The organism is Azospirillum brasilense (genome assembly GCF_001315015.1).
Lineage (GTDB): Bacteria > Pseudomonadota > Alphaproteobacteria > Azospirillales > Azospirillaceae > Azospirillum > Azospirillum brasilense.
This window is the reverse complement of sequence record NZ_CP012915.1, coordinates 57672-114212: the sequence shown is the minus strand read 5'-3', so window position 1 is coordinate 114212 and position 56541 is coordinate 57672. Positions and strand designations below refer to the sequence as shown.

The 56541-nt window shown below is 69.4% G+C and carries 51 protein-coding genes (2 of these 51 running past the window's edge); 21 read left to right on the top strand and 30 right to left on the bottom strand.

Annotated features, from left to right (window positions below; genetic code table 11):
- The 3 genes from feoB to AMK58_RS14350 form a co-directional block, all read right to left on the bottom strand.
- On the bottom strand, nt 1-101 hold the start of the coding sequence (gene feoB, locus AMK58_RS14360; RefSeq protein ID WP_035677527.1) for a ferrous iron transporter B. The gene continues 1789 nt to the left of window position 1, outside the view; 101 of the gene's 1890 nt are visible here — the first part of the coding sequence; its start codon is at nt 99-101; its stop codon lies beyond the left edge, outside the window.
- Nucleotides 102-168: 67 nt separating this feature from the next.
- Entirely contained in the window at nt 169-468 is a 300-nt protein-coding gene (locus AMK58_RS14355) for a FeoA family protein (RefSeq protein ID WP_051658377.1), read from the bottom strand.
- A gap of 146 nt (nt 469-614) precedes the next feature.
- A complete protein-coding gene (locus AMK58_RS14350; protein ID WP_079285715.1) occupies nt 615-1430 on the bottom strand; it encodes a tetratricopeptide repeat protein in 816 nt (271 codons plus the stop codon).
- A 52-nt stretch (nt 1431-1482) separates the two neighbouring features.
- Between AMK58_RS14350 and AMK58_RS14345 the strand changes: the two genes are divergently transcribed.
- The 4 genes from AMK58_RS14345 to gyrB all read left to right on the top strand — a co-directional run bounded on the left by AMK58_RS14345 (nt 1483) and on the right by gyrB (nt 7664).
- Entirely contained in the window at nt 1483-2364 is an 882-nt protein-coding gene (locus tag AMK58_RS14345; protein ID WP_035677530.1) for an SDR family oxidoreductase, read from the top strand.
- A 263-nt stretch (nt 2365-2627) separates the two neighbouring features.
- Entirely contained in the window at nt 2628-3758 is a 1131-nt protein-coding gene (dnaN, locus tag AMK58_RS14340) for a DNA polymerase III subunit beta (protein ID WP_035677532.1), read from the top strand.
- Nucleotides 3759-3856: 98 nt separating this feature from the next.
- Nucleotides 3857-5077 carry a DNA replication/repair protein RecF gene (gene recF / locus AMK58_RS14335; RefSeq protein WP_236778264.1) on the top strand — a complete coding sequence of 407 codons (1221 nt, stop codon included), beginning with the start codon at nt 3857-3859 and terminating at the stop codon, nt 5075-5077.
- A 103-nt stretch (nt 5078-5180) separates the two neighbouring features.
- Nucleotides 5181-7664 carry a DNA topoisomerase (ATP-hydrolyzing) subunit B gene (gene gyrB, locus AMK58_RS14330; RefSeq protein ID WP_035676408.1) on the top strand — a complete coding sequence of 828 codons (2484 nt, stop codon included), beginning with the start codon at nt 5181-5183 and terminating at the stop codon, nt 7662-7664.
- A gap of 106 nt (nt 7665-7770) precedes the next feature.
- On the opposite strand, the gene AMK58_RS14325 is transcribed toward gyrB, so the two are convergent.
- Nucleotides 7771-10101: a tetratricopeptide repeat protein gene (locus tag AMK58_RS14325; protein WP_035676406.1), complete on the bottom strand. Its 2331-nt coding sequence runs from the start codon at nt 10099-10101 to the stop codon at nt 7771-7773.
- A 369-nt stretch (nt 10102-10470) separates the two neighbouring features.
- Here AMK58_RS14325 and AMK58_RS14320 point away from each other — a divergent pair, with 369 nt between their 5' ends.
- Nucleotides 10471-10692 (top strand): hypothetical protein, encoded by a 222-nt coding sequence (locus AMK58_RS14320; protein ID WP_035676404.1) that lies wholly within the window; start codon nt 10471-10473, stop codon nt 10690-10692.
- A gap of 90 nt (nt 10693-10782) precedes the next feature.
- On the opposite strand, the gene AMK58_RS14315 is transcribed toward AMK58_RS14320, so the two are convergent.
- The 8 genes from AMK58_RS14315 to AMK58_RS14280 all read right to left on the bottom strand — a co-directional run bounded on the left by AMK58_RS14315 (nt 10783) and on the right by AMK58_RS14280 (nt 21223).
- The gene (locus AMK58_RS14315) at nt 10783-11286 is read right to left on the bottom strand and encodes a DUF5872 domain-containing protein (protein ID WP_035676402.1); all 504 of its coding nucleotides are present in this window, start codon (nt 11284-11286) and stop codon (nt 10783-10785) included.
- A gap of 81 nt (nt 11287-11367) precedes the next feature.
- Entirely contained in the window at nt 11368-13044 is a 1677-nt protein-coding gene (locus tag AMK58_RS14310; RefSeq protein WP_059399096.1) for an ABC transporter ATP-binding protein, read from the bottom strand.
- A gap of 58 nt (nt 13045-13102) precedes the next feature.
- Nucleotides 13103-15091, bottom strand: a complete 1989-nt coding sequence (gene fhuB / locus AMK58_RS14305) for a Fe(3+)-hydroxamate ABC transporter permease FhuB (protein ID WP_236778263.1) — start codon at nt 15089-15091, stop codon at nt 13103-13105.
- Nucleotides 15084-15980: an iron-siderophore ABC transporter substrate-binding protein gene (locus AMK58_RS14300; RefSeq protein WP_059399095.1), complete on the bottom strand. Its 897-nt coding sequence runs from the start codon at nt 15978-15980 to the stop codon at nt 15084-15086. Before AMK58_RS14300 ends, fhuB begins: the two co-directional genes overlap by 8 nt.
- Nucleotides 15977-16768: an ABC transporter ATP-binding protein gene (locus AMK58_RS14295; RefSeq protein ID WP_059399094.1), complete on the bottom strand. Its 792-nt coding sequence runs from the start codon at nt 16766-16768 to the stop codon at nt 15977-15979. The genes AMK58_RS14300 and AMK58_RS14295 overlap by 4 nt, the downstream gene beginning before the upstream one ends.
- Before the next feature lie 81 nt (nt 16769-16849).
- Nucleotides 16850-19003: a TonB-dependent siderophore receptor gene (locus tag AMK58_RS14290; RefSeq protein ID WP_051140515.1), complete on the bottom strand. Its 2154-nt coding sequence runs from the start codon at nt 19001-19003 to the stop codon at nt 16850-16852.
- 195 nt (nt 19004-19198) lie between these two features.
- Complete coding sequence (locus AMK58_RS14285; RefSeq protein WP_035677548.1) at nt 19199-20083, bottom strand: AraC family transcriptional regulator; 885 nt, start codon at nt 20081-20083, stop codon at nt 19199-19201.
- A gap of 231 nt (nt 20084-20314) precedes the next feature.
- Entirely contained in the window at nt 20315-21223 is a 909-nt protein-coding gene (locus tag AMK58_RS14280) for a LysR family transcriptional regulator (protein ID WP_059399093.1), read from the bottom strand.
- Nucleotides 21224-21334: 111 nt separating this feature from the next.
- Here AMK58_RS14280 and AMK58_RS14275 point away from each other — a divergent pair, with 111 nt between their 5' ends.
- Nucleotides 21335-22762: an MFS transporter gene (locus tag AMK58_RS14275; RefSeq protein WP_079285763.1), complete on the top strand. Its 1428-nt coding sequence runs from the start codon at nt 21335-21337 to the stop codon at nt 22760-22762.
- A 20-nt stretch (nt 22763-22782) separates the two neighbouring features.
- On the opposite strand, the gene AMK58_RS14270 is transcribed toward AMK58_RS14275, so the two are convergent.
- The gene (locus tag AMK58_RS14270; RefSeq protein WP_035677558.1) at nt 22783-23262 is read right to left on the bottom strand and encodes a VOC family protein; all 480 of its coding nucleotides are present in this window, start codon (nt 23260-23262) and stop codon (nt 22783-22785) included.
- 98 nt (nt 23263-23360) lie between these two features.
- On the opposite strand from AMK58_RS14270, the gene AMK58_RS30900 reads away from it, so the two are divergent.
- Entirely contained in the window at nt 23361-23537 is a 177-nt protein-coding gene (locus AMK58_RS30900; RefSeq protein ID WP_167555914.1) for a hypothetical protein, read from the top strand.
- A 22-nt stretch (nt 23538-23559) separates the two neighbouring features.
- Here AMK58_RS30900 and AMK58_RS31840 read toward each other — a convergent pair whose 3' ends face one another.
- Complete coding sequence (locus AMK58_RS31840) at nt 23560-24234, bottom strand: GntR family transcriptional regulator (RefSeq protein ID WP_035677560.1); 675 nt, start codon at nt 24232-24234, stop codon at nt 23560-23562.
- A 156-nt stretch (nt 24235-24390) separates the two neighbouring features.
- On the opposite strand from AMK58_RS31840, the gene AMK58_RS14260 reads away from it, so the two are divergent.
- From AMK58_RS14260 to AMK58_RS14230, 7 genes are all read left to right on the top strand, one after another.
- Nucleotides 24391-25212: an ABC transporter permease gene (locus tag AMK58_RS14260; RefSeq protein WP_079285764.1), complete on the top strand. Its 822-nt coding sequence runs from the start codon at nt 24391-24393 to the stop codon at nt 25210-25212.
- A 66-nt stretch (nt 25213-25278) separates the two neighbouring features.
- Nucleotides 25279-26283: an ABC transporter substrate-binding protein gene (locus AMK58_RS14255; RefSeq protein WP_035677562.1), complete on the top strand. Its 1005-nt coding sequence runs from the start codon at nt 25279-25281 to the stop codon at nt 26281-26283.
- Nucleotides 26284-26373: 90 nt separating this feature from the next.
- A complete protein-coding gene (locus AMK58_RS14250; RefSeq protein WP_014197869.1) occupies nt 26374-27144 on the top strand; it encodes an ABC transporter ATP-binding protein in 771 nt (256 codons plus the stop codon).
- A gap of 35 nt (nt 27145-27179) precedes the next feature.
- Nucleotides 27180-28028, top strand: a complete 849-nt coding sequence (locus tag AMK58_RS14245) for an alpha/beta hydrolase (protein ID WP_035677568.1) — start codon at nt 27180-27182, stop codon at nt 28026-28028.
- On the top strand, nt 28025-29008 hold the full coding sequence (locus tag AMK58_RS14240; RefSeq protein ID WP_059399090.1) for an ornithine cyclodeaminase family protein: 984 nt from the start codon (nt 28025-28027) through the stop codon (nt 29006-29008). Before AMK58_RS14245 ends, AMK58_RS14240 begins: the two co-directional genes overlap by 4 nt.
- A gap of 28 nt (nt 29009-29036) precedes the next feature.
- Complete coding sequence (locus AMK58_RS14235; protein ID WP_051140519.1) at nt 29037-30731, top strand: methyl-accepting chemotaxis protein; 1695 nt, start codon at nt 29037-29039, stop codon at nt 30729-30731.
- Nucleotides 30732-30929: 198 nt separating this feature from the next.
- Nucleotides 30930-32978, top strand: coding sequence for an NAD(+) synthase (locus tag AMK58_RS14230; RefSeq protein WP_035677570.1), 2049 nt, complete (start codon nt 30930-30932; stop codon nt 32976-32978).
- Nucleotides 32979-32984: 6 nt separating this feature from the next.
- Here the strand turns inward: AMK58_RS14230 and AMK58_RS14225 are convergent, their stop codons facing one another.
- The 3 genes from AMK58_RS14225 to AMK58_RS14215 form a co-directional block, all read right to left on the bottom strand.
- The gene (locus AMK58_RS14225; protein WP_059399089.1) at nt 32985-33488 is read right to left on the bottom strand and encodes a hypothetical protein; all 504 of its coding nucleotides are present in this window, start codon (nt 33486-33488) and stop codon (nt 32985-32987) included.
- Nucleotides 33485-34978 carry a carbon-nitrogen hydrolase family protein gene (locus AMK58_RS14220; RefSeq protein ID WP_035677584.1) on the bottom strand — a complete coding sequence of 498 codons (1494 nt, stop codon included), beginning with the start codon at nt 34976-34978 and terminating at the stop codon, nt 33485-33487. The genes AMK58_RS14225 and AMK58_RS14220 overlap by 4 nt, the downstream gene beginning before the upstream one ends.
- A 144-nt stretch (nt 34979-35122) precedes the next feature.
- The gene (locus AMK58_RS14215) at nt 35123-36313 is read right to left on the bottom strand and encodes an OpgC family protein (RefSeq protein ID WP_051140520.1); all 1191 of its coding nucleotides are present in this window, start codon (nt 36311-36313) and stop codon (nt 35123-35125) included.
- Between the two features lie 181 nt (nt 36314-36494).
- On the opposite strand from AMK58_RS14215, the gene AMK58_RS14210 reads away from it, so the two are divergent.
- Nucleotides 36495-37250 carry an SGNH/GDSL hydrolase family protein gene (locus AMK58_RS14210; protein ID WP_051140521.1) on the top strand — a complete coding sequence of 252 codons (756 nt, stop codon included), beginning with the start codon at nt 36495-36497 and terminating at the stop codon, nt 37248-37250.
- A gap of 62 nt (nt 37251-37312) precedes the next feature.
- On the opposite strand, the gene AMK58_RS14205 is transcribed toward AMK58_RS14210, so the two are convergent.
- The 5 genes from AMK58_RS14205 to AMK58_RS14185 form a co-directional block, all read right to left on the bottom strand.
- A complete protein-coding gene (locus AMK58_RS14205; RefSeq protein WP_035677587.1) occupies nt 37313-38047 on the bottom strand; it encodes an amino acid ABC transporter ATP-binding protein in 735 nt (244 codons plus the stop codon).
- On the bottom strand, nt 38025-38684 hold the full coding sequence (locus tag AMK58_RS14200) for an amino acid ABC transporter permease (RefSeq protein ID WP_059399088.1): 660 nt from the start codon (nt 38682-38684) through the stop codon (nt 38025-38027). Before AMK58_RS14200 ends, AMK58_RS14205 begins: the two co-directional genes overlap by 23 nt.
- Nucleotides 38681-39352 (bottom strand): amino acid ABC transporter permease, encoded by a 672-nt coding sequence (locus tag AMK58_RS14195; protein ID WP_035677589.1) that lies wholly within the window; start codon nt 39350-39352, stop codon nt 38681-38683. Before AMK58_RS14195 ends, AMK58_RS14200 begins: the two co-directional genes overlap by 4 nt.
- Before the next feature lie 79 nt (nt 39353-39431).
- A complete protein-coding gene (locus tag AMK58_RS14190; RefSeq protein ID WP_035677591.1) occupies nt 39432-40223 on the bottom strand; it encodes a transporter substrate-binding domain-containing protein in 792 nt (263 codons plus the stop codon).
- Nucleotides 40224-40285: 62 nt separating this feature from the next.
- Complete coding sequence (locus AMK58_RS14185) at nt 40286-40963, bottom strand: GntR family transcriptional regulator (protein WP_035677593.1); 678 nt, start codon at nt 40961-40963, stop codon at nt 40286-40288.
- 359 nt (nt 40964-41322) lie between these two features.
- Between AMK58_RS14185 and AMK58_RS14180 the strand changes: the two genes are divergently transcribed.
- A complete protein-coding gene (locus AMK58_RS14180) occupies nt 41323-42495 on the top strand; it encodes a zinc-dependent alcohol dehydrogenase (protein WP_035677596.1) in 1173 nt (390 codons plus the stop codon).
- 14 nt (nt 42496-42509) lie between these two features.
- The gene (locus tag AMK58_RS14175; RefSeq protein WP_035677598.1) at nt 42510-43034 is read left to right on the top strand and encodes a hypothetical protein; all 525 of its coding nucleotides are present in this window, start codon (nt 42510-42512) and stop codon (nt 43032-43034) included.
- A gap of 45 nt (nt 43035-43079) precedes the next feature.
- Here the strand turns inward: AMK58_RS14175 and AMK58_RS14170 are convergent, their stop codons facing one another.
- From AMK58_RS14170 to AMK58_RS14135, 8 genes are all read right to left on the bottom strand, one after another.
- A complete protein-coding gene (locus AMK58_RS14170) occupies nt 43080-43283 on the bottom strand; it encodes a YbdD/YjiX family protein (protein WP_014197888.1) in 204 nt (67 codons plus the stop codon).
- Between the two features lie 66 nt (nt 43284-43349).
- Nucleotides 43350-45416, bottom strand: coding sequence for a carbon starvation CstA family protein (locus AMK58_RS14165; RefSeq protein ID WP_035677603.1), 2067 nt, complete (start codon nt 45414-45416; stop codon nt 43350-43352).
- A 144-nt stretch (nt 45417-45560) separates the two neighbouring features.
- On the bottom strand, nt 45561-45848 hold the full coding sequence (locus tag AMK58_RS14160) for a DUF3325 domain-containing protein (RefSeq protein ID WP_035677606.1): 288 nt from the start codon (nt 45846-45848) through the stop codon (nt 45561-45563).
- Nucleotides 45849-45850: 2 nt separating this feature from the next.
- Nucleotides 45851-47446 (bottom strand): PepSY-associated TM helix domain-containing protein, encoded by a 1596-nt coding sequence (locus AMK58_RS14155; protein WP_059399406.1) that lies wholly within the window; start codon nt 47444-47446, stop codon nt 45851-45853.
- A gap of 64 nt (nt 47447-47510) precedes the next feature.
- Nucleotides 47511-47807 (bottom strand): DUF3649 domain-containing protein, encoded by a 297-nt coding sequence (locus AMK58_RS14150; RefSeq protein WP_035677608.1) that lies wholly within the window; start codon nt 47805-47807, stop codon nt 47511-47513.
- Nucleotides 47804-48544: a cobalt ABC transporter substrate-binding protein gene (locus tag AMK58_RS14145; RefSeq protein WP_035677611.1), complete on the bottom strand. Its 741-nt coding sequence runs from the start codon at nt 48542-48544 to the stop codon at nt 47804-47806. The genes AMK58_RS14150 and AMK58_RS14145 overlap by 4 nt, the downstream gene beginning before the upstream one ends.
- 30 nt (nt 48545-48574) lie before the next feature.
- Nucleotides 48575-51058 carry a TonB-dependent receptor gene (locus AMK58_RS14140; protein WP_079285765.1) on the bottom strand — a complete coding sequence of 828 codons (2484 nt, stop codon included), beginning with the start codon at nt 51056-51058 and terminating at the stop codon, nt 48575-48577.
- A gap of 280 nt (nt 51059-51338) precedes the next feature.
- Nucleotides 51339-52400 carry a LacI family DNA-binding transcriptional regulator gene (locus tag AMK58_RS14135; protein WP_035677613.1) on the bottom strand — a complete coding sequence of 354 codons (1062 nt, stop codon included), beginning with the start codon at nt 52398-52400 and terminating at the stop codon, nt 51339-51341.
- A gap of 329 nt (nt 52401-52729) precedes the next feature.
- Between AMK58_RS14135 and AMK58_RS14130 the strand changes: the two genes are divergently transcribed.
- The 4 genes from AMK58_RS14130 to AMK58_RS14115 all read left to right on the top strand — a co-directional run.
- Nucleotides 52730-53494 (top strand): SDR family oxidoreductase, encoded by a 765-nt coding sequence (locus AMK58_RS14130; RefSeq protein ID WP_035677615.1) that lies wholly within the window; start codon nt 52730-52732, stop codon nt 53492-53494.
- 68 nt (nt 53495-53562) lie between these two features.
- Nucleotides 53563-54810 carry a CaiB/BaiF CoA transferase family protein gene (locus AMK58_RS14125; protein WP_035677618.1) on the top strand — a complete coding sequence of 416 codons (1248 nt, stop codon included), beginning with the start codon at nt 53563-53565 and terminating at the stop codon, nt 54808-54810.
- A complete protein-coding gene (locus AMK58_RS14120) occupies nt 54792-55943 on the top strand; it encodes an ABC transporter substrate-binding protein (RefSeq protein ID WP_035677621.1) in 1152 nt (383 codons plus the stop codon). Before AMK58_RS14125 ends, AMK58_RS14120 begins: the two co-directional genes overlap by 19 nt.
- An 11-nt stretch (nt 55944-55954) precedes the next feature.
- On the top strand, nt 55955-56541 hold the 5' portion of the coding sequence (locus tag AMK58_RS14115) for an enoyl-CoA hydratase/isomerase family protein (protein WP_051140522.1). Its footprint extends 211 nt past the window's final position; only the first 587 of its 798 coding nucleotides appear in the window; it begins with the start codon at nt 55955-55957; the stop codon falls past the right edge of the window.

Below are 56541 nucleotides of genomic sequence, written 5' to 3'. Positions count from 1 at the left end.
TGGCGGGAACCGGTGAGCGCGTTGAACAGGGCGGTCTTGCCGCAGTTCGGGTTGCCGACCAGCGCGATGCGCGGCGGCAGGGCGGAGTCCAGGACCGACATGGCCGGATGTCCTTGCAGGAGGTCGCTTTGAAAGAGGGTGGCGGCGCCGCGGGTCAGATGGCGGGCGTCAGGCGGCGGGCGCCACCAGCACGGCCCGCGCCTCGGCGCGGCGGAGCGCCAGCGTGTGCTCGTTCACGCGGATGGCGATGGGGTCGCGGCCCGGAAAGGCTTCGTGCAGGACCTCGACATGGGAGCCTTCGACCAGCCCCATCTCGATCATGCGCCGCTCCAGCTCCCCTTCGGGAAGGGTGGTGACGACCCCCCGCTCATCGACGCCGGTCACGCGGGCGCGCTCGCCCTTCTTCAACTCGCCCAAATGCCGTCCGCCGGGGGACTGGCCCGTTTCGGGGGTGGGATGACCGCTCATGGCTGCACCTGATCGCACCGGGAGGTGGGGGGCGCGTTCGTATCCGCCCCTCTTCGCCGCGGATGATCCTGCGAAGCGTTCGCATTCGTCCAGCCGGCTAAATGTCGCAGGAGCCTTGTAAAATAAGCGTAACGGCCCTACCGCGATTAGGGCTTTGCGGGGGCCGCCCCGCCCTTCGCCTCGCCCTTCGCCGCCGGTGCGGGCGCCGGCGCCTTGGCGGAGCGGTCGAGGTTGGCCTGCGCCGTCTTCGCCGCGGCGCTGGCCGGCGTGTTGCGGACGATCTGGCTCCAATCCTCCCGCGCGCCCGGCAGGTTGCCGGCCTGCGCCTTGATGGTGGCGCGCAGCAGCAGGGCGTCGGGATCGCCGGGGCGCAGCTCAAGCGCGCGGTCGATGTCGGCCAAGGCCTGCCGGTCGTTGGCCAGCGCCTTGTGGGCGGCGGCCCGGTAGAGATAGGCCTCGGCCCGCCGCGGGTCTCTCTTCAGCGCGGCGTCCAGGTCGGCCACGGCGTCCCAGAAGCGTTCCGTCTCGGCCCGCGCGATGGCGCGGTCGATCAGCAGGTCCACGTCCTCCGGCTGGAGCGCCAGGGCACGGCTGTAAGCCCGCTCCGCCCGCACATTGTCACCGGCGCGCAGCCACGCCCAGCCGGCCCGCCCGAGGATCGAGGCCCCGGCCTTCGGGTCGTCCTTGCCCAGCACCGGGGCCAGCTCCTCCAGCCGCGCCCCGGCGGTGGTGAAGTCGCCCTTGTGGAACAGCGCCAGCGCCTGGCACAGCCGGGCATGATCGCCGCCGCCGCGGTTCAGCCAGGTCTGCGCGCTCTCCAGCGCTTCGGCCGGGCGCTTCTCGGCGAGCGTCAGGCAGGCCTGGAATTCCCGGTTGTGATCGACGGCGGGAGCGGCCACAGCAGGGCTGACAGACAAGAGCGCCAGCGCGGCCGTGATGAGGTAAGCGTTGCGTCGGTTCATGGCGGCCTTACACTCCGTCATTGCCGCTTCCGACGCAAGGACCCCGCAAGACATGGCTTCACCCCGTCTGTTCGTCTTCGGCCTGGGCTTCACCGCCCGCGTGTTCGCCGACCGGCTGAAGGCCGAGGGCTGGCGGATCGCCGCCACCTGCCGCGGCGAGGACAAGCGCGCCGCCCTGGAGGCGCAGGGCATCGAGGCGTTCCTGTTCGACCGGGGCCGCCCGCTCGAGGACGCCCGCGCGGCCCTGGCCGGCACCACCCATCTTCTTGTCAGCGTCCCGCCCGACGAGCGGGGCGACCCGGTGCTCGACCAGCACGCCATGGATCTGGCGGATCTGCGGACGCTCGACTGGGCCGGCTATCTTTCCACCACCGGGGTCTACGGCGACACCAAGGGCGAATGGGTGGGCGAGGCGGCGTGGCTGCGCCCGACCGGCGAGCGGCAGAAGCGCCGCGTCGAGGCGGAGCGCGGCTGGCTGAACCTCTACCGCCAGTACGGCGTGCCGATGCATCTCTTCCGGCTGGCCGGCATCTACGGGCCGGGGCGCAGCGCGCTGGACAACGTGCGCGACGGCACCGCCCGGCGGGTCGACAAGCCCGGACAGGTGTTCAGCCGCATCCATGTGGAGGACATCGCGGCGACGCTGCGCGCCTCGATGGACAAACCGACGCTGGGCGCGGTCTACAACGTCGCCGACGACCTGCCCTCCCCCTCCCACGAGGTGGTGAGCTACGCCTGCGGCCTGCTGGGGGTCGAGCCGCCGCCCCTGGTGCCCTTCGAGGAGGCCGGGCTGTCGCCGATGGCCGCCAGCTTCTACGCCGACTGCCGCCGGGTGAAGAACGACCGCATCAAGCGCCAGCTCGGCGTGGCGCTGACCTACCCCGACTACCGCGCCGGACTGGACGCCCAGTTCGCGGCGGAGGGTGGGCGCTAGAGTCGCGGCGGCGCGAATCGCGCGCGCTCCCGCTCGGCCCGCATTCCCCCTACGGCGGCACCCCGCGGGGGCGTCACGGGCCTCCGGATGGGCTGGAATCGTCCTTTCCGGCGACCGCCCGACCGCGCCGAACGAATTTGGTTCGGCAAAACCGACGTTGTGGTATCATGCGCCCCCGTTCCGGCCCGCTGGATTGCGGCCGGACCGGCATGGGTACGCCTGCGAATCGCAAAAAAACACGACCTGCCGAGACGACGACCAGCATGAACATCATCATCGAACGCGCCGCCCTTCTCCGGTCCCTTGGTCATGTGCAGAGCGTGGTGGAGCGCAGGAACACCATCCCCATCCTGTCCAACGTGCTGCTGCGGGCGAGCGACGGCGAGCTGTCGCTGGCCGCCACCGACATGGATCTGGAGATCGTCGAGACGGTCCCGGCCACGGTGACCCGCGCGGGCGGTACCACCGCCCCGGCCCACACGCTGTACGACATCGTGCGCAAGCTGCCCGACGGCAGCCAGGTGGAGCTGGACATCGGCGGCGACGGCACGATCCTGACGCTGCGCGCGGGCCGGTCGCAGTTCAAGCTGTCCTGTCTGCCGGTCGACGATTTCCCGCAGCTGTCCGGCGGCGACCTGCCGCACCGCTTCGACCTGACGGCGGGCGACCTGCGGGCGCTGGTCGACCGCACCCGCTTCGCCATCTCGACCGAAGAGACGCGCTACTACCTCAACGGCATCTACCTGCACGCCGCCAAGGCCAAGGCCGGCGGGTCCGAGTTGCCGGTGCTGCGCGCCGTGGCGACCGACGGCCACCGTCTGGCGCGGGTCGAGATGCCGCTGCCGGAGGGGGCCGCCGGCATCCCCGGCGTGATCGTTCCGCGCAAGACCGTGAACGAGATCCGCAAGCTGATCGACGAGGCCGCCGACCGCATCGAGCTGTCGCTGTCGGACAACAAGATCCGCTTCGCCTTCGATTCGGTGGTGGTGACCTCCAAGCTGATCGACGGCACCTTCCCGGACTACGAGCGGGTGATCCCGGTCGGCAACGACAAGACGATGGAGGTGGACGCCAAGCTGTTCGCCGCCGCCGTGGACCGCGTCGCCACCATCTCCACCGAGAAGAGCCGGGCGGTGAAGCTGTCGCTGACCCGCGGCACCCTGACCCTCTCCGCCACCAGCCCCGAGGCCGGCAGCGCCACCGAGGAGCTGGAAGTCAATTACCAGGAAGGCCCCCTGGAAATCGGCTTCAACTCTCGCTATCTGCTTGATATCACGCAGCAGATCGAGGGCGAGGGCGCGCGCTTCTCGCTGGCCGACGCCGCGTCGCCGACCATCGTGCGCGACGTCGCCGACCCCACGGCCCTTTACGTGTTGATGCCGATGCGTGTGTGACCGGTCCGGACGGATCGGCGCTTTTCGGGCCGGTGCGCTCCAGACCCCGTGTTTGACGGGGTCCGGTGGCCCGGTCCCCGCATCCCGGATCGGACGCTTTGCTCGACGCCAGACAGACTTCGCCCTATCCCATCCCCGTGGTGAACACTCCGGCCGCCTTGGCGGTGACGCGCCTGACCCTGACCCGCTTCCGCGGTTATGACAGCGCGCGCCTGGAGCCCGACCACCGCCCGGTGGTGCTGACCGGGCCGAACGGCGCCGGCAAGACCAACCTGCTCGAAGCGGTCAGCTTCCTCGCCCCCGGACGTGGCCTGCGCGGCGCCAAGCTGGCGGAGGTCGAGCGGATCGGCGGCAGCGCTGGCAATGGCGCCGGCGTCGGCTGGGCGGTCGCCGCCGTTCTGGATACCCCCACCGGCCCGGTGGAGATCGGCACCGGCCGCGAACTCAGTTCCCAAGCGGCGTCTGGAGCGGAGCGCGACCGCCGCGTCGTCCGCGTGGACGGCCATCCCGCCAAGGGCCAGACCGTGCTGGCCGAGCATGTCGCCGTCGTCTGGCTGACCCCGCAGATGGACCGTCTGTTTCTCGAAGGCTCCAGCGGGCGCCGCCGTTTCCTCGACCGTCTCGTGTTCGGATTCGACCCCGCCCATGCCGGCCGGCTCAGCCGCTACGAGCACGCCCTGCGCGAGCGCGCCCGCCTGTTGCGCGAGGGGCATCGCGGCTGGAACGGCGACGAGGGCTGGCTGAGCGGGCTGGAGGACCAGATGGCGACCACCGGAGTCGCCGTGGCCGCCGCCCGCCGCGACGTGGTGCAGCGGCTGCGCGCCGCCTGCGGGCGGGCCGTCGGCCCCTTTCCCGGCGCCGACCTGACGGTGCAGGGCACGGTGGAGCGTTGGCTCGACGACGGTCCGGCGCTGGCCGCCGAGGACGCTCTGCGCCGCTCGCTGCGCGACAGCCGGCGCGCCGATTCGGACAGTGGCGGGGCCACGCTGGGGCCGCACAAGAGCGACCTCGCGGTGCGCCACGCCCAGAAGGACATGCCGGCGGCGCTCTGCTCCACCGGGGAGCAGAAGGCGCTGCTGATCGCCATCATGCTGGCCAACGCCCGTCTTCTGGCGGCGGAGCGCGGGGCCGCCCCGCTGCTGCTGCTGGACGAGGTGGCCGCCCATCTGGACCCGCAGCGGCGCGAGGCGCTGTTCGACGAGATCCTGGCGCTGGGCGCCCAGGCCTGGATGACCGGCACCGACGATTCGGTCTTCGGGCCGCTCGGCGGTGCCGCCAAACGCTTCCACATCGAGGATGCGACCGTGACCCCGGCCTAGCGATTGAAAATGGGCGCTCAAAAAAGGGCTCAAAAGCCCGGAAAATCACCTACCGAAGTACGGTATTCCGCCGAAACCCAACGCAGTCTGCTATAGTCGAGCCATGGCACAGGAAGCACTGAAGAACGACCTCCCGCAGCAGGATTACGGCGCGGAATCGATCACCGTCTTGCGCGGGCTGGACGCCGTGCGCAAGCGTCCGGGCATGTACATCGGCGACACCGATGACGGCTCCGGACTGCACCACATGGTCTACGAGGTCGTGGACAACGCGATCGACGAGGCGCTGGCCGGCTACTGCGACGCGGTCGTGGTGCAGCTCAACGCCGACGGGTCGGTCACGGTGCGCGACAACGGCCGCGGCATTCCCACCGACATCCACTCCGAAGAGGGCGTGTCGGCGGCGGAGGTCGTGATGACCCAGCTCCACGCCGGCGGCAAGTTCAACCAGAACTCCTACAAGGTGTCGGGCGGCCTGCACGGCGTGGGCGTGTCGGTGGTGAACGCCCTGTCGGAGACGCTGGAGCTGCGCATCTGGCGCAACGGCCGCGAATGGTTCATGCTCTTCCGCCACGGCGTCGCCGATGCCCGTCTGGCCGACGTCGGCCCGGCTCCGATGGTGGACGATGGCAACGGTGGGCAGAAGCCGCTCTCCGGCACCGAGGTCACCTTCCTGCCGTCCAAGGACACCTTCACCAACACCGAATTCGACTTCGCAACGCTGGAACACCGGCTGCGCGAGCTGGCCTTCCTGAACTCCGGCGTGCGGCTGGTGCTGACCGATGCCCGCGGGGTGGAGCCGCGGGTCCAGGACCTGCACTATGAAGGCGGGCTGGAAGCCTTCGTGAACTGGCTCGACCGCTCCAAGGTGCCGCTGCACAAGCCGGCGATCTCCATCAAGGCGGAGCGCCCGACCGAGCATGGCGGCGTGGTCACCGTGGAATGCTCGCTCCAGTGGAACGACAGCTACCACGAGACGACTCTCTGCTTCACCAACAACATCCCGCAGAAGGACGGCGGCACCCACCTTGCCGGTTTCCGCGCGGCGCTGACGCGGGCGATCAACAACTACGCCAACGAGTCGGGCATCGCCAAGAAGGAGAAGGTCAACCTCTCCGGCGACGACGCGCGCGAGGGGCTGACCTGCGTGCTTTCGGTGAAAGTGCCCGACCCGAAATTCTCCAGCCAGACCAAGGACAAGCTGGTCTCCTCCGAAGTCCGCCCGGTGGTCGAGGCGGTGGTGGGCGAATGCCTCGCCCAGTATTTCGAGGAGCATCCGGCGGACGCCAAGCGCGTCGTCCAGAAGGTGGTCGAGGCCGCCGCCGCCCGTGAGGCGGCCCGCAAGGCGCGCGAGCTGACCCGGCGCAAGGGTGCGCTCGACATCGCCTCCCTGCCCGGCAAGCTGGCCGACTGCCAGGAGCGCGACCCGGCGCTGTCCGAACTCTTCATCGTGGAGGGCGATTCGGCGGGCGGCTCGGCCAAGCAGGGCCGGTCGCGCCAGTTCCAGGCCATCCTGCCGCTGCGCGGCAAGATCCTGAACGTGGAGCGGGCGCGCTTCGACAAGATGCTGTCCTCGGCCGAGATCGGCACGCTGATCGCGGCGCTGGGCACCGGCATCGGGCGCGACGAGTTCAACCCGGACAAGACGCGCTACCACAAGATCATCATCATGACCGACGCGGACGTGGACGGCAGCCACATCCGCACGCTCCTGCTGACCTTCTTCTTCCGGCAGATGCCGGAGCTGATCGAGCGTGGCTATCTCTACATCGCCCAGCCGCCGCTCTACCGCATCAAGCGCGGCAACGCGAAGGAGCGGTATCTGAAGGACGACCGGGCGCTGGAGGAGTATCTGATCGAGGCGGCGCTCGGCGACCTGTCCGTGCGCCCCGCCGACGGTTCGCTGCTGAACGGCGAGCCGCTGCGCGAGATGGTCGAGCAGGCGCGCGGCGCCCGCCTGCACATCGAGACGCTGGCCCGCAAGGCCGGCAACCTGTCGGTGGTGGAATCGGCGGCGGTCAGCGGCGCCCTGTCGGTCGCCCTGTCGCAGGACACCGCCCAGGCGCAGCAGGCGGCCGAGACGGTGGCCTCCCGGCTCAACGCGCTGGACGTGGAAGGCGGCTGGCGCGGCGAGAGCCTGCTCCAGGGCGGTTACGCGCTGGTGCGGACGCGCCGCGGCGTGACCCACCGCCACCATTTGGACGCCGACCTGCTGAAGAGCGCCGAGGCCCGCAAGCTGGACGCCATCGCAGCGGACTTGAAGCGCGTCTACGCCGAGCCCGGCCGCGCCTTCGAGAAGCAGAAGGAAAGCCGCAGCCTGACCGGCCCCGTCGCCCTGTTCGACACGGTGATGGAGCTGGGCCGCCGCGGCGTGACGATCCAGCGCTACAAGGGCCTGGGTGAGATGAACCCCGACCAGCTCTGGGAAACCACGCTGGACCCGACCAAGCGCTCGCTGTTGCAGGTGAAGGTCAACCACGCCGACCAGGCGGAGGAGGTCTTCTCCACCCTGATGGGCGACATCGTGGAACCGCGCCGCGAATTCATCCAGGAGAACGCCCTGAAGGTCGCCAATCTGGATGTGTGAGTAATCTTTGTGGCCTGCCCTAGGGTGCGGGACTTGGTACACACAAGGTAAGACCGGGCGGGGCCGCAAGGCTCCGCCCTTTTCTTTACGCAAGAAGCCGTCAGGGTTATCCCGTCAGAAAACGCTCCAATCCGACGATGGCCGCCTGATCGCGATAAACGGCGGGAAGCGCGTCGGTCTGGCGGGCTTTGCGGATGGTCCGCGCCGCAGGGTCACGCCCCAGGAGAATGGCGTCCTCGATGAAATCCTCCGGGCTCTCGGCGACGGTATCAGCCATGCCGAGGCGGTCCAGCAGGGCGGCGGCAAGCCGTCCGCGCATGAAACGCCCCCGCACGGTCACCACCGGAAGCCCCGCCTCCACCGCCTGCAGGGCCGTGTTGAATCCGGAAAACCCGATGCTGTCGAGGTAGACGTCCATCACCCGCAGCGTGGCGAGATACGCGTCATGGTCGAGTTGGTCGGCAAAGACGCAATGTTCCCGGCCGTCGAGGCCGTGGGCGGCGAAAGCCCGTTCCAGCCGGTCTTCCAAGCTGCGGGTGACGGTGGCTTGGCGGTGCCGGAAGAACAGGAACCGGCTGCCGGGCACGGCTGCGGCGATGGAAGGAAACACATGGTCGTGCTGCGGCAGATATTTGAACAGGCTTTGACTGCACAGGAAGGCGGGCGCCCCGTCGGGCAAGCCGAGCCGGCCGCGCGTGACCGACACGGCGGGCCGCCGCGTGGGTTCCACATGGCAACCGAGGTTGGGCAGCCGGACCAGACGCTCGCTGTAGAAGGCGTCTCCATCGGGTGGCTCCAGAAGATCGCCCGACAGGTAATGGTCGAGGGTGGGAAGCCCCGTCGTATCGGGGTGCCCCCATGCCACGGCTTGCACCGCGGCCAGGCGCAGCGCCGCGAGCCGATAGGTCATGGGCTCCATGCCGACCTCGGGGAAGAGCAGAACGTCGGGCCGGTCGGCGACGATGGTCTCCGCCCAGCGCTCCACGGCGCCGAGTCCGCGCCGGAACACCGCGCAACGCGACGCGGCCAGCGCGGTGCACGCATCCTCCTCCCCCGTGACATGATATCCCAGAAGGGTGAACCGCTCCGGATCGAGCCGGGTCAGCCAGCCGGCCAGGATCGCCCGCCACACCGAATGGTCGTGGAAATAGGACGAGACGATCCCGACCCGCAGCCGTGTCCGGGCCACCCGGGGGCGTGTGCATCCGCGGGACGTTTCCAGGCTGGTGAGGATGCGGCTCCCCAGACGCGCCGCCATCAGCCCCGCCATGATGCCCCCGTAGGTCTCCTGCAGAGACCGGTTGTCCATGCCCTGGTAGGCCAGCAGGAAGGGCAGATGCGAGCCCGCAAGGTCGCAGGCGCTCCGCCGCGCTTCCATCGGCGCGCTGGGGCCGATCAGCCCGTCGAGCGCGGCGAGGTGGCGCGCGTAGGCGTCCCGTCGGGACGCCAGTTCCGCTCCATCGGCGTAAACGTGGCGGAGCTGTCCGACACACAAGGCCATCCGGCAGGCGGCATCCTCCGGCACCACCTCCACCCCCCGAGCCCAAAAGCCGGTGGCCACGGCGTCTTCGCCTCGGCCGGCATGGAGCACTCCCAACGCGTACAGCAATCCCGGATGGTCCGGGGCGGCGCGCAGCCCGTGGCTCAACACCCGCAAGCCGTCGGATGGGCAAGGCCCGGAGAGCGCGCTGCCGAGCCCGAAATAGGCGTCGCCGTTGTCGGGCTGGCAGGCGATTGCCCGACGGAACGCCGCCATCGCCGCCTCGGTGCGTCCGAGTTCGGCGAGCGCCGCGCCGAGATTGACCGGCATCATCGCGGAGCCGGGCGCAAGCCGCGTGGCGCAGCGGAAGAACGCCACCGCCCGCTCCACGGCACCGCCGGCACGCAGCAGATTGCCCAGGTTGTTGCAGGCTGCAACGTGGGTGGGGTCGAGCACGATGAGACGGCGATAAGCCGCCGCCGCTTCCGCCGCCTCTCCCCGCGCCCGCAACATCCGTGCGAGGGAGAAGCACAGGCCGCCATCCTCAGGCGTCAGGCGCAGGAGTTGCCTGAGCACCGACACGGCCTCGTCGGTCGGGACGCCCTCGGCCAGCACCGGCGCCAGACCGGCGAGCGCATCCGGATGGCCGGGGCGCAGCGTCAGCGCCCGGCGGTGATGCGCGGCCGCCTCGTCCGTTCGGCTCAGCGCCATTGCCAATTTACCGATGTTGGCGTGGAAGTCGGCAATATCCGGAGCGCTGGCGATGGCCCGACGGATCCGCGCCATTGCCTGCACCGGGCGGCCTTCCTGCCCATCGAGCACGCCCAACAGGTGCAAGGCGTGAGGCTGGTCCGGCTCGACAGCAAGGATTCGGCCGTAAAGCTCCCTGGCCTCCGTCAATCCACCCTGAAGATGATATTCGACCGCGAGTCCCAGCGCTTCCTGCACCGTCGCCATGGAGAATTCCTGCCCGCCTGCTTCCGCGCGCTCGACCGGGGCTTGTTTCCGATCCCCGCAACCAGGACCCGGCGTTGTGCTGTGTCACCCACCCTTAAACCATGAGGCTGCAACAGCTGTCGAACGGATTCCGGCGAACCCGGCCGACACACCTTGGCGACGACGGCACCGCCCATGGCCTGGACGGAAGGAGGCGGTCGGAGCCGGCGTGGAGAGCGGTGGGCACACGGCTTGCGACGCGGACAATTCGCATCACAAATGCTTGGACTGGCCGTAATTTTCCTGCCGTTCTGCGTTGCACACTTCACGTATCTGGTATTTGGTATGCCAGCGTAAAGTCGTCTCCACCAGACAAGAAGGAGATGGACCATGGCTTACACCACCGCGTCGCACATCGATCATGACGGCCGGCTGTCGGGGATCGTCAAGGGCGTTCGTGAGTTCGTCAGCGCCTGGTTCGAGGCCTCGGCCGCCTACACCGCTTATCGTGAGCTGTCAGCCTTGAGCCGGGCCGAACTGGCCGCTCGTGGCCTGCGCCGCGAAGACATCGGCCGGGTTGCCATGGACCTGCCGAAGCTGATGCGCGAGTAACCCACGCCCCGCTTTTTTTTCTGCATCGGGCCATCAGTGAAGGCCATCCTCTCGCATCGCGGCTGTGGGATGCTTGAAGGGCTGCTTGGATCAGGAGAGCGCCTTTTGCAGCTCCTCCTTGTTCATGCGGGAACGGCCGGGCAGATTCCGCTCCTTCGCCTTCTCGTAGAGGGCCGCGCGGGTCGCGTTCTCGTCGGCATGGTGCCGGAACGGCGCCGTCTTCCGGGCAATGTCGTCCGGCTGCTTTGAGAACTGCCTGCCCTTCTTCGTGTCGGCGCGCTTCCTGTCGCTGGTGCGCCGATAGTCTGCTTCGGACAGGTGTTCGCGGGCCTGCCGGGGAAGGTACCGTTCCCCCGTTTCCCCGCTCGGCTTGCCGGAGCGCGTGCCCCACTCCTCGTCGGTCCACTGGCTCAGGCTGTTGTCCGCGCTCTTGGAGCCCGTGTAGCCGCCGCCGCACCGCTTGTATTCCTGAACGGCCATCTGAGCCTTGCGGGCGGACCACTGGCCGGGTTCGCCGCCCTTGCCGCCCTTCAAGACGCTTGCCTTCACCGTCTCCCACAAACGGGGGTCGGTGCGCTCGGCGCGCGATGCCATGTCGCCCTCCTGCCTGTGACGCAGTCCGGAAACAGGCCGAAGGCGGAATGGTGCCACTCCGCCGCCTGAGGCGCGGCGCGATCAGCCGCGCGCCGCCAGTTCCTCATGCGTGATGCGCTGAATCCCGCCGTCGGTGCCGACGACATAGACCTCGTCGGCGTTGCGGATGGTCGCCAAGCGGTGGGCGATGACCAGGGTGGTCCGCCCCTCCGCCAGTTCCATCAGCGATTTCTGGATCTCCCGCTCGGTCTGGGTGTCGAGCGCGGAGGTCGCCTCGTCCAAGATCAGGATGGGCGGGTTCTTCAGGAACATGCGGGCGATGGTCAGGCGCTGCTTCTGCCCGCCGGACAGCTTCACGCCGCGCTCCCCGATGACGGTGTCCAGCCCCTCCGGCAGGGAGGCGATCAGCCCGTCGAGATGGGCCCGCCGCGCCGCCTCCATGATTTCCGCGTCGCCGGCGCCGAGACGGCCGTAGGCGATGTTCTCGCGGATCGTGCCGCCGAACAGGAAGACGTCCTGCTGGACGATGCCGATCTGCCGGCGCAGCGAGGCCAGCGTCATGGCGCGGATGTCCAGCCCATCAATGGTGATGCGCCCCGCCATGACCTCGTAGAAGCGCGGCAGCAGCGAGCAGATCGTCGTCTTGCCGGCGCCCGACGGCCCGACGAAGGCGATGGTCGAACCGGCCTTGATCGACAGGTCGATGCCCTTCAACACCGGGCGCGCCGGGTCATAGCCGAAAGACACGCCCTCATAGCGGATGTCGCCCTTCAGCGCCGGGGCCGGGACGGCGTCGGGCGCATCCGCGATGTCCGGCTGGGTGTCGAGGAGCTGGGTGTAGCGGCGGAAGCCGGCGATGCCGCGGGGGTAGGTTTCGATGACCGCGTTGATCTTCTCGATCGGGCGGAAGAAGGTGTTGACCAGCAGCAGGAAGGCGAAGAAGCCGCCCTGGGTCAGCTCGCCCACCAGCACGAAATGGGCGCCGGTCAGCATGACGACGATCAGGATCAGCCGCATGCTCATGTAGCTGAGCGTCATCGAGGCCGCCATGATCTTGTAGGCGGCGAGCTTGGTGGTGCGGTAGCGGTCGTTGTCCTCGGCGAACAGCTTGCGCTCGTGGTCCTCGTTGGTGAAGGCCTGGACCACGCGCATGCCGCCGACATTCTCCTCGATGCGGACGTTGAAGTCGCCGACGCGGGAGTAGAGCGCCTGCCAGTTCTTCGTCATCCGCCCGCCGTAGCGGCTGGTCACGAAGGCGATCACCGGAACGATGGCCGCGGTGATCAGCGCCAGCGGCAGATGCACCACCGCCATCAGAATAAATGCGCCGACGAAGGTCATCACCGCGATCAGCAGGTCCTCGGGACCGTGGTGCGCCACCTCGCCGATCTCGTCCAGGTCGCGGGTGACCCGCCCGACGAGATGGCCCGTCTTGTTGTTGTCGTAGAAGCTGAAGGAGAGCTTCTGCAGATGGTCGAAGCTCTTGCGGCGCATCTCCGTCTCGATGTTCACGCCGAGCATGTGGCCCCAGTAGGTCACGATGGCCATCAGACCGCCGTTCGCCATGTAGATCGCCAGCAGCGCCACCGTGGCGGCGACGATCAGCGGCCAGTCCTGGGTCGGCAGGAGCTGGTCCACGAAGGCGCGCACGGCCATCGGGAACCCCAGCTCCAGCAGGCCCGACAGGACGGCGCAGACGATGTCGAGGACCAGCAGGCCGGTGAAGGGGCGGTAGTAGGAGAGGAAGCGGCGGAGCATGGCTCTTCTCATTGCGGAACGGCAGAAGGGTGAACGGCGGAGGAGTGAACGAGATGGATCACGGGCTGCGGGCGTTGGAGCGGCCGAGCAGCCAGACCAGATAGGGGCCGGCGAGCAGCGCGGCAAAAAGACCAAGGGGCAATTGATAGGGGAAAGCGACGGTACGGGCCAGCCAGTCCGACATCACCATCAGCCCGGCGCCGATCAGCACCGCCCCGATCCCCTGCTGAAGCGGGCGGCCCAGCCCGGCCAGCCGGGCGAGATGCGGCGCGATCAGCCCGATGAAGCTCAGCGGCCCGACGAACAGCGCCGCCGCCGCGGTCAGCAGCCCGGCCAGCAGCACCAGCAGGATACGGCAGCGCCGCACCGGCAGCCCGACGGCCCGCGCCGTCACATCGCCCAGCGGCAGGATCTCCAGCCATTTGACGGTCAGCGGCAGGACCGCCAGCAGAAGCACCGCCACACCGGCGCAGAACCAGGCGTCGCCCGGACCGGCCTCGTTGGTCGAACCGCTCAGCCAGCGCAGCAGGGCGAAGGCTTGCGGCGTGCCGGTGGCGATGACCGCGGTCAGCACGGCGCTGCACAGGGCGCTCATGGCGATGCCGGCCAGCAGAAGCCGCTCCGGCCCGAAGCCGGCGCGCAGCGACAGGGCCAGCATGGCGGCCAGAGTCAGCACCGCCCCCGCCGCCGACGCGGCGAGCTGCACGCCGAAGCCGGGGGCCGCGACGAGGAACAGCGCGGCGGTCAGCCCGACGCCAGCCCCGGTGCCGACGCCGAGGATTTCCGGGCTGGCCAGCGGGTTGGCGGTCACCCGCTGCAACAGCATTCCGGCGGCGGCCAGCATCGCGCCCGCCGCCGCCGCGACCGTCACGCGGGGGCCGCGCCAGCCCAGCAGCGTGTCGAGCAGCGGGCCGGTGGACAGCGTCCAGCCGCCCGGCCCGGTGCCGACCGTGAGCGCGAGGCCCACGGCAACGGCGCCGAGGACGGCGAACAGGGCGATCAGCCGGTACGGGTGCGGGCTGCGGCGCGACGGCGCGGGACGGCTGTTCAGCGACGGCCATTCGAACATGCGCAGGCGCGGCAGCAGCCAGAGCAGCAGCGGGCCGCCGAGCAGCGCCGTCGCCGCTCCGGTCGGCACCCGCTCCCCGTCCACCCCGGCCAGAAGCTGCACCAGCCCGTCGGTCAGCCAGAGCAGAAGCGCGCCGATCAGGGGTGCAGCGACCAGCCTCCGGCCCTGGGTCCGCGCGCCGCTGAGATGGGCCAGCGCCGGGGCGGCCAGACCGACGAAGCCGATCACCCCGACCTCCGCCGTCACGCTGGCCGCCAGCCAGACCGCGACCCCGATGACGCCGAAGCGCGTGGCGTTGAGGGCGACGCCGAGGCTGCGGGCGCTGGCGTCGTCCAGCCCGAGGATGGCCAGCGGGCGCATCAGCAGGAACGCGGCGCCGATGCCGATCAGCAGCCGGACGGCGATGGTCAGCGTCGGCCCCCAGCTCTGCTGGGCCAGCGCCCCGCCGCCCCAGAGGAAGATGGAGAAGAGATACTCCCCGTTGGCGAGGATCAGCGCGGCACTGCCCATGGTCGCGGTCAGGGCGACCATCATGCCGGCCAGCATGACGGCCACCGGCTCCAGCCCGCGCCGCCACGTCATGGCGAGAATCAGCCCGACCGCCGCCAGCCCGCCGGCCAGCGCCACCCCCTCCCGCGCGCCGTCCATCAGCGCCGGGGCGTAGAGCATCCCCAGTGTCAGGGCGAGTTGGGCACCCGCCGACACGCCGAGCGTCGAGGGCTCGGCCAGCGGGTTGCGCAGAACGCGCTGAAGCAGCAGCCCCGAAAGGCCGAGCGCCGCCCCGGCGACCAGCGCCACCGCGATGCGCGGCAGCACGCTGTGATAGAGGATGACGCCGTCCAACCACGCGGCGTCCGGCGGCAAGGGCATGGATGGCGCCGCGGCGTGCCCGGCGATCTGCCGGATCGACAGAAGGGCGGCGGCCAGCGCCAGCCCGCTCCACAGCAGGATTCGGTTGACGGCCATGCGCTCAGCCATGGCGGACGGTCTCCGGCCGCAGCAGGGCGGCGGTGACGAGGCGGGCGAAGCGCAGCGCCGCCGGCAGCCCGCCGAAATGGTTCACCGGCTCGATCACGCTCACCCGCTGGTTCCGAACCATCGGCAGGGCCTGCCACAGGGCGCTGTCGTCCAGCCCCCGCACCACGTCGGAGGGCAGCGGCGGAACGACGACGGTGATGGCGTCCGGCATCCGGGCCAGCGCCTCGATCCCCAGCGGCGCGGCGGCGCTGTAGCTCGATTGCGAGGCCCAGGCGTTGCGCAGCCCCAGCCGCTGGAGCACCGCGCCGAACATGCTGTCGTCGCCGAAGGCGCGGACATGGCGGGCATCGCCGAAGTTGATCGCGAGCACCGGGCGGCGGACCGCGCCGCGCAAGGAGTCGCCCAGCCGGGCGATCTCCGCGTCGGCCCCGGCGACGAAGGCGCGTGCCTTTGCCTCCCGGCCCAGCGCCCGGCCAAGGGTCACCGCGGCCTCCGCCGCCAGCCCGTAGGGCGGAACGCCCGGCTGGTAGATCGGCAGCGACAGGGTTTCCGCCACCCGCTCCAGGCTGCCCCGCTGACCCTCGTAATAGTTGGAGGTGAGGATGAGGTCCGGCTCGGCCAGCGTCAGCGCCTCGTAATTCGGCATGCCGCGCAGGCCGAGGTCGATCACCGAGTCCGGAACCTCCGGCTCAACGACGGTCTTGCGGAACTGGATCAGCTCGGTCGCGGCGACCGGCACGATGCCGAGCGCAAGCGCCGTCTCCAGCCCTGCCCAGTCGATGGCGGCGACCCGCCGCCCGGAGGCGGCGTGCCCGAGGCGGGGCAGCAGCACCGCTCCGGCGGCAAGGCCCAGCGCGTGGCGGCGGGTAATCGTCGCCCGCCCCGTCACAGCACGCAACCGATCGGCTTCCCGGTCACCGGGTGCGGGACGGTCGCCATGGCAAGGCGGTAGATGGCCCCCAGCGTCTCGCCGGTCATGATGGCATCCGGCGTGCCCTGGGCGATCAGCGCGCCGTTGCGCATCGCCAGGATCTCGTCGCAGACGCTGGCCGCCATGTTGATGTCGTGGAGAACGATGACCGCGCCGATGCCGCGCGCCCGGCTCAGCCGGCGCACCAGCCCCAGCAGCTCCACCTGACTGGCGATGTCCAGCGCCGAGGTCGGCTCGTCGAGCAGCAGGCAGCGCGTGTCCTGGGCCAGCATCATCGCCAGCCAGACGCGCTGCCGCTCGCCGCCCGACAGGCTGTCGACCAGCCGGTCGGCGAAGGCGTCCAGGTGGGTTTCGGCGATGGCCTCCGCCACCTTGGCGGCGTCCTCCGCCCCGAAGCGGCCGAGCGCGCCGTGCCAGGGAAAACGGCCGAGCGCCACCAGCTCCCGCACCGTCATGCCCTCGGCGGGCGGGGTGAATTGCGGCATGTAGGCGACGGTGCGCGCGAAGTCGCGGTCGCCGATCCGCGCGAGGTCCGTCCCAAGGCAGCGGATGCTTCCGCTGCTTGGCGGCTGCTGGCGGGCCAGCAGGCGGATCAGCGTGCTCTTGCCCGACCCGTTGGGACCGACCAGCCCATAGATCCGCCCCGGATCCAGCCGGAGCGACAGTCCCGACAGGATCGCCCGTCCGGCAACGGAGAAACTCACGCCGTCAAGGTCGTAGAGGGGTTGGGTCTGGTCCGGTCTCATCGGTCCTGGTTTTACGTTCGGCAAAAGCACACCCCCCTCACCCTAACCCTCTCCCCAGAGGGGAGAGGGGATTTAACCTGGTCACCACGTCATGTTGACGGTCAGCAGAGCCGTCCGCCCCTCGGCGTAGCCGCAGGAGAACTGGGTCTGGCAGCTCGCCACATACTCCTTGTCGAACAGGTTGGTGACCGCGAGATTCACGCCCCAGGCGGCGGGCTTGTAGCCGATCCGCGCGTCGAAGACGGTGGCGGCGGGGACCTTCAGCGTGTTCTCGTTGTCGGCCCAGGACGAGCCGACGTAGCGCACGCCGCCGCCCACCGACACGCCGTCCAGCGCGTTTTCCCGGAAGGTGTAGTCGAGGAAGGCCGAGCCCTGGACCTGCGGCACGATGTAGGGGGTCTTGCCGACCAGCGCCGGGTTGGCGTCCTTCTTGATGTCGAGGTCGAGCGCGGTGAAGGAGGCGAGCGCCTTCAGGTTCGGGGTGATGTTGGCCTTGGCCTCAAGCTCGATGCCGCGCGAATTGACCTCGCCCAGCTGCGTCTCGGCGTTGAAGGGTCCGGTCACCACGTTGGTGCGCGTCAGGTCGAACAGGGCCGCGGTGAAGATGGCGTCCATCCAGGCCGGGCGGTACTTCACGCCGACCTCGACCTGCTGGCCGGTTTCCGGCTTGAACACGCCGGCCGCCGCCGACGATCCCAGCACCGGGTTGAAGAACGTGGAGGCGCTGACATAGGGCGTCACGCCGTTGGCGAACTCGTAGGCCAGACCGGCGCGCCCGCTGAACTTCCCGTCCTTGCCGTCGTAGGCGGGCGTGCCGTCGGCGTCGGTCGAGGCGATGTCGTAGCGCCCGTTCAGCGTCACCAGGAAGCCCTGGCCGAAGCGCATCTGGTCCTGGAGATAGACGCCGAGCTGACCCATCGTCAGCTCCTGGTCGATGTAAGAGAAGCGCTGCCCCTGCGCGGCGCCGTAGACGGGGTTGGTGGCGCTGATCGGCGTGGCCGAGCCGGAGGCCTGCACCTGATCCATCTTGAAATACTTGTAATCGACGCCGACCAGCGCCGTGTGGGCGACCGGGCCGGTCTGCCACTTGGATTCGAGCTGGTTGTCGATCAGGAAGGTGTTGACCTTGGTCGTGTGCTCGAAATTGATGCGCGACAGCCGATTGTCCGGGTCGGTCGGCACCGCCGAGAAGGCGTTGTAGCCGTAAGGGTAGACCGAGACCTCGTGGACCCGGCTGTAGCCGTAGCGGGCGTTCTGGCGGAAGGTCAGGTCGTTGTCGAAGCGATGCTCGAACTCGTAGCCGACGGAGGCCTGACGGCGCCTGTAGGTGTCGATATCCGGCTCGGTGAAGTTGGCCTTGCGGTCGATGCGCCCGAAGGAAGCCGGCTTCACCGTGCCGACATAGGGCAGGAAGGCACCGCCGTTGTGCGTCTCGTCGATGTCGGTGTAGTTGGTCAGCACCGTCAGCGTGCTGCGGTCGTTCGGCGACCACTTGACGCTGGGCGAGATGGTGCCGCGGAAGCCGTCCGCGAAATCGGTGTAGCTGTCGCCGCCGGCGATGCGGCCGGTCAGCCGGTAGCTCAGCGTCGGGTCGATGGCGCCGCCGACGTCCACACCCAGATGGGCGGTGCCGTGCTGGTTGATCCCCGCCTCGACCGAGCGCACCGGCGTGTCGCCGGGCCGCTTGGTGACGTAATTCACCAGACCGCCGGGGTTGCTGCCGCCGTAAAGCACGGAGGAGGCGCCGCGCAGCACCTCGATCCGCTCCAGCGTGTAGCTGTCCACGAACTGCCCGCCGAAGCCGTAGCTGTAGAGCTGGAGCCCGTCCTGGTAGATGCCGGTCTGCGTCGCCTGGAAGCCGCGGATGAAGATCCAGTCGGTGTCGCTGTCCGAGCCGAAAGGCTGGCTGAAGACGCCGGGGGTGTAGCGCAGCGCCTCGTCCACCTTCTGCGCGCCGCGGTCGTCCATCTCCTCGCGCCCGATCACCGAGACGGATTGCGGGACCGCCTCCAGCGGAATGTCGGTCTTGGACCCCGTGGCCGAGCGGCCGGGCACGTAGCCGCGGACCGGGCTGGTCGCGGTGTCGGCGGCCCGGTCACCCTCGACGGTCACCGGAGCCAGAACCGCCGGAGCGGTCGTTCCCTGCGCCTGGGCGAGCGCCGGCACCAGCAGGGCGGCGAGCGCCGTGCTGCTCAAGAGGAAGCGGGTCAGTCGCTTTTGGGAAATATCACTCATCGCAATCGGCCTCGGACTGTATGCGGCATCCGCGAAACGCCTTCGGACCGGCGGGTCCCGAAGAGCCTGCGTTGTTGCGAATGATTAGCATGTGCATGAAGCGGCGCGATTGAACGGTCTTTGGACGGGTTGGACGATCTTCCGGCATTCGTCGGTCCCAGAGTGCGTCGGGCGGTGCGTCGGGCGATGCCCGGCTCAGCCGGTCTGGTTGCGCAGCCACGCGGCGGGCGTGGTGCCGACGATCTGGCGGAAGACGCGCGTCAGGTGCGCCTGATCGGAGAAACCCGCCATCACCGCGGCGGCCGCCAGCGTCATGTCCGATCCGGTCAGCAGGCTCTTGGCCCGCTCCACGCGGACCCGCATCTGCCATTTGTGGGGCGGCAGGCCGGTCGAGGCCTTGAAGGCGGTGCAGAAATGGGTGGTGGACAGGCCGGTCAGCTCGGCCAGCTCCTGCAATCGGATGGGACGGCCGCAATGCTCCTCGATGTAGTCGGTGACGCGCCTCAACAGGCGCGGCGGCAGTTGCCCCCGCTTGCGCTCGGCGACGGGTTCCGCCTGCGCGAGGCCGACGAACAGCGCGGCCATCAGGCTCTCGCCGTAGAGGTCGTGCAGGTTCGCCGAGGTCCGGCATTCCGCCGCGATCAGGCGGGCCAGAGCGAACAGGCGGTCATCCGCGAAATTCAGCCGCGGCCGTTCCATGCCCCGGACGTCCAGCCCGTCCGCGACGCGGCCCCCCAGCACGGACATGTCGAAATGGAGGTCGAGATGGGTGAGCCGGCGGACGTTCACCGTGCGCGACCACACCCGCAGGCCGGCGGGCACATAGCTCAGCGGCTCGCGCCGGCTGAGCCGTCCGGCCTCGCCGCGGCCGGGCGAGGCCGTGACGTGCAGCCCGCCCTCCCCCACCTGATCGAGGACCACCACCAGCCGCGGGGCTTCGGACACATACTCGCCCTGGCCGTTCTGGTCGCAGGCGACGTTCCAGATGTCGGCGATCATCCCGTTCCAGGCGCGCCACTGAAGGTCCCCGAGGATGGTGAACCCTTCCGTGCTGCTTTGCATTCTGGGATGGAACGGCATGGATCGGCCTCCCAGCCACCGGATTGAACAGGGCCCCGGATTCCGACCCCGAGAGGCCAGACCTATAGGGCAGAATGCAATTGCGAACAAGTCGCATTCTTACTTGCTGCCCCGCCACGCGGGCTGCCGCGGTGAAGTGTGGACGGCTGGGCGATGGGCGGCTTGCTTGGCAGAATGCACCGGGGACAGGGTGACGATGCGTACCGGCCCGACCAACTCATGGTTGGCAGGTCATAAGGGGGATACCGCCGCCTCACGGCAGGCGCCAAGCACCACCCCGCGCAGCCAGCGGTGAGCCGGGTCGGCGTCCTGCCGGGGATGCCACATCTGCGTCACCACGACCTCGTCCAAGGCAATGGGAAGCGGCAGAATGCGGACCCCGGCCACGCCCGCGGCGACCTGACGCTCGGACACCAGGGCGGTCAGGTCGGAGGCGCGGACGATCGCCAGGGCCGCCGGGAAGCTCGGCACCACCGCCACCACCTTGCGGGCAAGGCCGAGGGCGGCCAGCGCCTCGTCCATCCGGTCCCGCACCAACCCGCGCCGCGAGGTCAGCACATGGCTGCAGGCGGCGTACTGTTCCGGCGTCACCGTCTCCAGTCGGGTCAGCGGATGGCCCTCCCGCACGACGGCGACGAGCCGGTCGCGGAGCAGGCTCTGCACCTTCAGCTCAGGCGTGGTTTCCGAATGCACCCCGATGTCGAGATCGATCAGACCGTCGCGCAACGCCTGCGCGTCGCGGTTCCCCCGCGGCGCGAAACGCAGCAGGACGCCGGGGGCTTCGGCGGCGACGCGGCCGACCAGCCGGGCGGCGTAGACCTCGATGAAGCTCTCGCTGGCGCGCAGGGTGAAGCTGCGCTCCAGCCGGGCGATGTCGATGGCCTCCGCCGGACGCAGCACCGCGCGGACCTCCTCGGCGAGGTTGGGCACCCGCTCGCGCAACTGGATGGCCCGCGGCGTCGGGACGAGGCCGCGCCCGGCCCGGACGAGCAGCGGGTCCCCGGTGACCTCGCGCAGGCGCGCCAGGGTGCGGCTCATTGCGGACTCGCTGAGGCCGAGCCGCCGCGCCGCCTTGACGACGCTGCCTTCCGCCAGCAGCGCGTCGAGCGCGATGAGCAGGTTGAGATCGGGGTCGGCCATGGATCCCGAGGCTAACACATGGCGCCCCATGCAGGAATAACCTGCACAGGCGGCGTCTTCCGCCATGCCAAGCGGAGAGCGACATTGATCCAACCCCTGTTGGAGACGCCGATGCCCCGTTCCACCCTCGCCCGAACACCCGATTCCCCACATCCGGACGGGCTGCCCATGCCGCGCCGCGCCGTGGCCGCCGCGTCCGTCATCGCCGCGATCGTGCTCGTCGTGCTCGACGGCGCCATCGCCAACATCGCCCTGCCGACCGTCGCGAACACCCTCGGGGTTCCGCCCGCCGACACCGTCTGGATCATCACCGCCTACCAGCTGGCGCTGGTGATCGCGCTCCTGCCCGTCGGCGCCCTTGGGGAGAGCCTCGGGCACCGGAGGGTGTTCGCCGGTGGGGTGCTGCTGTTCACCGTAGCGTCCGCTGGCTGCGCCCTGGCGCCGACGCTGCCCTGGCTGATCGCCGCGCGCTTCGTCCAGGGGCTCGGCGGGGCGGCGGTGATGGCGCTGGGCGTCGCGCTGCTGCGCTTCGTCTATCCGCAGCGGCTGCTCGGCGCCGCCATCGGCTGGAACGCCCTGGCCATCGCGCTCGCCTCGGCGGCGGGGCCGACGATCGGGGCGGGCATCCTCGCCGTCGCCCCCTGGCCGTTCCTGTTCGCGGTCAACATTCCGGTCGGGATCGTGGTTCTGGCGACCGCCCGCGCGCTGCCCGCCGTTGTGGGAACCAAACGCCGCCTCGATCCCGCCAGCGTCGCCCTCAACGCCGGGTTCTTCGCCGCCCTGGTGATGGGGGCCGAAACCGTCGCGGCGCAGCCCCTGCGCGGCGGTGCGCTGCTGCTGGCGGCGGCGCTCTGCCTCGCCGGACTGGTCCGGCGCGAAAAGGACCGCGAGGCGCCGCTGGTGCCGCTCGACCTGTTGCGGGTGCGCTCCTTCCGCCTGTCGGTGGTCGCCTCCGTCCTCTGCTTCACCGGCCAGATGGCCGCCGCCGTGGCCCTGCCCTTCTACCTGCAGCACGGGCTGGGCCAGGGCATCGTCACGGCGGGGCTGTTCCTGGTGCCGTGGCCGCTGGCGACCGCCGTCGCCGCCCCCATCGCCGGCCGGCTGTCCGACCGCGTCGGCACGGGCTGGCTGTGCGCGGTGGGAGGCCTGCTCCTCTCCGCCGGCCTCGCCCTGGCGGCGGTCTGGCCGCTGGAGCAGGACCCGCGGCCGCTGCTGGCCTTCATGGTGATGTGCGGTTTCGGCTTCGGGCTGTTCCAGACGCCCAACAACCGCAACATGCTGCTGACCGTGCCCAAGGCGCGCAGCGGCGCCGCGGGAGGGATGCAAGGCACCGCGCGTCTGGTCGGGCAGACCGCCGGCGCGGTGCTCATGACCGTGCTGTTCTCGCTGCTGGCCGGCCCGGAGGCGGCGCCGCGCCTCGGCCTCGCCCTGGCCGCCGCCCTCACCCTGGCGGGCGGACTGACCAGCCTGCTGCGCGTTCCCCCGCGCGGCGCGGCCGAGACCGTGGAAGCCGTGGAGGCGCCGGCTGCCGGCCGATAAACCCAGCCCTCCGGGGATCGTCAGCCGCGCCTCGCGGCCTCGATCGTGGCGACGTCGATCTTCGTCATGCCCATCATCGCCGCGAAGGCGCGCCTGGCTTCGTCGCCGCCGGCCGCCAGCGCTTCGGTCAGCACGCGCGGCGTGATCTGCCAGGAGACGCCCCAGCGGTCCTTGCACCAGCCGCAGGCGCTTTCCTGCCCGCCGTTGCCGACGATGGCGTTCCAGTAGCGGTCGGTCTCCTCCTGGTCGTCCGTGGCGATCTGGAACGAGAAGGCTTCGTTGTGTTTGAACGTCGGCCCGCCGTTGAGGCCGAGGCAGGGAATGCCGGCAACGGTGAACTGAACCGTCAGCACGTCGCCCGCCTTGCCGGACGGGTAATCGCTTGGCGCCCGATGAACGGCGCCCACCGCGCTGTCGGGAAAGACGGTGGCGTAGAAGCGGGCCGCGGCCTCTGCGTCCTTGTCATACCAGAGGCAGATGGTGTTTTTGGCGGTCGTCATGGCGTGTCCCCTCCCTGTCGGTGCGTTGCCGGTGCGCGTGAGGATACGCCCCCGCCCCTGTTGACGGGAAGGTTGCAATCCTTTCGCAGAGGTGGCGCATGAGCGACCCGAAGAAGCCGGACGACGCCGGCATCCATCCCCCGCGCAGCTACGACCCTGACAACCAGAAACCAGCCAGCGACCGTGACGAGGCCGCGCCCGGTACGCCGGGTACCGGCGAGGACATCGACCCCAGGACCGGCGAGACCTTCACCGAGGGCATCGGCGGCGCCTGATTTTCCACCGTGGCCCCCGCCCTTATCGTCCGGCAGCCAAAGCCTGCATGGTGACGCGGGCGGCGCTGGCGATGTGCTCGTTGTAGAGCTCGCACGTGCGCACCGTGTCGCGGGCGGTCATCGCCTCGTAGATCTCGCGGATCTCGCGGATCGTGTTGGGCAGCCGCCCCGGCTCCGCCAGCGACACCCCGCGCAGAAGCTGGATGCGGTTGTGCAGCGCCTTGAGGATCTGCGCCATCGTCGGGTTGCCGCAACCGGCGATCAGCGTGTCGTAGACCATGGTCTTCGCCGTGCGGATGCGCGACGGCACGCCTTCCGCCGCCGCCGCCTCGAAGGCCGCCATGGCGTCGGCGAGGACCGCCCATTGCTCCGGGCTGGCCCGGGCGACGAACTCCGCGGCCGCGAGGCTCTCCAGCGCCCCGCGCACCTGATAAATCTGCCGGACATCCTCCGCCGTCAGGGTCACCACCTCCAGCCCGCGCTGGGGCACGTTGTGGACCAGCCCCTCCGCCTCCAACTGACGCAGGGCCTCCCGCAGGATCGGGCGGCTGACTTGCAACGTCTCGCACAGCTCGCGCTCAACCAGCCGGTCGCCGGGCGAATAGCGCCCGTCGGCGATGGCCGCGCGCAACAGGTCGATCACCTGCTGGCGCAGGGGAGCGGCGACGCGAACAATATTTATCGACAAATTTGACATAAAATTTCTCTTCTTGTCAGACAGTATGACGATCTGCTTGCGCCACACTACCACCTTCGATTAGCATACGTATCAACGCAGTCCAAGGCGGCGGCCCATAGCGGCGAACGCCACACCCACCACACCATACCATTACCTCGCACACAGGAGGCAGGCGTGCAGCGGAGTGCACAAGCAAGCGCCGTTTCAAAAAGCGCCGGCGAGCCTGAGGCGGCGTCCGATCCCAACCGGCAGAGGCGCCGCGAGCGGTTGCTGCAACTCGGCACGCTGGTCCTGCTGCTCGCCGTCTGGGAATTCGCGGCGCGCGACGCCAACAAGCTGCTGGTCGCGGTGCCCAGCGACATCGCCGTGGCGACCTGGGAGCTGCTGCTGAACGGCGAGCTGTTCTCGGCGACGCTCGACAGCATGTCGACCTTCGTCCTGGGCTTCGTCATCGCCTCGGTCATCGGCATCGTGGTCGGCTTCGCGATGGGCACGAACCGCACGGTGGAGGTGATCCTCGATCCCTACATCAACGCGCTCTACGCCATGCCGCTGGTGGCGCTGATCCCCATCCTGATGCTGTGGGTGGGCATCGGCTTCCTGGCCAAGATCACGATCATCATCCTGTTCGCGGTCTTCCCGGTGATCATCAACACGGTCACCGGCGTGAAGAATGTGGACCGGCACTATCTGGACATCGGCAAGGCCTTCATGGCCTCGCGGTTCATGGTCTACCGCCAGATCATCGCACCCTACGCCCTGCCCTACGTGGCGAGCGGCCTGCGCATCGCGCTCGGCCGCGGCATCATCGCGATGATCGTGGCGGAGTTCCTGACCTCCATTTCCGGCCTCGGCGGCCTGATCATCAACTACACCAACGCGTTCGAGACGGCCAAGGCCTTCGCCCCGGTCCTGGTGGTGGCCCTGCTCGCCAACGCGCTGACGGTTCTCGTTCAGAAGGTCGAAGAGCGCTTCGGCCGCTGGCGCCGCCGCTGAGAGCGGCCCGCCCCCCAACACCACACGCGCCCCACACCACACCGGATTGAGGAAGGAAGAGGGATCATGAGCATGATGTCCCGTTCGCTGAAGGCCGCCCTGCTGGCGGGTGCCTTCTCCGTGGCGATGAGCACCGCCGCGCTCGCCGCCGACGCGCTGAAGATCGGCATGCCGGCCAAGATGTTCCTGAACCTCGTCGAGTTCGTCGCGCAGGACCAGGGCTTCTACGAGAAGAACGGCCTGACCGTGGAGCTGGTGCACATCGCCGACAGCTCCATCCCCGTGCGCTCGCTGATCGCCGGGGAGCTGGACGTCAGCCAGGCCGGCATGTCGGAGACGCTGGCGGCGGCCGACAAGGGCGGCACGCTGAAGACCATCGGCGGCGTCCACACCGGCCTGCATTACGCCTTCTACGCCAACGCCGCGTCGGGCGTGAAGGACGTCACCGACCTGCCGGGTAAGAAGGTCGGCATCTCCTCCCCCGGCTCGCTGCCGCACGTCGTCATCACCGCCCTGATGCGCCAGGCCGGCATGAGCGAGGACCAGATCAAGTCGGTGCAGTGGGTCTCGCTGAAGGGTTCCTCGGCCCGCATCAACGGCATCCTGACCGGCACCATCGACGCGACCGTCTCCAACTACGACCCGAAGGCCGCGCACGACAAGAACGCCAAGGTGCTGTTCGTCGTCTCCAAGAAACTGCCCAACTACGTGATGACCCCCTGGGACGTCAACGACGCGACCATCGCCAAGAAGCGCGACGTGCTGAAGCGCTTCGTCAAGGCGGAGCTGGAGGCGACCCGCTGGATCTTCGACAACGAGAAGGGCGCGCTGGACGTCGCGAAGAAGCACTTCGACTACAACGACGAGCAGCTCGCCGAGTTCTACGAGTTCTACAAGGTCGGCGGCATCTGGAACCCGAACGGCACCGTCACCGCCGATCAGGCCAAGTACATGCAGGAGCTGAACGTCGAAGGCGGCCTGCAGAAGGCCGTCCACCCGGCCGAGAAGGTGCTGGACACCAGCATCGTCCAGGAGGTGCTGGCGGAGATCGGCACCTACAAGCAGCCGTAATCCTGCCGGGGCCGGCGTCGCACCGCCGGCCCCCTCCCCCGCTTTGCCCCATTCCGCCCGCCGTCCCGCTTCAAGACCCGGTGCCGTCCCATGCCCAAGCTGTCCGTCCGCAACCTGACCAAGCGTTTCCCGGTGTCCGGAGGGCCGTCGATGACGGCGCTCGACGGCGTGGACCTGGACGTGGAAGAGGGTGAGTTCATCGCCTTCGTCGGGCCCAGCGGCTGCGGCAAGACCACGCTGCTGCGCATCATCCAGGGGCTGGAGACGGCGACCAGCGGCGAGATCCGCATCGACGGCAAGCCGGTCACCGGCCCCGGCCACGACCGCGGCTTCGTCTTCCAGCAATACGGCCTGCTGCCCTGGCTGACCGCTGCCCAAAACATCGGCTTCGCGCTGGAGGCCAAGGGCATCCCCGCCGCCCGCCACGGCGAGACGACGGAGCGCGTGCTCGCCACCGTCGGGCTGAAGGGCTTCGGCGACCGCTTCCCGCACCAGCTCTCCGGCGGCATGCAGCAGCGCGTCGGCATCGCCCGCGCCCTGGCGATCGAGCCGGAGATCATGCTGCTCGACGAGCCGTTCGGCGCGCTCGACGCGCTGACCCGCGAGATTTTGCAGAACGAGATGCTCGGCCTGACCGAGCGCATGGGCAAGACCATCCTCTTCGTCACCCACAGCGTGGACGAGGCCGTCTGCCTCGCCGACCGGGTGGTCGTCATGTCGCCCCGCCCCGGCCGCATCCGCGAGATCGTGCCCATCGACATCCCGCGCCCGCGCGCCAGCCTGGGCGAGGCGCTGCGCGACACGCCGGAATACGTCGCCAAGCGGCACCAGCTGTGGACCCAGTTGATGGATCTGGTCTGAGCGCCCCCCTTCTCCGGAACCCAGGAGGTCCCATCGTGTCAGTCGTTTCTGACGATCACGAGTGGCAGTACAACCCCCGCCATTCCGTCCCCGACTTCACGCGCCACGCCGAGCGCGCCGCCGCGCTGAGCCGCGCCGCTCGGGAACGGAACGCCGGACGGTACGATATCGCCTATGGCGACAGCCCGCTCTCCACGCTCGACGTGTTTCCGGCGGCCGCACCCGGCGCCCCGCTGCACGTCTTCCTGCACGGAGGCTACTGGCGCGGGCGCGACAAGGCCGACTACAGCTACGTCGCCGACGCGCTGGTGCCGCGCGGCGTCACGACCGTGGTCATGAACTACGACCTGTGCCCGGCGGCGGCCCTGCCGGAGATCGCGCGGCGCACCCGCGAGGGGCTGCGCTGGATCCACCGCAACGCGGCCGCGCTGGGCGGCAATCCCGACCGCCTCACCGTGTCGGGCCATTCCGCCGGGGCGCATCTGATCGCCCTGGCGCTGGCCGACGACGCCGGTGCGGACCGGCTGGAGGACGGCGCCATCAAGGCCGCCGTCCTGATCAGCGGCATCTACGAACTGGCGCCGGTGCTGGACATCACCGTCAACGAGACCATCGGGCTGCGCCCGGAGATGGTCGACGGGGTCAGCCCGATGCGCCACCCGCCGTCCACCGCCACGGCCCTGACGGTCGTCGTCGGTTCGGCGGAGACGCCCGCCTGGATCGCCCAGTCGCGCGACTTCGCCACGCTGTGCCGGGGCCGCGGCTCGCGCTGCTCCTATCACACGCTGGCCGGGGAGGATCACTTCTCGATCATGGCACGGATGGAAAAGCCGGACGACGCGCTGTCGCGGCTGGTGCTGGATGCGGCTGGAGTAAAAGAATGATCGTCATCGATGAAACCGCCGCCCGCCGTCTGGTGTCCCCCGCTGACGCCATCGACGCCATGGACATGGCCTTCCGCGAAGTCTCCCGCGGGCAGGCGCGCAACTTCCCGGTGGTCCGCGAACGGCTGCTGCCGGGGCCGGACGTCTACGGCATCAAGGCCGGCGGCGACCTCGCCATCGGGCTGCTCGGGCTGAAGATCGGCGGCTACTGGACGGGCAACCGCGCCCGCGGCCTGACCAACCACCAGTCCACCACCGTGCTGACCGATCCGGAGACCGGCTGCCCGACGGCGCTGGTCAGCTCCAACCACCTGACCGGGCTGCGCACCGCCGCCGCCTGCGCCATCGGCATCCGCGAACTGGCCCGGCCCGACGCGCGGGTGCTCGCCCTGATCGGCACCGGCGGACAGGCGGCGCACCATCTGGAGGCGGCGCTGCTGGTGCGCCGCTTCGACCGCATCCTGGTGGCCAACCGCGACCGCGCGCGGGCCGAGGAACTGACGGCCTCCTTCGCCGGGCCGGTCCCTGTCGAGGTCGTGGACGCCGAGACGGCGGCGCGGAGCGCCGACGTGCTCATCACCCTGACCACGGCGCGCGAGCCGGTGGTCCAGGCCGGCTGGGTCCGCCCCGGCACGCACATCTGCGCCATGGGCGCCGACACCGCCGGCAAGCAGGAGCTGGACCCGGCGATCCTGCTCGGCGCCGCCGTCTGGGTGGACGACTGGGCGCAGGCCGCCGCACTCGGCGAATGCCAGCACGCGCTGGCGCATGGCCTGACCCGCGAGTCCATCCGCGGCACGCTGTGCGACGTGCTGGAGGGCAAGGCGCCCCGCCGCGCCGCCGCGGACGAGATCACCGTCTTCGACTCCACCGGCATGGGCATCCAGGACTTGGCGATCGCCGCCTGGGCCGTCCGCGCCGCCAACACCGACGCCGGCGACGCCGGCTTACCCATCCACCGCATCGATTTAGCGCGCTGACACGCAAACGGGCGCGACCGAGGCCGACATGCAGTTGAAGAATGTGCGAATCGCCGGGAAGATTCTCGGCATCGTCGTGGTGCTGGGCACCGTATCGGTGTCCACCGCCCTGGTCAGCGGCTACGGCCTCGCCACGCTCGGCGGGGAGCTGAACCGGGTTGAGGAGGCGGGGCGCGAGGCGACGCAGGGCGCCCGGCTGAACCGCTATCTGGTCGAGCTGAGCCGCGCCGAGTACCAGATGGGCGCCAATCCGGCCAGCGTCGCCACCATCGAGGCCGTCGTCGCCGACCGCAAGGCCGAGGTCCGCGCCCATCTGGAGCACGCCCGTGCCGGCGCCGATGCGCAGCAGCGGCCGCTGCTGGACGGCATCGAAAGCAAATACGCCGCCTATGTCAGCAGCCTGGACGACACGGTGGCGGCGGCGAAGAAGCACGCCGACATGGGCATCACCTACGCCCGGCGCGAGGTGCTGAACAACGTCTCCGGCAGCCAGGAGCTGGTCGAGACCCTGATCCAGGCGGTCCAGGACTACAACGGCCTCACCGTCGCCAAGACGGCGCGGATCTCCGAGGAGGCGGAGGCGCTGGCCGGCCGGACCACCTGGCTGATCGCCGCGGTCGCCCTGCTCGGCATCCTCGCCAGCGGGCTGATCGGGCGCTGGCTGTCGGCGCGCGGCATCGTCGGACCCATCGTGGAGGCGGTGTCCTGCCTGCGCCGTCTGGCCGGCGGCGACCTGACGGTGGTCATCACCGGCGCCGACCGCCGCGACGAGGTCGGCGACATCGCGCGGGCGCTTGCCGTCTTCAAGGACAACGCGCTCGACCGCCAGCGCATCCAGGCGGAGCAGGAGGCCGAGGCCCGGCACAAGCTCGACCGCGCCGAGGCGGTCGGCGCGACGATCCTGCGCTTCGACCGCGAGGTCGGTGAGGCCCTGCACGTCATGAAGGACGCCGCCGCCGCGCTGGAGGCCACCGCCAACTCCCTGTCCGCCGGGGCCGAGCAGGCCTCGGAGCGCATGACCGTCGTCGGCGCCGCCGCCGAGCAGACCGCCGCCAACGTCCAGACGGTCGCCGCCGCGACGGAGGAGATGACCTCCACCGTGCAGGAGGTGTCGCGCCAGATGAACGAGGCGCGCGGCTTTGCCGACGAGGCGACGCGGCAGGCCCAGCAGGCCCAGCAGCGGGTCGGCGCCCTGACCGAATCCGGCCAGCGCATCAACGAGGTGATCGACCTCATCCAGGGCATCGCCAGCCAGACCAACCTGCTGGCGCTGAACGCCACCATCGAGGCCGCCCGCGCCGGCGAGGCCGGCAAGGGCTTCGCCGTGGTGGCGAGCGAGGTCAAGCAGCTCGCCAACCAGACGGCGCAGGCGACCGACGAGATCCGCGGTCAGGTCGGCGCGATGCAGGAGACCATCGGCGGCGCCGTGTCGGCCATCCAGACCATCGCCACGGTGATCTTCCGCCTGAACGAGATGGCCACCGCCGTCGCCGCCGCCGTCGAGCAGCAGGGGGCCGCCACCGCCGAGATCGGCCGCAACGCCGTCCAGGCGGCGCAGGGCACGGCGGAGGTGACCGGGACCATCGGCACGCTGCGCGTCGCCTCCGAATCGACCGCCGCCGGATCGGCGCAGGTCCTGCAATCCGCCCGCGAGGTGGCCGGCCGCGCCGTGGCCCTCAAGGGCAGCGTCGACGCCTTCATCGCCGAGGTGAAGACGGCCTGATCCTTCCTCCAATCCATCGGCCATAACCGGTCGGCCAGATCAATGGGCCATGATCAATGGGTTGAGCGCCGCGCCGGCAACCGCCAGAATGCGGCGGGCGAGACGACCGGCGGCCTCCGCCGGTTTCCCTCCTGTGTGCTTTACCGCAGGATTGGTTGGGAGAGGATCACGATGACGGTTGACGGCGCGGCTCGGACCATGAGCTTTGGATCACTCTATCGCCATGGGATGGCCCGGGTCGCCGCCTGCACGACGCCCTGCACGATCGCCGACCCCATGGCGAACGCCGCGGCGGTGCTGGACAGCGTGCGGGAATGCGACGAACAGGCGGTCGCCGTCGCGCTGTTCCCCGAGCTGGCGCTGTCCGGATACGCCATCGACGACCTGTTCCTCCAGGACTGCCTGCTCGACGCCGTGGAGAAGGCCGTCGTCCATCTGGTGGAACAGTCGCGCGACCTGATGCCGCTGATTCTCGTCGGCGCGCCGCTGCGCCACGCCGGCCGCGTCTACAACACGGCGGTCGCCGTGCACCGCGGCCGGTTGCTGGGCGTGGTGCCGAAGGTCCATCTTCCCAATTACCGGGAATTCTACGAGCGCCGCCATTTCGCGTCCGGCGCCGGCACCGAGGGCGGAACGATCCGCATCGGCGCCCAAGACGGCGCCCTCAACGCCCCCTTCGGCCCCGACCTGCTGTTTGAAGCGGAGGATCTGGACGGGCTGGTGGTCCATGCCGAGATCTGCGAGGACCTCTGGGTCGCCGTTCCGCCCAGCTCCGAGGCGGCGCTGGCCGGAGCGACGGTGCTTGCGAACCTGTCGGCCAGCAACATCACCATCGGCAAGGCGGAGACCCGCCGCCTGCTCTGCCAGTCGCAGTCGGCGCGCTGCATCGCCGCCTATCTGTATTCCTCCGCCGGGGCCGGGGAGTCGACCACCGATCTGGCCTGGGACGGGCAGGCGTCGATTTTCGAGAACGGCGAGACGCTGGTCGAGACCGAGCGCTTTCCCAAGGGCGCGCAGATGGCCGTCGCCGACGTCGACCTCGACGTGCTGCGCCAGGAGCGGCTGCGCATGGGCACCTTCGACGACAACCGCCGCCTGCACGGGACAGCTTTCCGGCGGGTCGCCTTCCGCGTCGATCCCCCCGGCGGGGACCTGGGGCTGCGCCGCAACGTCCCGCGCTTCCCCTTTGTCCCGGCGGCGCAGGAGCGGCTGGAACTCGACTGCTACGAGGCCTACAACATCCAGGTCGCCGGGCTGGTCCAGCGGCTGCGGGCGACCGGCATGCCGCGCATCGTGATCGGCGTGTCGGGCGGGCTGGATTCCACCCACGCCCTGATCGTCGCCGCCCGCGCCATGGACCTGCTCGACCGGCCGCGCACCGACATCCTCGCCTTCACGATGCCGGGCTTCGGCACCAGCGACAAGACCAAGGGCAACGCGCTGCGCCTGATGAGCGCGCTCGGCGTGTCGCACCATGAACTCGACATCCGGCCCGCCGCCAACCAGATGCTCAAGGACATGGACCACCCCTTCGCCCGCGGCGAGGCGGTGTACGACGTGACCTTCGAGAACGTCCAGGCGGGTCTGCGCACCGACTACCTGTTCCGCCTCGCCAACCAGCGGGGCGGCATCGTTCTGGGCACCGGCGACCTGTCGGAGCTGGCGCTCGGCTGGTGCACCTACGGCGTCGGCGACCAGATGGCCCATTACAACGTCAATTCGGGCGTCCCGAAGTCGCTGATCCAGCATCTGATCCGCTGGGTCATCGGCTCCCGCCAGTTTCCGGACGAGGTGCTGGACACGCTGGGCGACATCCTGTCCACCGAGATTTCGCCCGAGCTGGTCCCCGCCGGCAGCGACCGCGCCCTGCAGAGTTCGGAAGCCGTCGTCGGCCCCTACGAGCTTCAGGACTTCCACCTGTTCCACACGCTGCGCTACGGGCTGCGCCCGTCGAAGATCGCCTTCCTCGCCCTGCACGCCTGGTCCGATCCGGCGCGCGGCGACTGGCCGGCGGGCTATCCGGTCGAGAAGCGCAGCGCCTACACGCTGGCCGAAATCCATTCCTGGCTGCGCGTCTTCATCCAACGCTTCTTCGGCTTCAGCCAGTTCAAGCGCTCGGCCATGCCCAACGGGCCGAAGGTGACGGCGGGCGGCTCCCTGTCGCCGCGCGGCGACTGGCGCGCGCCGTCCGACGGCAACGCCCGCATCTGGCTGGAGGAGCTGGAGCGCGAGGTGCCCAAGGAGTAAACCGCCCTACGCCTCGGCGGCGGTCCGTTGATTCATCACCAGCCGCCCGGCCGGCCAGGAGCGGACCAGCCCGGCGGCGCGCAATTCCGGCAGGGCGCGGGCCACCGCGTCGTGCGACAGGCCCGTCGCCTCGACCAGCGCCGGCCCCGACTTCGCCCCATCCGCCAATGCGCGCAGCACCGCCGCGGTCGGCGTTCCGGCCTGGGCGAGCGCCGCCGCGTTGCGGGCGGGCCGGTTTGCCCGGCCGGCGGCGACCAGCGCGGCGATGGCGCAGAGTTGCCCCAGCCGATGCATCGCTTCCGGGCTGCGGTCCTCGCGCAGGGCCAGCGCCGTGTGGCAGCGGGCAACCTCCCGCGCCAGGGCGGCAAGATCGGCGGTGCGATCCTGAACGAGGCACAGGGCCGCCTCTTCCGCCAAGGTGTCGAGGTCCGCGTCGGCCTCGTCCCAGCGGCCGGCCGCGACGGCGTCCTGGATACCATCGGCCAGTGGCCGATACGCTTCCCCGCTCATGGACAGCCCTCGGCCTTCAGCTCCGGCCAAGTCTGCGGCTCCCAGCGCGCCGCGACATAACCGGGGTCCGGCGCGTCGATGGGAAGCGACAGCCGGCGGATGCGCGAACACTGCGCCGGGTCGGCGCGCGGCTGGAAGAACAGCGCCACCCCGCAGTCGGTGATGCGCTTGTCCTCCTCCCCGCCGGCGTCGCAGACGCGGTTGAAGCGGTGCGAGACGGCCATGCTGTTCGCCACCACCACCCGGCACGACCCGGCGCGCGAGGACTCGTCGCCGGCCTGGGCCTGCCACCGCTCCTCCGTCAGGCCGGCGTCCATCACCGGGGTGACGATCCAGTCCAGCAGCTTGGCCCGGCAGAGCCACGCCGCCGGCTGCTCGCGCCCGAGATCCTCGCAGATCATCACCGCCAGACGGCCCATGTTGGGCAGCTCGACGATGGTGATGCCGTCCCCCGGCGCGATGAACTCCTTCGCCGCGTCGAGCGGCCGCCCGTCCGGGCCGCGCACGTCGTAGGAGCGGCACTGGTCGGCGTCGAGATCCCAGCAGTGCAGCTTGGTCTGGCGGAAAATCTCGGCCCCCGTCCGGTCGAGCAGGACCGCCGTGCTGCGCGGCTTGGCATCGCCCTCCCCGTCCTGACGGACTCCGACCAGAACGTAGCGGATCGGGCCGTCAACAGCCTGCCGCCGCACCGCCGTCTGGATGGAGCCGAGCGTCGCGGGATCAGCGCTCACCTCGGGAAAGACGATAAGGGCCGCCCCTGCGGCGGCCAGAGCGTCGATGGCCGCCGCCGCACGGGCGCCGAGGTCGCCGGGAACGGCGGCGTACCAGTCCGCGCCATCCTTGGCGAAGGTCCGCAGGGCGAGGTCGTCCTCGGCCAGCGCGAGCGGGACGACCCCGACGATGGGCGCCCAATCGGGATCGCTGGGGCACTGGTCGGCGACCTCGGCGACACGATGAAAGGTTAGCGAGACGGGCCGTTCACCGTCCTCCCCGTGGGGGCACTCCGCCGCGAGGGTCGGCGGCAGCAGGAGCAGGGTTTGGAACAGGTCGGCCACGTCAAAGGACTCACATAGGGGCGTGACCTCCCGGATGTTCACCGAACGGTCGAACAGGCCAAGCCGCAGGATGAGCTGGCCGTCCGCGGCGTCGCCGTTGAAGCGCCCGTGCCGCTTGTACCATTGCCGCGCCCGCAGATGGCCATCGGACAGCGCGCTTTGCGTCAGGACGCGCGAGGCCAGCGGCGCGAACCATTGGTCGATGGCCTGGGCCGCCAGCACACACCGGTCCAGCGGCGTCCCCTCGTCGGACGTGTCCACCCAGGCCTTGAGAGCATCGGCGCCGTCGTCGGCCTCCAACAACACCATCAACCGGCGCAGCACACCATCCGCGTCGTCGGGTGCGAATTCAAGGCGCTGCGCGGCGCGTTCGGTCTCTTTCGGGTCTCGATCCAGTTGGTGCCGCAGCGCAACGAACAGATCAGCCAGATGCATGCCTTCAACCAAGCGAAGCGATGGATGGGAGCAGACGCCATCGGCATTTCCCTTTCCCCAGAGGGGAGAGGGCTAAGTCACCTCAAACGCCCACATCCGTCCTGTTGAACAGCACGGCGGCGGCTTGGTTTCGCGGTTACGTTGTCAAGTGATGGCGCGCCGGACCTCCGCGCGCCGCGGCGCCGGAACGGCGACGCGCCCATGCAGCCACGCCGGAAGCGCCAGGCTGGCAACCGCCAGGACCGTGATGGCCGTCTTGCCCAGCACGCCCACCGGCCGCACCGCCTCATCGATCAGCACGATCCCGTAGGCGAGGACGACATGGTACGCATAGACCTGCAACGAATGGCCGCCGAGATAGCGCAGGAAGCGCAACAGGAAGAGCCGTTGCAGGGCCTGCCCCGCCCAGCGCGCGGCGGGGGACGCCGCCTCGACGCCGGCGGACAGCAGCCACGTCACCAGAAAGGCCAGCGCCGCGAAATTCACCAGGAAGATCAGGCTGAACTCGGTGCGGTCGTGCAGGCTCCAGAAGCGTGCCGCCATGTCCTCCGGCACGAGGTCGAAGGTGAAGGCCAGCCGCCACGCCATGAAGGCGAGCACGACGTAGAGCGCGATCCGGGCGAACAGCGTGCGGTCGGGGGACAGCCAGGGGGCAAGGTCGATCCGCTCCGCCGCCATCAGCGTGCCGATCACCAGCCCGGTGACGAACACGATCTGCCACGCCAGCGGGTTGAAGTGCCCGCGCAGGGCGAAGTCCGGGATGACCGAGCCGGCCAGCGCCTCCAGCGAGGCGGCCAGCGGCAGATGCAGGCCGAACTGCACCGCCGCCCACAGGGCGAAGCTCCCCGCGATGACCTCGCCGCCCTTGCCCGCGAGGGTCAGGCGGATCAGCAGCGGCGACGCCGCGAGGTACAGCATGTATTGCGGCAGGATGTCCATCAACGCCGGCTGGTGCAGCAGGAGCAGGACCGCCGGCAGCGCCGGGCCGAGCGCGCTGCCCAGTTGCGGCTCCCAGCCGCTGCGCGCGCCGGGGATCAGCAGCGCCATCGCGACGACGGCGGCGAAGACCGCCAGCGAATAGAGGTAGAGCTGCCAGACGCGGGCGCGCAGGCGCTTCCCGGCCTCCTCGTCCCGCCCGGCGGCGTAGAGCCGGCCGTAATAGAGCCCGACGATCAGCCCGGAGATGAGGATGAAGCCCTGCGCGTCCTCGACGAAGGCGAGTTGGTTGTGATTGACCAGGGCAACCGGGTTTCCCCCGTCGAACCAGATGTGGTTCACCAACATGAACACGAGGAAATAGCCGCGCAGGCCATCCAGAAGATGGTGCCTGGTCATAACGCCTCCCCCACCTATTCGTCCGTATTCCGAATACAGACGAGCCCGGCAAAGCATCCCTTTTGACGAGGAACGAAATGGGGTTAGCCGCCCCCTCGCTTAGCGATGCATTAACCATGATCGCTGGACCATGGCTCTCAGACAGCGTGCCTCGGCGAGGCAAACCAGGGGAGCGTGGCTCATGACGGGACGGGTGCTTGGCGGACTGATGGCCGCTTGGGTGTTGTGGAGCGGTGCCGCCGCCGCGTCGGCGCTGTGCCCGGTCCCGCCCGGCGCGGATTCAGCCGCCACCGGACTGGTGCACAGCCGGGCCGCCCTGGCCGCCGGGCAGCCGCTGACGGTGGTCGCTATGGGGTCGTCCAGCACGGAAGGCGTCGGGGCCACCACCATCACCGCCACCTACCCCGCCCAGCTCGACGCCATTCTGGAGCAGCGTCACGCCACCTCGGCCATCCAGGTCCTGAACAAGGGAATCGGTGGTGAGACGGCGGGGGCCAACCTCGTCCGCTTCGACAAGGACGTGCTGGCCGCCAAGCCGGACCTCGTGGTCTGGCAGGTCGGGACCAACGACAGCTTCCAGAAGGTGCCGCTCGACGCCTTCGCCGCCACCCTGCGCGACGGCATCGCCCGCATCCGCAAGACCGGCGCCGACGTCATCCTGATGAACCCGCAGTCCTTCCCCGGCGAGGCCAAGGTCGAGTCCTACCCCGCCTACGCGTCCACCGTGGTGGCACTCGGCCGCGAACTCGACGTGCCGGTGCTCGACCGCTACCGCATCATGGCGTGGTGGCTGGAAAGCCGCCACTTCGCCGCCGATCAGGTGCTGAGCACCGACGGCCTGCACCTGAAGGATCTCAGCTACCGCTGTCTGGCGGAGTTCGTCGCCGACATGATCGACACCCCGCGGGTGGTGAGCGAGAAAACCGCAGCGCGCTGAGCCCCCATCATCCGTTTCCGGGAAGGGGCGCCGGTGGTCATGCCACCGGCGCCCTTTTGCTGTCAGGCAACCAGTTGCGCCCCCAGGAACTGCCGGAGTTCCGGGGTCCGGGGGTTGCCGAAGACCTCCTCGGGCGGGCCGATCTCGTGCACGCGGCCCTGGTGCATGAAGACGACCCGGTCGCAGACCTCGCGGGCGAAGCGCATTTCGTGGGTCACCATCATCAGCGTCATGCCGTCGGCGGCCAGTTCCTTCACCACCGCCAGCACCTCGTTCACCAGTTCCGGGTCGAGGGCGGAGGTGATCTCGTCGCACAGCAGGGCCATCGGCTGCATGGACAGCGCCCGCGCGATGGCGACGCGCTGCTGCTGACCGCCGGAAAGCTGGTCGGGGTAGGCGTCGAACTTGTGGCCCAGCCCCACCCGCTCCAGCATGCGGCGGGCCATCGCCTCCGCCTCGCGCGCCGGCGTCTTCTTGACGACCATCTGCGACAGCATGACGTTGCGCCCCGCCGACAGGTGCGGGAACAGGTTGAACTGCTGGAAGATCATGCCGACCTTCAGCCGCAGCGCCTTCAGATGGAGGTCGTCGTTGATGAGCTGGGCGCCGGCCACCATGATCGAGCCGTCGTCGATCATCTCCAGCCCGTTGACGCAGCGCAGAAGCGTGCTCTTGCCCGAACCGCTCTTGCCGATGATGGCGACGACCTCGCCGCGCTCGACGTCCAGGTTGATCCCCTTCAGGACTTCGACGTCGCCGAAGCGCTTCTTCACCTCAGTGATTGCGATGAGCGACATTGAGCTTCCTTTCCAGAATCTGGCTGCTCTTGGACAGGGGCCAGCACAGCGCGAAGTAGATCAGGGCGACCAGCCCGTAGACGGTGAAGGGTTCGAAGGTCGCGTTGGTGACGACCGTGCCGGCCTTGGACAGCTCCACGAAGCCGATGATCGAGGTCAGCGCCGTGCCCTTCACCACCTGCACGGAGAAGCCGACGGTGGGCGGGACGGCGACCCGCACCGCCTGGGGCAGGATCACGTAGCGCATCTGCTGGACGTAGCCCATGCCGAGGCTGGCCGACGCCTCCCACTGGCCGCGGGCGACCGATTCCACACAGCCGCGCCAGATCTCCACCAGGAAGGCCGCCGTCCACAGGATCAGCGCCAGCCCGGCGGCCAGCCAGGCCGGAACGTCGATGCCGAACAGCCCCAGCCCAAAGAAGGCGAGGAAGAGCTGCATCAGCAGCGGCGTGCCCTGGAACAGCTCGACATAGCCCTGGACGAAGATTTGCCCGGCCCGCGCCTTGCCGATCCGCAGATAGAGCAGCGCCATCCCCAAAAGCCCGCCGCCGATGAAGGAGACGAGCGAGAGGACCACCGTCCAGCGCGCCGCCAGCAGCAGGTTGCGCAGGATGTCCCACAGGGTGAAGGTCATCATCGCGCGGCCCTCCGCGGGAACAGCTTGTTTCCGACGCCGCGCAACGCCTGCCGCAGGGCCAGCGCCAGCAGCAGATAGAGGCCGGTGGTCAGGAAATAGCTCTCGAAGGCGCGGAAGGTCCGCGACTGGATGAAGTTGGCGGCGAAGGTGATGTCCTCCGCCGCGATCTGCGACACCACCGATGAGCCGAGCATGACGATGACGATCTGCGACGACAGCGCCGGCCAGATCCGTTGCAGCGCCGGGATCAGGACGACGTGGCGGAAGGTCTCGAACCGCGTCATGGCGAGGCTGGCCCCGGCCTCGAACTGGCCGCGCGGGGTCGCCTCGATGCCGGCGCGGATGATCTCGCCGCTGTAGGCGCCCAGGTTGATGACCATCGCCAGGACCGCCGCCTGGAACTCGGTCATCTGCACGCCGAGCGACGGCAGGCCGAAGAAGATGAAGAACAGCTGGATCAGGAAGGGCGTGTTACGGATCAGCTCGACATAGGCGACGACCGGCGGGCGCAGCCAGCGCGGCCCGAGCGACCGCGTCCAGGCGCAGGCGATCCCCAGCGCCACCCCGAACAGCGTGCCGATCAGAGTCAGTTCGACCGTCGTCACCAGCCCCTTCAGGATGACGGGCCAGTATTCGGCGATCCACGAATAATCGAAGCGGTAGGTCATGCGGCCCTCCGGTCAGCCCTCCACACGCCGGGACGCCGTGGGGGCCGAAGCCACCCGCGGCGTCCCGGCCCTGCTATCGTCAGAGGTCCTTCGGCAGGTCGGCGGACAGCCACTTCTGCGCGATGGCGTTCAGCGAGCCGTCGGCCTTGGCCGCCGCCAGGATGCCGTTCAGCTTCTCCAGCAGGGCCGGCTGCTCCTTGCTCAGGCCGATGTAGCAGGGGGAGTTCTTGATGAGGAACTTCAGCTCCGGCCGCTTCGGCGGGTTGCGGGCGAGGATCGCCGCCGCCACGACGTTGCCGGTCGCCACCACCTCGACCTGACCGGACAGGAAGGCGGAGATGGTGCCGTTGTTGTCCTCGTAGCGCTTGATGACCGCATCGGCCGGGGCGATCTTGGTCAGCTCCAGATCCTCGATGGCGCCGCGGGTCACGCCGACGGTCTTGCCGGCCAGATCCTCCGGCTTCGCGGCGGTCACGCCGGCCGGGGCGAAGACGCCGTTGAAGAAGGGCGCGTAGGCGTCGGTGAAGTCGATGACCTTCTCGCGCTCGGCGTTCTTGCCGAGGCTGGAGATGACCAGATCGACCTTGTTGGTCTGCAGGAAGGGGATGCGGTTGGCGCTGGTCACCGGCACCAGCTCCACCTTCACGCCCATCTTGGCGCCGATCAGCTTCGCCACGTCGATGTCGTAGCCGAGCGGGGTCATGTCCGGGCCGACCGAGCCGAAGGGTGGGAAGTCCTGCGGGACGGCGACGCGCAGCGTGCCGCGCTTGGTGATGTCCTGAAGGGCGTCGGCCCGCGCCGCGGGGGCCTGGGCGATGGACAGGCCGGCGACGGCGGCGACGGCCAGGGCGAGCAGGGTCCTGCGCTTCATGTCTCTAACTCCTTTTTGGCTGGATGGGCCGGTTCTGGATGGAATGGGTTGTGTGAAAGGGGTCAGGCGGGGGCGCCGGGCGAGAGGATCTCGCGCAGGCCGGCCAGGGGATCGGGGGCGGCGGCGAGGTCGAGGCCGTCCTCGACGCGCCGGATGTGCTCGTCCATCAGCCGCGCCGCTCCGGCGTAGTCGCCGTCGGCCAGCAGCGTCACGATGCCGGCGTGGTCGTCGCTGGACGCCGCGGCGTCCTGGTCGGACTGGTAGAGCATCGAGACCAGCGTCGTGCGCGCGGTCAGGTCGCGCAGGATGTCGGTCAGGAAGGCGTTGCCGAAGGCGTGGGCGAGATGGATGTGGAAGTCGCCGAGCAGGCAGGTGCGCGAGCCGACATGGCCGGTGTGCAGCGCCTCGCGCTCCTCCTCGACATGGGCGCGCAGGTGGGCGACGGCGTCCCCCGGAAGCGTGTGCAGATCGCGCAGCATGCCGGTCTCGATCACCCGCCGCGCCTGGAAGGCGGCCCGCGCCTCCATCGCCGAGGGCTCCACGACGAACCAGCCGCGCCGGGCGCTGACATGGACGATGCCGCGCGTCTCCAGCCGCATCATCGCCTCGCGCACGCGGGTGCGGGACACGCCGTAGACCTCGGCCAGCTTCGCCTCGCCCAGCCGGGTGCCGGGCCGCAGCCGGCCGCCCAGGATGGCGGAGATCACGCTGTCTTCGATGCTGTCGGGAAGCTGGGTCATCAGGCTGCCGCACCAATCTTGTATACAAGACTGTTGAGCAAGCGGCGTGCCAACCGGAACAGCGCGGAAACGCTGGGCGGCCGATCCAGCATTGCTCAAGGAACGGGCAGCGCTCCGATTTGATTAAACCTTATGCACGAAATTGCGGCACCGCAGCGCGGCGCTGCCGGGGCAGCGTCCGGGATGGTGCCCCCCGACGGCGGAACCTTCGGGCGTCGAATCCAGTTGGACTCGGGATACCCCACCTCTTCGGAAAACGGCGGCGACAGGCACGGTTCGGGCCTACCGGCGGCATCGCCGGAACGTGCCGGCCCGCCGCCCCATTCCCAATGCCCCATTTCTTACTGCGGAGCATCCCCATGAAAGCCCTGGTCTGGCACGGCACCGCCGACGTCCGTTACGACACCGTTCCCGACCCGGAGATCGAGCAGCCCCGCGACGCCATCGTCAAGGTCACGTCCTGCGCCATCTGCGGTTCGGATCTGCACCTCTACGACCACTTCATGCCCGGCATGGAGAAGGGCGACATCCTGGGTCACGAGTTCATGGGCGAAGTCGTCGACGTCGGGGCCGAGGCCAAGAGCGCCTTGAAGGTCGGCGACCGCGTCGTCGTTCCCTTCACCATCTGGTGCGGCGAGTGCGACCAGTGCCGCCGCGGAAACTATTCGGTCTGCGAGCGCTCCAACCGCAACAAGGCGATGGCCGACAAGCTGTTCGGCCACACCACCGCCGGGCTGTTCGGCTACACCCACCTGACCGGCGGCTATGCGGGCGGGCAGGCGGAGTATGTGCGCGTCCCCTTCGCCGACCGCACCCATGTGAAGATCCCGGACGGGCTGACCGACGAGCAGGTGCTGTTCCTCGGCGACATCTTCCCCACCGGCTGGCAGGCGGCGGCGCAGTGCGACATCCAGCCGACCGACACGGTGGCGATCTGGGGCTGCGGCCCGGTCGGGCAGATGACGATCCGCAGCGCCATCCTGCTGGGCGCCAAGCAGGTCATCGCCATCGACCGCGTGCCCGAGCGCCTGTCCATGGCCAAGGCCGGCGGCGCCATCACCATCAATTTCGAGGAGGAAAGCGTCGTCGAACGGCTGAACGAGCTGACCGGCGGCAAGGGTCCGGAAAAGTGCATCGACGCCGTCGGCATGGAGGCGCACGCCACCGCCACGCTCGATTCCATGTACGACCGCGCCAAGCAGGCGCTGGCCCTGGAATCCGACCGGGCGCATGTGCTGCGCGAGATGATGTATGTCTGCCGCCCCGCCGGCACGCTGTCGATCCCCGGCGTCTATGGCGGGCTGATCGACAAGGTCCCCTTCGGCATGTCGATGAACAAGGGCCTGACTTGGCGCATGGGCCAGACCCACGTCAACCGCTGGACCGACGACCTGCTGCGCCGCATCCAGGAGGGCCAGATCGACCCGTCCTTCGTCATCACCCACAGCGTGGGTCTGGCCGACGGGCCGGGCATGTACCAGACCTTCCGCGACAAGCGGGACGGCTGCATCAAGGTCGTGCTCAAGCCGTAACAGGGAGGCGCACCATGGCGTATTACCGCAGGAATTCGTCCGCCGACCGGATGGCCCGTGGTTTGGGCTGGTTCAGCATCGGGCTGGGCGTCGCCGAACTTGTGGCCGCCCGCCGCCTCGCCCGCTGGATGGGGATGGAGGAGCAGGCCGGGCTGATCCGGACCTATGGCGCGCGCGAGGTGGCGACCGGCGTCGGCCTGCTGGCGATGGGCGATGCCCGTCCCTGGATGTGGGGACGGGTCGCCGGGGACGCGCTGGACCTCGCCACGCTGGCATCGGCGCATCACGACGGCAACCCGCGCCGGGAAAACGTCGCCACGGCGCTGGGCGCGGTGGCGGCGGTGACGGCGCTCGACGTGCTGTGCACGGCGATGCTGCACCGCGAGGAGGCGACGGCCTGGACGCCGCCCCGCGACTACAGCGACCGCAGCGGCCTGCCGCGCCCGCCCGCCGCCATGCGTGGTGCTGCCAAGGACGCCCCGATCCCCGCCGACATGCGGACCCCGGACATCCTGCGTTTCGAACCCGCGGAGGTTTAGCATTAATAACCCTCTCCCCAGGGGGGAGAGGGGACAACGCCCCCATCAGCAACAGCCGGCCTTGCCGGCCCCGTAACGGGCCTGCAGACGGTTGTCGAGAAACTCGGTGTAGGTCATCGCCGGCTGGTCGGGGTGCCGGGTCCGCATGTGTTCCAGATAGGTGTCGTAATCCGGCACCCCGATCATGAGCTTGGCCGTTTGCTCGAAGTAACCGCGGAACCGGCTGAGGTTGCTTTTCAAGCCGCTCATCGGTCGCCCTTTTCCAATAGACCGTTCCCTCACTCTCGAAGGAGTAAGGGAACGGTGCGTCACTACTCAATCCCCGGCCCGCGCGGTGGCGCCGCCGGTCGGGATTTCCCGCGTGGTCGGGCGGTCGCTGCGCAGCGCCTTCAGGCAGGACAGAACGCCGAAGACCAGCACCGCCAGCACCACCAGCACGAACAGCGAGGCCAGCGCCGCGTCCAGGTAATCGTTGAAGATCACCTGCCGCATCTGCTCCATCGAGGTCGCCGGGGCGAGCAGACGGCCCTCGTTGGCGGCGGTGCTGAAACGCTCGGCGTGGGCGAGGAAGCCGATCGCCGGGTTGCTGTGGAAGACCTTCTGCACGCCCGCGGTCAGGGTGCAGATCAGCAGCCACGCCGCCGGCACCATGGTCACCCAGGCGTAGCGTTCACGCTTCATCCGGAACAGCACCACCGTCGCCAGGATCAGCGCGATCCCCGCCAGCATCTGGTTGGAGATGCCGAACAGCGGCCAGAAGGTGTTGATGCCGCCCAACGGATCGACCACCCCCTGATAGAGGATGTAGCCCCAGGCGGCGACGCACAGGCCGGTGGCGATCAGGTTGCCGGCCCAGGACGCCGTGCGCTGCAACGGCTTGAAGAAGACGCCCAGCAGGTCCTGCAGCATGAACCGCCCGGCGCGGGTGCCGGCGTCGACGGCGGTCAGGATGAACAGCGCCTCGAACAGGATGGCGAAATGGTACCAGAAGGCCATCATGCCCTTGCCGCCGAACAGTTCGGAAAAGATCTGCGCCATGCCGACCGCCAGGGTCGGCGCGCCGCCGGCCCGTGACAGGATGCTCACCTCGCCGACGTCCTGCGCCGTCTGGGTGATCATCTCCGGCGTGATGACGAAGCCCCAGTTGTTGATGACCTGGGCCGCCGACTCCGCCGTGGTGCCGAGCAGCGCGGGCGGGCTGTTCATGGCGAAGTAGATGCCCGGCTCGATGCAGGAGGCGGCGACCAGCGCCATGACGGCGACGAAGGACTCGGTCAGCATGCCGCCGTAGCCGATGAAGCGGGTGTGGAGCTCGTTCTCCACCATCTTCGGCGTGGTGCCGGAGGAGATCAGGGCGTGGAAGCCCGACACCGCGCCGCAGGCGATGGTGATGAACAGGAACGGGAACAGGCTGCCCGACCACACCGGCCCGGTGCCGTCGATGAAGCGGGTGACGCTGGGCATCTTCATCGGCGGTGCGACGAGCAGGATGCACAGCGCCAGCATCACGATGGTGCCGACCTTGAGGAAGGTCGACAGATAGTCGCGCGGGGCCAGCAGCAGCCACACCGGCAGCACCGACGCCACGAAGCCGTAGCCGATCAGGATCCAGGTGATCTGGATGCCGGTCAGCGTGAAGACCGGCGCCCACGTCTCGCTCTGCGCGACCTGCCCGCCGAGCAGGATGGCGGCGATCAGCAGGAAGAAGCCGACCACCGAGATCTCGCCGATCCGGCCGGGGCGCAGGAAGCGCATGTAGACGCCCATGAACAGGGCGATCGGCACGGTGGCGGCGACCGTGAAGAAGCCCCACGGGCTGTTGGTCAGCGCCTTGACCACGACCAGGGCCAGCACCGCCAGAATGATGACCATGATCATGAAGGTGCCGAACAGCGCGATGACGCCGGGGATGTCCCCCAATTCGGCCTTGATCAGCTCACCGAGCGACCGCCCGTCGCGGCGCATCGAGACGAACAGGATCATGAAGTCCTGCACCGCCCCGGCGATCACCACGCCGGCGAGAATCCACAGCATGCCCGGCAGATAGCCCATCTGGGCCGCCAGCACCGGGCCGACCAGCGGGCCGGCGCCGGCGATGGCCGCAAAATGGTGGCCGAACAGAACATACTGGTTGGTCGGGACGTAGTCCAACCCGTCGTTGTGGCGCATCGCCGGAGTCGGGCGCGCCGGGTCCAGCCGCATGACGCGGGTGGCGATGAACAGGCTGTAGTAGCGGTAGGAGACCAGGTAAGTACAGACGGCGGCCACGACCAGCCAGAGGGCGTTGATGGTCTCGCCGCGCGCCAGGGCGACGGTGCCGAGCGCGAAGGCGCCCAGCACGGCGAGGACCAGCCACGGCGCGTGATTGAGGATGCGGGGCATGCGTACTCCTCCCAAACGATTCGCAATCGTTGAAAAGCACGATGAACCTGATGAAAACGATGGAGAATCATCCTCTCATCACGCCCGAACGGGAAGAGCAAACTCGCCGGTCGCGACAAAATGGGTCAAAAATAAGGCGTACCCTCAATTTGGGCGGGCAGCCCGCCGTTGTCGAACGATGAGGGCGCCATGGACGACACCGGCGCCAAGGCTGGTGTGACCGCTGAACATGACGAGGCCAAGCCCCCAGCCCTGCCACGACACGAGGAGACCCAGCGCGCCCAGCAGGGAAACCGCCCCGCCGACGCGCAGGGCGAGCGTCGCGGGCGCCGGCAGGGGCCGTCCGAACAGGTCGTGCTGCGGACGGTCCATCGCGAAGGCCAGCGCGGCGAACCCCGTCAGGCACAGGATGAAGGACGACAGGTGGATCATGATCATCCCTCGCGCAGAACGGCGCCGTTGGCGGGTTTGCTGACGGCTTGCTTAACGGTTTCGGGGGCCGGCTTGCGGGCGGGCCGCGTCTTGGGCTGGTGACGGAGGGTGCGGACCGCCAGGACGGCGTGGAGCGCCGCCAGCGCCCAGCACATCAGGTCCATGCCGATGAACACCCAATCGCCGTCGGCCAGGCTGCGCCACAGCGGCCGCTGCGTGGTCGCGGCGTTGAGCACGGGCAGCAGCGCCAGCAGCGCCGTGGCCAGCCACAACTGCTCGACCCAGGCCTTCTTCGCCGGGCGCAGCACGCCGTGCAGCAGCGTCAGCGCCCAGACGATGAAGAAGCTGTGGATCTCCCAGTTGGCACGGTCCGCCAGGGTCTCCGGCAGCAGGCGGTTCGCCCACAGGAAGGCCGCCATGGCGACCGACAGCCCGGCGATGCTGGCGATGTTCAGCCGCTCCACGACATGGAAGCCGATGTGGGGCCGGGCCGGATCGGGCAGCTTCTGCCGGCGTTTCACCGTCCACATCACCAGACCGGTGCCCACCATGGCGGTGCCGGCGAGGCTGACGAGGAAATAGAGCCAGCGCGTCACCGTATCGCTGAAGCGCCCCAGATGCAGGGCGTAGAGCACGCCGCGGGTCTCCGCCGCCGGCCCCACCCCTTCATGGACGGCCAGCAATTTGCCGGTGGTCCCTTCGAACTCCAGATATTGCGGGCTCATCGACACGCGCCCGCCGTCGCCGCGGGCCACCGCCACCCGCGCCGCCGCGTCGCCGGGATGCGTGGCGGTGACCCGCCCGACGCCGTCGCGGCCCCAGCGCTCCTGGGCGTGGCGCACCATGTCCTCGATCGAGGCGAGGGGTGCTGCCTCGCCGCTGGGCTTGCCCGGCTGGATGAAGGCGCTGAGTTCGGCGTTGAGCTGCTGGCGCTCCGCCGCCGTCTTGATTCCCGCCTGCTGACCCCAAGGCATGTAGAGCGCCATCAGCGTCACCAGCCCGGTGTAGGTGATCATGGCGTGGAACGGCAGCCCGAACACCGACAGCGCGTTGTGCGCGTCGAGCCAGGAGCGCTGCCCCTTGCCCCAACGGAAGGTGAAGAAATCGACAAAGATCTTCTTGTGTGTGATGACCCCGCTGACGATGGCCACCAGCATGAACATGGCCGCGATGCCGGCGATCCAGCGTCCCCACACCACCGGCATGTAATGGAACTGGAAATGGAAACGGTAGAAGAAGTCGCCGCCCAGCGTCGCGCGCGACGACACCTTCTGCCCGGTCGTCGGATCGAAATTGCCCTCACCGAAAGCGCGCTGGCCGGGAGCCGCCCCGGCGGTGCGCCAGAAGGCGTAGACGCTGTTGTTGCGGGCGTCCGTCAGGCGCAGACTCCATTGCGGGCTGCCCGGCACCAGGGCGACGAGTTCGTCGGCCACCCGCTGCGCCACCTCGGCCTGATCCGGAACCCCACTCTGCGCCGGCAGTTCAGGACGCATCCATTGCGACAGCTCGTCCTTGAAGTAGGACACCGTCCCGGTGAGGAACATCGCGTAGAGCACCCAGCCGAGAAGCAGCCCGACCCACGTGTGCAGGTCGGACATGCTCTGGCGGAGGCCGCGGCCGTCGGGGCGCGCTTGCTGGTCCGTCGTCACGCTCGGCTCCCCATCACCAGACCGACCACGCCGCCAGCGACAGCGGCGCGGCCACGACAAGCAGGCCCGCCCAGGCGCGTAGCGCGCTGCGAACCGCGAAGACCCAGATCACGGCGGCGGCGTAGATGACGAAGCTCGCCAACTGGCCGGTGAGCACCGCCTGCGGCGTGCTCATGGGAAGCGCCAGCACCGCCACGCTGGCGAGCGCGGCCAGCGCATAGCCGCCGAACAGGGCGGCGGCTATGCGCGAGACGAGCGGTCCATGCCAAGCATCAAGGGCGGAACGGACCCGTCCGGCCACGGAGGTCATTTGTTGGGCGTCGCCGCCGGGCCGGCGGGGAGCGGCGCCAGACCGTCGGGGTGGACGTAGGTCACCGTGGTGACGTAGCTGACACCGTCATACTTTTCGGCGCCGTTGGCGCCCTGGCGCTCGCCGGGGGTGCGCTCGTTCAGGCTGACCTCGGCCACGTAGGTGCCCTTCCACGGCAGGTCGAAGGTAACCAGACCCTGCTCGTCGCTGTGCGCCTCCTTGGCCCAGCCGGACTGGGTGACCAGCATCACCTTGGTCTTGGCCTTGGGCTGCCCCTGGAAGACCAGCTTGAACTGGCCGGGCTTGCCGGTTGGCACCAGATCCAGCGTCAGCTTCGGCGCCTGCTCGGCGAAGCCGGTGATCAGGCGCGCGGCGGGGTGGAACCAGTTGGTGGTCTCCTTGTCGCCCTGCTTCCACGTGTAGAGCGGGTAGAGCGTGTCCTCGGCGACGATGCTCTCGCCGTTGGCGGCCTTGAAGGGCAGCGCGAAGCCGTCTGCGGTCTTGGCGGCCTCGGCCTTCTGCTCGCCCTTGGCGGAGAGGAGGGTGCCGGCCGGCTTGCCGAACTTGTCGAGCAGGCCGGGCGAGACCTCGCGCAGGTTCTCGCCGAACTCCCCGAAGCGGATCGTGGCGTTGCCCTGCTCGGGCTGCTCGATCCAGATCTGGTGGGCCTGGGCGGGCATGGCGGCGGGCATGGCGAAGCCCAGCGCGGCGATGAGGGCGAGGGACAGCTTGTTCATGACGTCATCCAAAGGAATGGCTTGGCGGATTTAGAAATCGACGGTGGCGGACAGCAGCACGGTGCGCGGCGACCCGACGGTCACGTAGGTGCCGGTGGTCAGCCAGTACTCCTTGTCGAAGAGGTTCTCGACGCTGGCGCGCAGCACGACCGGCTTGCCCGACACGTCGGTGGTGTAGCGGGCACCGATGTCGAAGCGGGTCCAGCCGTCGAAGCGCAGCGTGTTGGCGTTGGTCAGGTAGGAACCGGAGGTGTGGATCACCCGCCCGTTGAGGGCGAGTCCCTCGACCCACGGGGTGTCCCAGTCCAAGCTGGCGGAGAAGCTCTTGTCCGGCACGCCGGCGGCGTCGTTGCCCTCTTCCGAGGCGACGGCGGTCTTCGTCAGCTCCGGCTTCAGGAAGGTCGCACTGGCCATGGCGCGCAGGCCGGGCAGGATCTCGCCGTAGGCGGACAGCTCCAGGCCGCGGTTGCGCTGCTCGCCGTCATAGGCCAGCTCGTTGGACGCGGTGCGGATTGAGCTGGGGCGGGTGATCTGGAACACCGCGGCGGTGGTCGTGATGGTCCCCCAATCGACCTTGACGCCGCCCTCGATCTGCTTCGACTTGTAGGGTTCGAGCACCGCGCCGGTGTTGGCGTAGCCGGCGCCGACGATGGTGCCGCGCGACAGGCCCTCGGCGTAGTTGCCGTAGACCGCCACGTTCTCCAGCGGCTTGACGACCAGACCGGCGAGCGGCGTCGTGGCGCTGGCGTCGTAGTTGCTGGTCTGCGCGCCGGTCGTCGTGCTGTAGCCCTTCACCTTCACCGTCTGGTCGCGCACGCCGAGCGTCAGCAGGACACGGTCGTTGACGAAGGACAGCGTGTCGGCGATGGCGATGCTGCTGAGCGTCGTCTCGGCCGACTTGCGCGGGTCGGTGCGCGGCGCGGTGATGACGGGCAGCGGCGCCGGGTTGTAGATGTTCGACGGGGCCGAGCCGGCGGCCTGGATGTAGACGTTGCCCTCCTCCCGCTGGAAGCCGGTGTAGCCGATGTTGACCTGATGGCGGACGGGACCCGTCTCGAAGCGCAGGCGCGCGCCGGCCGTGCCGCTGACCGTCTCGCTGTAGGAGTCGTAATAGGAGTTGCGGACCGTGAAGTTGCCGAGCGCGTTCACGGCGGGGTTGGACTGCGGGAACACCTGATCGTTGGTGCCGTCGCGGTAGCCGATGCCGGCGTAGGCGGTCAGCCAGTCCGTCACGTCGAACTCGATGTTCGAGGCGATGGTCTTGTCCTTCTGGACCAGCTTGGTGTTCGGGTACCAGTTGCTGCGCGCGTCGGGCGGCGACGGGATCGCCGTCGTCGTGGACAGGATGCTGATCTGCGGGCGGAAATTGTCGGTGTCGTCGCGCTGGATGATGCCGTCGAGCGACCAGCGCAGCCGCTCGCCCCGGTAATCCACCGCCAGCGAGCCGAGGCCGGTCTTGACGTCGCCGTCCTCGATGGAGGCTTCGCCGCCGCGCAGCAGGCCGTTGAAGCGCACGCCCCAGGCGTTGTTCTCGCCGAAGCGGCGCCCGGTGTCGACATGGACGCCGAAGTTGGCATCGCTCTGGTAGAGCCCGGTCACGCGGGTCAGCGGCTGGTCGCCGGCCCGCTTGCTGAGGATGTTGATGCCGCCGCCGATGCTGCCGTTCGGGGCGATGCCGTTCATCAGCGCGCCCGGCCCCTTCAGCAGCTCGATCCGCTCGATGATCTGCGAGGGCACGCGGTTGGAGGACACCAGCCCGTACATGCCGTTGAAGCCGACGTCGCCGGACGGAACGGCGAAGCCGCGGATCTGGAACGTGTCGTCGAAGCCGTTGCCGCCGGTGGTCGTGCGCACCGACGAATCGTTGACCAGCGTGTCCGCCGCCGTGCGCGCCTGCTGGTTCTCGATCAGCTCGGAGGTGTAGTTGGTCGTGCTGAACGGGGTGTCCAACGTGTTCCTGGTGCCCAGCAGGCCCAGCGAGCCGCCGCGCGCCACCTGACCGCCGGCGTAGGGCGGCGGCGGCTCGCCCGGCAGCGCGCCGGCGTTGGCCGTCACCTGGACGGAGGGCAGAACCGTCGCCCCGGCCGGAGCGTTCACGACCGGTCCAGACCCTTGCGCGACGAGGCTGTAGCCCGCAGAGGTGCCCGCGATCTGATACCCGCTGCCGTCCAGCAGGCGGCGGAAGCCGTCCTCGACCGTCGTCGTTCCGCGCAGCCCCTGGGAGGTCTTGCCCCGAACCTGCGCCGGGTCCACGGCGACGCTCACCCCGGCCTGGGCGGCGAAGCTGCGCAGCGCGGCGTCCAGCGGGCCCGGCGGGACGTTGGCATCGACCGTGCGGGCCGCCGCCGTCTGGGCTTGTGCGGCCGGAGCAAAGGGAAGGCCGCCCGCAAGGACGGCGCTGGCAAAGCAAACGGCCACGGCCACCGGGCGCAAACCCGGTGCGAAGACGTCATGCGCGGCGCCGCGGCGGCGGACGGTCAGGCGCAGAGCGTCCTTGCCGCAAGATTGAGACATTGAGCAGGTTCCTCTACCAAAAGGTGTATATGTGGCGCAGCGTTAGCGACCGGCACCCTGTCCGTTTCAAAAACGTCGAACATCTGCGCTGATCGGCTGAATGCGAATGATTTTCATTCTAAGCATCAGGCGACGGTTCGCGCAAGGGGGCAACGTCACCGTTCCGGTGATCGTTTGCGTCTTTATGTCCGCGGTTTCTCTAGGGGAATTCCACAGGCAACGTCAGCGCCCGCAAGCGGGCGCGAAAGGCGGGAGAGGGTTTGGCATCAAGCCGGCAGGCTCAGGCGCTGCCCCGCACCAGCAGTTCGAACCCCACGTCCTGGGTGCGGTTCTCCACCTCGCCGCCCTGCATCCGCCGCAACAGGAGGTTGGCGGATTCCATACCGATCTTGCGGCTGGCGATGGCGATGGTGGTCAGGCCCGGCGTCAGCTGCCCGGCGATGTCGTAATTGCCGAACCCGGTGATCGCCAGATCCTTCGGCACCGAGATCCCCAGGCCGCTGCAGGCCAGCAGGGCGCCGGAGGCCAGCACGTCGCTGACGAACACCAGCGCGTCGGTGTCGGGATGCTGCTCCCGGACCAGCTTCAGCAGTTCCACGCCGGTCGCCATCACCATCGGCCCGCTGGCGACCGTGACGACACGCGGCGTCACGCCCGGAAAATGACGTTCATGAGCGTCCTGGAAGCCCTTCAGACGCTCCTTGGCGCGGTGGTCACCCGGCTTTATGACGCCCGTGAAGGCCAGCCGGCGATAGCCGCGCCCCACCAGATGGTCGACCACGCTCATCAGGGCGGCGTGGTTGGAGAAGCCGACCAGCATGTCGACGGGACGGTTCGTCCAGCTCCAGCTTTCGACCACCGGAACCCCCGTGCGCTTCAGCAGGGCGGTGGTTTCCTGGGTGTGGCGGGTGCCGATGATGAAGAAGCCGTCGGGGCGCCGCCCGCTGAAGCTGCGGACCAGCGATTCCTCGCGCCCCGCCATGTAGTCGGTGTGGCCGAGAAAGACCTGATAGCCCTCCGGCAGCAGGACGTCGGTCAGGCCCTGGATGGTTTCCGCGAAGATCGAGGCGGAGATGGTCGGGATGATCGCCGCCACCGTCATGCTGCGGTTGGAGGCGAGGTGACTCGCCGCCAGATTCTGCACGTAGCGGGTTTCGCGGACCGCCTCCTCGATGCGGGCGAGCGTGTCCGGACCGACGCTGCGCGGATCGCGGAGCGCGCGCGAGACCGTCTGCGTGGAGACCCCGGCGGCCTGAGCCACATCGGCCATCGTCACCGCGCGGGTCGCGGAGCGCCGCCGTGACTCCGCCTTCCTGAGCGAAAGCTGTCCTTCGTCCGACACCTGGGATGACCTCTTATCCTGCCTCCGCCGGCCCGCCTCCGGGCACCAGTCGGCCGCCTTCTTGTGCATGGCCGCGCCCGCCGTTGCAAGCCGGGTGCGGCACCGCTTCCACAATCCATAGCGCATTTCATGTTAGCGGTCACGCGAACGCTAACGTTATCGCTCACCAAAGACGCTTGATTGCCCCAACCAATCATGTTACCGGTCACGTTAGCGGTCACTCGAAACGGACGCGAAGGCGGACGATCCGAGCGACCTGGGGAGGAACACCGCTGCGGCCCGATGGCCGCATGGCGGGCAACAAAGACAAGCAACGAAGCAGGCAAGACATGAGCGTTCTTGCGGACAGCGTCGCCTGGATCACCGGCGGCGGCAGCGGAATCGGGGAGGCCGGCGCGCGGGCGCTGGCGCAGGGCGGCGCCACCGTCGTCCTGTCCGGACGGCGCGAGGACGCGCTCGACCGCGTGGCGGACGCCATCCGCGAGGACGGCGGCAGGGCCGAGACCGCGGTCCTCGACGTGGCCGACGAGACGGCGGTGCGGCGCGTGGCGGCGGCGATCCTCGACCGCCACGGGCGAATCGACACGCTGGTCGCCAGCGCCGGGATGAACCTGCCCAACCGCAGCTTCCGCGACCTCGGGGCGGAGGACTGGCGGCGGCTGGTCGACGTCAACCTCAACGGCACCATGCACGCCATCCAGGCGGTGCTTCCCACCATGCGGGAGCGCCGATCCGGCACCGTCATCATCGTGTCCTCCTGGGTCGGGCGGCACGCGCTCGTCCTCGGCGGACCCGGCTACAACGCGACGAAGCAGGCGCTGGTGACGCTGAGCCACAGCCTGAACATGGAGGAATGGCGCAACGGCCTGCGCTCCTGCGTGGTCATGCCCGGCGAGGTGGCGACCGACCTGCTGGGCCAGCGCCCCTCCCCGCCCCCGGCGGAGGAGATGGCGCGCCTGCTCCAGCCTGAAGACCTGGGCCGCACCATCCGCTTCGTGGCCGAAATGCCGCCCCACGTCTGCGTCAACGAAATCCTCATCAGCCCCGTCTGGAACCGCGCCTTCTTCACCGAAGCCCCGTCAACCAACGGCTGACCGAACCTTTCCTCCGCCCCATCCTTCCGCCATGGCCGGCGGACCCACGGCAACAAGACCCGGACATCATGGACAAGAAACGCAACATCCTCAGCGGTTACCGTGTGCTCGACTGCTCCATCGCCATGGCCGGCCCGCTGGCGGCGCAGCGCCTGGGCGACCTCGGCGCCGACGTGGTGAAGGTGGAGCCGGTGACCGGCGAGTGGCAGCGCCACACCGCGGCGGGCGGCATCACCGGCAACAAGGTGAACGTCTCCTTCCTGTCGCTGAACCGGAACAAGCGCTCGCTCGCCGTCGACCTGAAGAACACCGAGGGCAAGGCCCTGCTGATGGAGCTGGTCAAGACCGCCGACGTGTTCCTTCAGAACTACCGGCCGGGCGTCGCCAAGCGGCTGGGCGTGGACTATGAATCGCTGTCGGCGATCAACCCGCGCCTGATCTACCTGTCGATCTCCGGCTATGGCGAGACCGGCCCCTACGTCCAGCGTCCGGGCCAGGACCTGCTGTTGCAGGGCATGTCCGGCGCCATGCTGTCGGCGGGCCGCGAGGGCGAGGCCCCGACCCCCGCCGGCCAGTATCTGGTGGACGCGATCACCGGCTACACCGCCTTCGAAGGCGTGCTGGCCGCCTTGCTCCACCGCGAGCGCACCGGCGAAGGCCAGCTCGTCCAGGTCAACATGCTGGACGCCATCACGACGATCCAGATGCAGGAGCTGTCGGTCTTCACGGTCGGCGGCAAGCCGCAGACCCGCTCCGCCGAGCCGCACGCCCACGTCTACATCCGCGCGCCCTACGGCGCCTTCGCCACCAGCGACGGCTTCATCATCGTGGCCTTCCCGCCGCTGAAGCTGCTGGGCGAGCTGATCGGCGAGCCGTCCTTCCTCGACATGGCGGACGAGACCGACAGCTGGTCGCGCCGCGACGAGATCTTCGCCAAGACCCGCGACCGGCTGACCGCCAAGACCTCCGCGGAATGGTTGGAGCTGTTCAACGCCGCCGGCGTCTGGGCCGGGCCGGTCTACGGCTACGCCGACCTCGTGAACGACCCACAGATCAAGCACAACGGCACCTTCGTCGAGTACGACCACCCGACCGAGGGCCGCGTCAAGACGCCGGGTTTCCCGATCAAGTTCTCCAAAACCCCGTCGGAGGTCGAGCGCGGCGCCCCCCTGACCGGCGAGCACACCCGCGAGGTGCTGGAAGCCGCCGGCTTCACCGCCGAGGCCGTCGACCGCCTGCTGGCCGCCGGCGTCGTCGCCGCCACCGAGCCGGAGGCGGAGGAAGAGGAGGTTCGGGCATGCGCTACCGCGCGCTGACCTGGGACCACCCGCGCGGCTACAACGCCTTGGCGGCTGCGGCGGCCAGGCTGGACGAGGGGCGCGACGGGCTTGCCATCGACTGGGACAAGCAGCCGCTCGAAGGCTTCGAGGCCCATCCGATCGGCGACCTCTGCGCCCGCTACGACCTGATCGTGCTGGACCATCCGCATGTCGGGGAGGCCGTGGCGGAACGCGGCCTGATCCCGCTGGAGGACCTGTTCACCGCCGGGGACATTGCCGGCTGGCAGCGCGACAGCATCGGGCCGAGCCTCGCCAGCTACCGCTTTGCCGACCGGCATTGGGCGCTGCCGCTCGACGCGGCGACGCAGGTCATGGCCTGCCGCGCCGACCTTCTGGACGGGCCGATCCCCGTCACCTGGGCGGAGGTGGCGAGCCTGTCCGAACGGGCGCCGGTCGCCCTGTCGCTGGCCGGGCCGCACGCCTGCCTGACCTTCCTGTCCATGGCGGCGGCCTTCGGCGATCCACCCGCGGTGGCCGATCCCGACCGGCTGGTCTCGACGGAGGTGGGGATGCGGGTGCTCGACCTCATGGCGATCCTGGCCGGACGCATGCCGGCGGCGGTCCGTGGGCTGAACCCCATCGGGCTGCTCGGCCACATGGCCCGCACGGATGAGGTCGCGCTCTGCCCGCTGGTCTACGGCTACGTCAACTACGCGGCCCCCACCGCAGCGGGCGAGAAGCCGCTGACCTTCGCCGACGCGCCGCGCGCCACGGCGGACGGGCGTCCCGGCTCGACGCTGGGCGGCACCGGCATCGGCGTCTCCGTGCGCTGCGAGGTGACGCCCGCGCTGCTCGACCATCTGCGCTGGCTGCTCGGCGCCGAGGCGCAGCGGAGCTTCATCCCGGCCCATGACGGCCAGCCGAGCCGCCGCGACGTCTGGGCGGACGAGGCGGTGAACGCCCGCTGGGGCGGTTTCTACCGCAACACCGCCGCGACGCTGGAGGCCGCCTATGTCCGCCCGCGCCACGCCGGCTACATCGCTTTCCAGGCCGAAGCCGCCGCGATGATCCGCGACGCGCTGGCCGACGGCACGCCGCACGCCGCCTTGCTCGACCGTCTGCAACACCGCTACGCCGCCAGCCGCCCGGTTGCCGGCGCTGAACGATAAGGCCCCTTCCCATGGACTCGCTCAACACCCCCGATCCGGCGCTTGGCGCGGTCACCGTCACGGTGGACGGCTTCGTCGCCACCATCACGCTCGACCGCCCGCAGAAGCTGAACGCGGTGACCCCGGAGATGGCCGCGGAGCTGGTCGCCGCCGTCGCCCGCTGCAACGCCGACGACGACATCCGCTGCGTCGTGCTGACCGGCGCCGGGCCGCGCGCCTTCTGCTGCGGCTCCGACATCCGCGAGTTGGACCGCTACGACACCGCCTGGAACTTCCGCAACCGCGAGGACTATTGCGACGCCATCCGCGGCTTGCGCAAGCCGAGCATCGCCGCGGTCAACGGCTACGCCTTCGGCGGCGGGCTGGAGACGGCGATGAGCTGCGACATCCGCATCGCGTCGGAGAACGCCCAGTTCGGCGCGCCGGAGATCAAGCTCGGCTGGATCGGCGGCGGCGGCGTCGCGGCCTTCCTCTCGCACTCCATCGGCACCTCCAACGCCGCGATGATGATCCTGACCGGCGACCCGATCCCGGCGGACAAGGCGCTGGCCTGGGGCCTCGTCAGCGAGGTGGTGCCCGCCGACCGCCTGCTCGCCCG

Excerpts from the sequence above, each read along its gene's own strand:
- AMK58_RS14355 (WP_051658377.1), bottom strand. The coding sequence starts at position 468 with ATGAGCGGTCATCCCACCCCCGAAACGGGCCAGTCCCCCGGCGGACGG.
- AMK58_RS14350 (WP_079285715.1), bottom strand. The coding sequence starts at position 1,430 with ATGAACCGACGCAACGCTTACCTCATCACGGCCGCGCTGGCGCTCTTG.
- AMK58_RS14345 (WP_035677530.1), top strand. The coding sequence starts at position 1,483 with ATGGCTTCACCCCGTCTGTTCGTCTTCGGCCTGGGCTTCACCGCCCGC.
- dnaN (WP_035677532.1), top strand. The coding sequence starts at position 2,628 with ATGAACATCATCATCGAACGCGCCGCCCTTCTCCGGTCCCTTGGTCAT.
- gyrB (WP_035676408.1), top strand. The coding sequence starts at position 5,181 with ATGGCACAGGAAGCACTGAAGAACGACCTCCCGCAGCAGGATTACGGC.
- AMK58_RS14325 (WP_035676406.1), bottom strand. The coding sequence starts at position 10,101 with ATGGCGACGGTGCAGGAAGCGCTGGGACTCGCGGTCGAATATCATCTT.
- AMK58_RS14320 (WP_035676404.1), top strand. The coding sequence starts at position 10,471 with ATGGCTTACACCACCGCGTCGCACATCGATCATGACGGCCGGCTGTCG.
- AMK58_RS14315 (WP_035676402.1), bottom strand. The coding sequence starts at position 11,286 with ATGGCATCGCGCGCCGAGCGCACCGACCCCCGTTTGTGGGAGACGGTG.
- AMK58_RS14310 (WP_059399096.1), bottom strand. The coding sequence starts at position 13,044 with ATGCTCCGCCGCTTCCTCTCCTACTACCGCCCCTTCACCGGCCTGCTG.
- fhuB (WP_236778263.1), bottom strand. The coding sequence starts at position 15,091 with ATGGCTGAGCGCATGGCCGTCAACCGAATCCTGCTGTGGAGCGGGCTG.
- AMK58_RS14295 (WP_059399094.1), bottom strand. The coding sequence starts at position 16,768 with ATGAGACCGGACCAGACCCAACCCCTCTACGACCTTGACGGCGTGAGT.
- AMK58_RS14290 (WP_051140515.1), bottom strand. The coding sequence starts at position 19,003 with ATGAGTGATATTTCCCAAAAGCGACTGACCCGCTTCCTCTTGAGCAGC.
- AMK58_RS14285 (WP_035677548.1), bottom strand. The coding sequence starts at position 20,083 with ATGCCGTTCCATCCCAGAATGCAAAGCAGCACGGAAGGGTTCACCATC.
- AMK58_RS14280 (WP_059399093.1), bottom strand. The coding sequence starts at position 21,223 with ATGGCCGACCCCGATCTCAACCTGCTCATCGCGCTCGACGCGCTGCTG.
- AMK58_RS14275 (WP_079285763.1), top strand. The coding sequence starts at position 21,335 with ATGCCCCGTTCCACCCTCGCCCGAACACCCGATTCCCCACATCCGGAC.
- AMK58_RS14270 (WP_035677558.1), bottom strand. The coding sequence starts at position 23,262 with ATGACGACCGCCAAAAACACCATCTGCCTCTGGTATGACAAGGACGCA.
- AMK58_RS30900 (WP_167555914.1), top strand. The coding sequence starts at position 23,361 with ATGAGCGACCCGAAGAAGCCGGACGACGCCGGCATCCATCCCCCGCGC.
- AMK58_RS31840 (WP_035677560.1), bottom strand. The coding sequence starts at position 24,234 with ATGTCAAATTTGTCGATAAATATTGTTCGCGTCGCCGCTCCCCTGCGC.
- AMK58_RS14255 (WP_035677562.1), top strand. The coding sequence starts at position 25,279 with ATGAGCATGATGTCCCGTTCGCTGAAGGCCGCCCTGCTGGCGGGTGCC.
- AMK58_RS14250 (WP_014197869.1), top strand. The coding sequence starts at position 26,374 with ATGCCCAAGCTGTCCGTCCGCAACCTGACCAAGCGTTTCCCGGTGTCC.
- AMK58_RS14240 (WP_059399090.1), top strand. The coding sequence starts at position 28,025 with ATGATCGTCATCGATGAAACCGCCGCCCGCCGTCTGGTGTCCCCCGCT.
- AMK58_RS14235 (WP_051140519.1), top strand. The coding sequence starts at position 29,037 with ATGCAGTTGAAGAATGTGCGAATCGCCGGGAAGATTCTCGGCATCGTC.
- AMK58_RS14230 (WP_035677570.1), top strand. The coding sequence starts at position 30,930 with ATGAGCTTTGGATCACTCTATCGCCATGGGATGGCCCGGGTCGCCGCC.
- AMK58_RS14225 (WP_059399089.1), bottom strand. The coding sequence starts at position 33,488 with ATGAGCGGGGAAGCGTATCGGCCACTGGCCGATGGTATCCAGGACGCC.
- AMK58_RS14220 (WP_035677584.1), bottom strand. The coding sequence starts at position 34,978 with ATGCATCTGGCTGATCTGTTCGTTGCGCTGCGGCACCAACTGGATCGA.
- AMK58_RS14215 (WP_051140520.1), bottom strand. The coding sequence starts at position 36,313 with ATGACCAGGCACCATCTTCTGGATGGCCTGCGCGGCTATTTCCTCGTG.
- AMK58_RS14210 (WP_051140521.1), top strand. The coding sequence starts at position 36,495 with ATGACGGGACGGGTGCTTGGCGGACTGATGGCCGCTTGGGTGTTGTGG.
- AMK58_RS14205 (WP_035677587.1), bottom strand. The coding sequence starts at position 38,047 with ATGTCGCTCATCGCAATCACTGAGGTGAAGAAGCGCTTCGGCGACGTC.
- AMK58_RS14200 (WP_059399088.1), bottom strand. The coding sequence starts at position 38,684 with ATGATGACCTTCACCCTGTGGGACATCCTGCGCAACCTGCTGCTGGCG.
- AMK58_RS14195 (WP_035677589.1), bottom strand. The coding sequence starts at position 39,352 with ATGACCTACCGCTTCGATTATTCGTGGATCGCCGAATACTGGCCCGTC.
- AMK58_RS14190 (WP_035677591.1), bottom strand. The coding sequence starts at position 40,223 with ATGAAGCGCAGGACCCTGCTCGCCCTGGCCGTCGCCGCCGTCGCCGGC.
- AMK58_RS14185 (WP_035677593.1), bottom strand. The coding sequence starts at position 40,963 with ATGACCCAGCTTCCCGACAGCATCGAAGACAGCGTGATCTCCGCCATC.
- AMK58_RS14180 (WP_035677596.1), top strand. The coding sequence starts at position 41,323 with ATGAAAGCCCTGGTCTGGCACGGCACCGCCGACGTCCGTTACGACACC.
- AMK58_RS14175 (WP_035677598.1), top strand. The coding sequence starts at position 42,510 with ATGGCGTATTACCGCAGGAATTCGTCCGCCGACCGGATGGCCCGTGGT.
- AMK58_RS14170 (WP_014197888.1), bottom strand. The coding sequence starts at position 43,283 with ATGAGCGGCTTGAAAAGCAACCTCAGCCGGTTCCGCGGTTACTTCGAG.
- AMK58_RS14165 (WP_035677603.1), bottom strand. The coding sequence starts at position 45,416 with ATGCCCCGCATCCTCAATCACGCGCCGTGGCTGGTCCTCGCCGTGCTG.
- AMK58_RS14160 (WP_035677606.1), bottom strand. The coding sequence starts at position 45,848 with ATGATCCACCTGTCGTCCTTCATCCTGTGCCTGACGGGGTTCGCCGCG.
- AMK58_RS14155 (WP_059399406.1), bottom strand. The coding sequence starts at position 47,446 with ATGTCCGACCTGCACACGTGGGTCGGGCTGCTTCTCGGCTGGGTGCTC.
- AMK58_RS14150 (WP_035677608.1), bottom strand. The coding sequence starts at position 47,807 with ATGACCTCCGTGGCCGGACGGGTCCGTTCCGCCCTTGATGCTTGGCAT.
- AMK58_RS14145 (WP_035677611.1), bottom strand. The coding sequence starts at position 48,544 with ATGAACAAGCTGTCCCTCGCCCTCATCGCCGCGCTGGGCTTCGCCATG.
- AMK58_RS14140 (WP_079285765.1), bottom strand. The coding sequence starts at position 51,058 with ATGTCTCAATCTTGCGGCAAGGACGCTCTGCGCCTGACCGTCCGCCGC.
- AMK58_RS14130 (WP_035677615.1), top strand. The coding sequence starts at position 52,730 with ATGAGCGTTCTTGCGGACAGCGTCGCCTGGATCACCGGCGGCGGCAGC.
- AMK58_RS14125 (WP_035677618.1), top strand. The coding sequence starts at position 53,563 with ATGGACAAGAAACGCAACATCCTCAGCGGTTACCGTGTGCTCGACTGC.
- AMK58_RS14120 (WP_035677621.1), top strand. The coding sequence starts at position 54,792 with ATGCGCTACCGCGCGCTGACCTGGGACCACCCGCGCGGCTACAACGCC.